The 57,671-nt window shown below is 54.1% G+C and carries 51 protein-coding genes and 5 pseudogenes (1 of these 56 running past the window's edge); 24 read left to right on the top strand and 32 right to left on the bottom strand.

Features of this window, described 5'->3' with window-relative positions; genetic code table 11:
• The 4 genes from P353_RS16235 to P353_RS16220 form a co-directional block, all read left to right on the top strand.
• A protein-coding gene (locus P353_RS16235) for a flavin-containing monooxygenase (RefSeq protein WP_034371565.1) crosses the window boundary here: on the top strand, nt 1–82 show its 3' portion. It extends 1,379 nt beyond the left edge of the window; only the last 82 of its 1,461 coding nucleotides appear in the window; the start codon falls outside the window, past its left edge; the stop codon is at nt 80–82.
• A 53-nt stretch (nt 83–135) separates the two neighbouring features.
• Complete coding sequence (locus P353_RS16230; protein WP_034371562.1) at nt 136–1,083, top strand: alpha/beta hydrolase; 948 nt, start codon at nt 136–138, stop codon at nt 1,081–1,083.
• Between the two features lie 11 nt (nt 1,084–1,094).
• Complete coding sequence (locus P353_RS16225; RefSeq protein ID WP_034371560.1) at nt 1,095–2,051, top strand: 3-hydroxyacyl-CoA dehydrogenase; 957 nt, start codon at nt 1,095–1,097, stop codon at nt 2,049–2,051.
• Between the two features lie 275 nt (nt 2,052–2,326).
• Nucleotides 2,327–3,349 (top strand): aldo/keto reductase, encoded by a 1,023-nt coding sequence (locus P353_RS16220; protein WP_034371556.1) that lies wholly within the window; start codon nt 2,327–2,329, stop codon nt 3,347–3,349.
• 188 nt (nt 3,350–3,537) lie between these two features.
• Here P353_RS16220 and P353_RS16215 read toward each other — a convergent pair whose 3' ends face one another.
• The gene (locus P353_RS16215) at nt 3,538–4,431 is read right to left on the bottom strand and encodes a CoA transferase (protein WP_034371553.1); all 894 of its coding nucleotides are present in this window, start codon (nt 4,429–4,431) and stop codon (nt 3,538–3,540) included.
• Nucleotides 4,432–4,699: 268 nt separating this feature from the next.
• Between P353_RS16215 and P353_RS28850 the strand changes: the two genes are divergently transcribed.
• Nucleotides 4,700–4,888: a hypothetical protein gene (locus P353_RS28850; RefSeq protein WP_232776574.1), complete on the top strand. Its 189-nt coding sequence runs from the start codon at nt 4,700–4,702 to the stop codon at nt 4,886–4,888.
• Between the two features lie 540 nt (nt 4,889–5,428).
• Here the strand turns inward: P353_RS28850 and P353_RS16210 are convergent.
• The gene (locus tag P353_RS16210; RefSeq protein WP_232776573.1) at nt 5,429–5,695 is read right to left on the bottom strand and encodes a helix-turn-helix domain-containing protein; all 267 of its coding nucleotides are present in this window, start codon (nt 5,693–5,695) and stop codon (nt 5,429–5,431) included.
• Between the two features lie 277 nt (nt 5,696–5,972).
• On the opposite strand from P353_RS16210, the gene P353_RS29280 reads away from it, so the two are divergent.
• Together P353_RS29280 and P353_RS16205 are read left to right on the top strand one after the other, a co-directional pair.
• The gene (locus tag P353_RS29280; protein WP_157839613.1) at nt 5,973–6,425 is read left to right on the top strand and encodes a hypothetical protein; all 453 of its coding nucleotides are present in this window, start codon (nt 5,973–5,975) and stop codon (nt 6,423–6,425) included.
• 34 nt (nt 6,426–6,459) lie between these two features.
• A complete protein-coding gene (locus P353_RS16205) occupies nt 6,460–6,786 on the top strand; it encodes a hypothetical protein (protein ID WP_034371547.1) in 327 nt (108 codons plus the stop codon).
• A gap of 13 nt (nt 6,787–6,799) precedes the next feature.
• Here P353_RS16205 and P353_RS28300 read toward each other — a convergent pair whose 3' ends face one another.
• The 5 genes from P353_RS28300 to P353_RS29270 all read right to left on the bottom strand — a co-directional run bounded on the left by P353_RS28300 (nt 6,800) and on the right by P353_RS29270 (nt 10,665).
• Nucleotides 6,800–7,330 carry a hypothetical protein gene (locus tag P353_RS28300; RefSeq protein ID WP_232776572.1) on the bottom strand — a complete coding sequence of 177 codons (531 nt, stop codon included), beginning with the start codon at nt 7,328–7,330 and terminating at the stop codon, nt 6,800–6,802.
• Nucleotides 7,331–7,857: 527 nt separating this feature from the next.
• Entirely contained in the window at nt 7,858–8,127 is a 270-nt protein-coding gene (locus tag P353_RS28295; protein WP_198529086.1) for a hypothetical protein, read from the bottom strand.
• A gap of 120 nt (nt 8,128–8,247) precedes the next feature.
• A complete protein-coding gene (locus P353_RS29275; protein WP_157839612.1) occupies nt 8,248–9,099 on the bottom strand; it encodes a hypothetical protein in 852 nt (283 codons plus the stop codon).
• A gap of 202 nt (nt 9,100–9,301) precedes the next feature.
• Entirely contained in the window at nt 9,302–10,267 is a 966-nt protein-coding gene (locus P353_RS16195) for a hypothetical protein (RefSeq protein ID WP_034371541.1), read from the bottom strand.
• 113 nt (nt 10,268–10,380) lie between these two features.
• The gene (locus tag P353_RS29270; RefSeq protein WP_157839611.1) at nt 10,381–10,665 is read right to left on the bottom strand and encodes a hypothetical protein; all 285 of its coding nucleotides are present in this window, start codon (nt 10,663–10,665) and stop codon (nt 10,381–10,383) included.
• A gap of 388 nt (nt 10,666–11,053) precedes the next feature.
• Here P353_RS29270 and P353_RS16190 point away from each other — a divergent pair.
• The 7 genes and pseudogenes from P353_RS16190 (at nt 11,054) to P353_RS16160 (ending at nt 21,983) form a co-directional block, all read left to right on the top strand.
• Nucleotides 11,054–12,192: pseudogene (locus tag P353_RS16190) on the top strand (IS30 family transposase).
• A 27-nt stretch (nt 12,193–12,219) separates the two neighbouring features.
• Nucleotides 12,220–12,417, top strand: a complete 198-nt coding sequence (locus tag P353_RS30345) for an abortive infection family protein (RefSeq protein ID WP_420093390.1) — start codon at nt 12,220–12,222, stop codon at nt 12,415–12,417.
• A gap of 767 nt (nt 12,418–13,184) precedes the next feature.
• Entirely contained in the window at nt 13,185–14,981 is a 1,797-nt protein-coding gene (locus P353_RS16180; protein WP_034371537.1) for a caspase family protein, read from the top strand.
• A 525-nt stretch (nt 14,982–15,506) separates the two neighbouring features.
• Nucleotides 15,507–17,054, top strand: a complete 1,548-nt coding sequence (locus tag P353_RS16175; RefSeq protein ID WP_034371534.1) for a hypothetical protein — start codon at nt 15,507–15,509, stop codon at nt 17,052–17,054.
• A 432-nt stretch (nt 17,055–17,486) separates the two neighbouring features.
• Nucleotides 17,487–19,736, top strand: a complete 2,250-nt coding sequence (locus P353_RS16170; RefSeq protein WP_034371600.1) for an AAA family ATPase — start codon at nt 17,487–17,489, stop codon at nt 19,734–19,736.
• 376 nt (nt 19,737–20,112) lie between these two features.
• Nucleotides 20,113–20,952, top strand: a complete 840-nt coding sequence (locus P353_RS16165) for an SDR family NAD(P)-dependent oxidoreductase (protein WP_232776571.1) — start codon at nt 20,113–20,115, stop codon at nt 20,950–20,952.
• A complete protein-coding gene (locus P353_RS16160) occupies nt 20,952–21,983 on the top strand; it encodes an AraC family transcriptional regulator (RefSeq protein ID WP_034371528.1) in 1,032 nt (343 codons plus the stop codon). The genes P353_RS16165 and P353_RS16160 overlap by 1 nt, the downstream gene beginning before the upstream one ends.
• 250 nt (nt 21,984–22,233) lie before the next feature.
• On the opposite strand, the gene P353_RS28275 is transcribed toward P353_RS16160, so the two are convergent.
• The 3 genes from P353_RS28275 to P353_RS29265 form a co-directional block, all read right to left on the bottom strand.
• The gene (locus P353_RS28275) at nt 22,234–23,280 is read right to left on the bottom strand and encodes a winged helix-turn-helix domain-containing protein (RefSeq protein ID WP_113707727.1); all 1,047 of its coding nucleotides are present in this window, start codon (nt 23,278–23,280) and stop codon (nt 22,234–22,236) included.
• Nucleotides 23,281–23,382: 102 nt separating this feature from the next.
• On the bottom strand, nt 23,383–23,778 hold the full coding sequence (locus P353_RS28270) for a GFA family protein (RefSeq protein WP_034371525.1): 396 nt from the start codon (nt 23,776–23,778) through the stop codon (nt 23,383–23,385).
• Between the two features lie 962 nt (nt 23,779–24,740).
• A complete protein-coding gene (locus P353_RS29265; RefSeq protein ID WP_157839610.1) occupies nt 24,741–25,568 on the bottom strand; it encodes a hypothetical protein in 828 nt (275 codons plus the stop codon).
• 725 nt (nt 25,569–26,293) lie between these two features.
• On the opposite strand from P353_RS29265, the gene P353_RS16145 reads away from it, so the two are divergent.
• The gene (locus P353_RS16145; RefSeq protein ID WP_034371522.1) at nt 26,294–27,964 is read left to right on the top strand and encodes a hypothetical protein; all 1,671 of its coding nucleotides are present in this window, start codon (nt 26,294–26,296) and stop codon (nt 27,962–27,964) included.
• A 170-nt stretch (nt 27,965–28,134) separates the two neighbouring features.
• Nucleotides 28,135–29,184 carry an HNH endonuclease signature motif containing protein gene (locus P353_RS27575; protein ID WP_157839609.1) on the top strand — a complete coding sequence of 350 codons (1,050 nt, stop codon included), beginning with the start codon at nt 28,135–28,137 and terminating at the stop codon, nt 29,182–29,184.
• A gap of 113 nt (nt 29,185–29,297) precedes the next feature.
• Here the strand turns inward: P353_RS27575 and P353_RS16135 are convergent, their stop codons facing one another.
• Both P353_RS16135 and P353_RS16130 read right to left on the bottom strand, forming a co-directional pair.
• The gene (locus P353_RS16135; RefSeq protein ID WP_232776570.1) at nt 29,298–29,630 is read right to left on the bottom strand and encodes a TSUP family transporter; all 333 of its coding nucleotides are present in this window, start codon (nt 29,628–29,630) and stop codon (nt 29,298–29,300) included.
• Between the two features lie 43 nt (nt 29,631–29,673).
• On the bottom strand, nt 29,674–29,949 hold the full coding sequence (locus P353_RS16130) for a hypothetical protein (RefSeq protein ID WP_052084893.1): 276 nt from the start codon (nt 29,947–29,949) through the stop codon (nt 29,674–29,676).
• A gap of 31 nt (nt 29,950–29,980) precedes the next feature.
• Between P353_RS16130 and P353_RS29960 the strand changes: the two are divergent.
• Nucleotides 29,981–31,096 (top strand): annotated as a pseudogene (locus P353_RS29960) (amidase family protein).
• Between the two features lie 112 nt (nt 31,097–31,208).
• On the top strand, nt 31,209–32,204 hold the full coding sequence (locus tag P353_RS28255; protein ID WP_080750577.1) for a Bug family tripartite tricarboxylate transporter substrate binding protein: 996 nt from the start codon (nt 31,209–31,211) through the stop codon (nt 32,202–32,204).
• Nucleotides 32,205–32,426: 222 nt separating this feature from the next.
• Here P353_RS28255 and P353_RS16120 read toward each other — a convergent pair whose 3' ends face one another.
• The 3 genes from P353_RS16120 to P353_RS16115 form a co-directional block, all read right to left on the bottom strand.
• Nucleotides 32,427–33,242: a hypothetical protein gene (locus P353_RS16120; protein WP_034371516.1), complete on the bottom strand. Its 816-nt coding sequence runs from the start codon at nt 33,240–33,242 to the stop codon at nt 32,427–32,429.
• 52 nt (nt 33,243–33,294) lie between these two features.
• Nucleotides 33,295–33,489, bottom strand: a complete 195-nt coding sequence (locus tag P353_RS29260; protein WP_157839607.1) for a hypothetical protein — start codon at nt 33,487–33,489, stop codon at nt 33,295–33,297.
• 124 nt (nt 33,490–33,613) lie between these two features.
• Nucleotides 33,614–35,404 carry an AAA family ATPase gene (locus tag P353_RS16115; protein WP_052084891.1) on the bottom strand — a complete coding sequence of 597 codons (1,791 nt, stop codon included), beginning with the start codon at nt 35,402–35,404 and terminating at the stop codon, nt 33,614–33,616.
• 273 nt (nt 35,405–35,677) lie between these two features.
• On the opposite strand from P353_RS16115, the gene P353_RS16110 reads away from it, so the two are divergent.
• Entirely contained in the window at nt 35,678–37,033 is a 1,356-nt protein-coding gene (locus P353_RS16110) for a dihydrolipoyl dehydrogenase family protein (protein WP_052084890.1), read from the top strand.
• A 34-nt stretch (nt 37,034–37,067) separates the two neighbouring features.
• A complete protein-coding gene (locus P353_RS16105) occupies nt 37,068–37,655 on the top strand; it encodes a TetR/AcrR family transcriptional regulator (protein WP_034371513.1) in 588 nt (195 codons plus the stop codon).
• Nucleotides 37,656–37,740: 85 nt separating this feature from the next.
• Here the strand turns inward: P353_RS16105 and P353_RS30340 are convergent.
• From P353_RS30340 to P353_RS16090, 4 genes and pseudogenes are all read right to left on the bottom strand, one after another.
• Nucleotides 37,741–37,901, bottom strand: a pseudogene (locus P353_RS30340) (IS30 family transposase); the annotation flags it as partial.
• 521 nt (nt 37,902–38,422) lie between these two features.
• A complete protein-coding gene (locus tag P353_RS16100) occupies nt 38,423–39,784 on the bottom strand; it encodes an MFS transporter (RefSeq protein ID WP_034371510.1) in 1,362 nt (453 codons plus the stop codon).
• 198 nt (nt 39,785–39,982) lie between these two features.
• The gene (locus tag P353_RS16095) at nt 39,983–41,047 is read right to left on the bottom strand and encodes an aromatic ring-hydroxylating dioxygenase subunit alpha (protein WP_034371507.1); all 1,065 of its coding nucleotides are present in this window, start codon (nt 41,045–41,047) and stop codon (nt 39,983–39,985) included.
• A gap of 39 nt (nt 41,048–41,086) precedes the next feature.
• Nucleotides 41,087–42,037, bottom strand: coding sequence for a PDR/VanB family oxidoreductase (locus tag P353_RS16090; RefSeq protein ID WP_034371587.1), 951 nt, complete (start codon nt 42,035–42,037; stop codon nt 41,087–41,089).
• Nucleotides 42,038–42,342: 305 nt separating this feature from the next.
• Here P353_RS16090 and P353_RS16085 point away from each other — a divergent pair, with 305 nt between their 5' ends.
• A complete protein-coding gene (locus tag P353_RS16085) occupies nt 42,343–42,804 on the top strand; it encodes a MarR family winged helix-turn-helix transcriptional regulator (protein WP_034371584.1) in 462 nt (153 codons plus the stop codon).
• Between the two features lie 156 nt (nt 42,805–42,960).
• A pseudogene (locus P353_RS16080) lies at nt 42,961–43,480 on the top strand (SDR family oxidoreductase); the annotation flags it as partial.
• A gap of 124 nt (nt 43,481–43,604) precedes the next feature.
• Here P353_RS16080 and P353_RS16075 read toward each other — a convergent pair.
• Genes P353_RS16075 through P353_RS16055 form a run of 5 tightly spaced genes read right to left on the bottom strand, consistent with a single transcriptional unit; the run spans nt 43,605 to nt 48,214 of the window.
• Complete coding sequence (locus tag P353_RS16075) at nt 43,605–44,585, bottom strand: fumarylacetoacetate hydrolase family protein (protein WP_034371504.1); 981 nt, start codon at nt 44,583–44,585, stop codon at nt 43,605–43,607.
• Entirely contained in the window at nt 44,582–45,166 is a 585-nt protein-coding gene (locus tag P353_RS16070) for a cupin domain-containing protein (RefSeq protein WP_034371501.1), read from the bottom strand. The genes P353_RS16075 and P353_RS16070 overlap by 4 nt, the downstream gene beginning before the upstream one ends.
• Nucleotides 45,163–45,975, bottom strand: coding sequence for a cyclase family protein (locus P353_RS16065; RefSeq protein WP_034371496.1), 813 nt, complete (start codon nt 45,973–45,975; stop codon nt 45,163–45,165). Before P353_RS16065 ends, P353_RS16070 begins: the two co-directional genes overlap by 4 nt.
• A gap of 10 nt (nt 45,976–45,985) precedes the next feature.
• Nucleotides 45,986–46,999, bottom strand: a complete 1,014-nt coding sequence (locus P353_RS16060) for a Bug family tripartite tricarboxylate transporter substrate binding protein (protein WP_034371493.1) — start codon at nt 46,997–46,999, stop codon at nt 45,986–45,988.
• 30 nt (nt 47,000–47,029) lie between these two features.
• Entirely contained in the window at nt 47,030–48,214 is a 1,185-nt protein-coding gene (locus P353_RS16055; protein ID WP_034371490.1) for a porin, read from the bottom strand.
• Between the two features lie 193 nt (nt 48,215–48,407).
• Between P353_RS16055 and P353_RS16050 the strand changes: the two genes are divergently transcribed.
• Nucleotides 48,408–49,316 (top strand): LysR family transcriptional regulator, encoded by a 909-nt coding sequence (locus tag P353_RS16050; protein ID WP_034371487.1) that lies wholly within the window; start codon nt 48,408–48,410, stop codon nt 49,314–49,316.
• A 353-nt stretch (nt 49,317–49,669) separates the two neighbouring features.
• Here P353_RS16050 and P353_RS16045 read toward each other — a convergent pair whose 3' ends face one another.
• The 8 genes from P353_RS16045 to P353_RS30335 form a co-directional block, all read right to left on the bottom strand.
• Complete coding sequence (locus tag P353_RS16045) at nt 49,670–50,008, bottom strand: DUF6616 family protein (protein ID WP_034371484.1); 339 nt, start codon at nt 50,006–50,008, stop codon at nt 49,670–49,672.
• 10 nt (nt 50,009–50,018) lie between these two features.
• On the bottom strand, nt 50,019–50,792 hold the full coding sequence (locus P353_RS16040; protein WP_034371482.1) for a DNA alkylation repair protein: 774 nt from the start codon (nt 50,790–50,792) through the stop codon (nt 50,019–50,021).
• Complete coding sequence (locus tag P353_RS16035) at nt 50,789–51,283, bottom strand: MarR family winged helix-turn-helix transcriptional regulator (RefSeq protein WP_034371479.1); 495 nt, start codon at nt 51,281–51,283, stop codon at nt 50,789–50,791. Before P353_RS16035 ends, P353_RS16040 begins: the two co-directional genes overlap by 4 nt.
• An 841-nt stretch (nt 51,284–52,124) precedes the next feature.
• Nucleotides 52,125–53,327 (bottom strand): PepSY-associated TM helix domain-containing protein, encoded by a 1,203-nt coding sequence (locus P353_RS16025; RefSeq protein ID WP_034371473.1) that lies wholly within the window; start codon nt 53,325–53,327, stop codon nt 52,125–52,127.
• Nucleotides 53,327–54,997: a TonB-dependent siderophore receptor gene (locus tag P353_RS16020; RefSeq protein WP_198529085.1), complete on the bottom strand. Its 1,671-nt coding sequence runs from the start codon at nt 54,995–54,997 to the stop codon at nt 53,327–53,329. Before P353_RS16020 ends, P353_RS16025 begins: the two co-directional genes overlap by 1 nt.
• A 23-nt stretch (nt 54,998–55,020) precedes the next feature.
• The gene (locus P353_RS16015) at nt 55,021–55,479 is read right to left on the bottom strand and encodes an RNA polymerase sigma factor (protein WP_034371470.1); all 459 of its coding nucleotides are present in this window, start codon (nt 55,477–55,479) and stop codon (nt 55,021–55,023) included.
• 389 nt (nt 55,480–55,868) lie between these two features.
• Entirely contained in the window at nt 55,869–56,150 is a 282-nt protein-coding gene (locus tag P353_RS28250) for a hypothetical protein (protein WP_080750574.1), read from the bottom strand.
• 752 nt (nt 56,151–56,902) lie between these two features.
• Nucleotides 56,903–57,274 (bottom strand): zinc-binding dehydrogenase, encoded by a 372-nt coding sequence (locus P353_RS30335; RefSeq protein ID WP_080750583.1) that lies wholly within the window; start codon nt 57,272–57,274, stop codon nt 56,903–56,905.
• Between P353_RS30335 and P353_RS28845 the strand changes: the two are divergent.
• Nucleotides 57,243–57,671 (top strand): annotated as a pseudogene (locus P353_RS28845) (transposase); the annotation flags it as partial. The gene P353_RS30335 and the pseudogene P353_RS28845 sit on opposite strands and share 32 nt — an antisense overlap.

Below are 57,671 nucleotides of genomic sequence, written 5' to 3'. Positions count from 1 at the left end.
GAGGCATGACCTGGAGTACGCCCAAGAGCGCGTGGTTCTGAGCGCCGCATCGCTGCAGGACGATGCCTTGGCCTATCGCTAGGTCCGCCCCCGTATCCGTTCCCTCATTCTTTATAACGACAGGAGACTTCAACCATGGCTCTCGATCCCCATCTGGCCGGCGTCCTGCAGCAGCTGGCCGCTGCCAACAGGAAAGCCACCGCTGAAGGCACGCCCGAAGAGGGCCGCGCCGGCTATCTGGCGCTGACCCGTGGCTCGCTCACACCGGAGCAGATCGTGCCCGTGGCCAGCGTTCAGGACACCACCGTGCCTGGCGGCGCAGGCCCTGTGGCCGCGCGCATCTATCGGCCCGAAGGCACCGGGCCTTTTCCCACCGTGGCCTATTTCCACGGCGGAGGCTATGTCATCGGCAACCTGGACACGCATGACAATATGTGCCGCGAGATCTGCCGTGGCGCGCGGGCCGTGGTGGTGTCGGTGGACTATCGGCTTGCCCCCGAGCACCCTTTTCCCGCAGGCATAGAGGATGCCGTGGCTGCCGCCCGATGGGTGGTCGCCCATGCGCCTGAGCTGGGGGGCAGTGCCACTGTGGCCGTGGCGGGCGACAGCGCTGGCGGCAATTTCTGCGCCGTGGTGACGCAGCAGCTGCGCGATGCGGGCATTGCCCTGGCTGCGCAATTGCTCATCTACCCCGCGGTGGACCACGCCGCCGCCGAGTACGCCAGCGCCGAGCAGAACGCCAAGGGCTATTTCCTGGAAGCCGAGACCATGGCCTGGTTCTACAACCATTACGCGGGCACCTACCCCGATGCGCTGGACCCGCGCCTGGCACCGCTGCAGGCCAAGAGTCTGGCGAATCTGCCGCCCGCCGTGATCGTGAATGCCGAGTTCGATCCGCTGCGTGATCAGGGCGCGGCCTATGCCGAGGCACTGCGTGCTGCGGGCGGGCAGGCCGAGCTGATTGAAGGTGCGGGCATGATCCACGGCTTCTTCGACATGGGCCGCTGGTCGCCGGGCGCGCAGGCCGTCATCACGCGCAGCATCGAGCGCTTTGCCGCGCTGCTCAAAACAAGAACCCACTGAGGAGGCCAGCGATGACCCATGTGAATCACCTGACCGTCCTCGGATCGGGCGTGCTGGGCGGTCAGATCGCCTGGCACAGCGCGTTCAAGGGCAAAACTGTTGCCATCTACGACATCTCGGAAGATGCGCTGGAGCGCTGCCGCGCCGCACAGGCGCAGTACGCGGCCATCTATCTGGCAGAACTCGGTGCCAGCGAGGCCGACATCGAGGCCACACGCCAGCGCCTGAGCTTTGGCACGGACATGGCCCGGGCCGTGGCCAAGGCTGATCTGGTCATCGAGGCCGTGCCGGAGATTCCCGATGTCAAGACCAGTGTCTACCTGCAAATGGCGCCGCTGCTGCAGTCCCATACCGTGGTCGCCACCAATTCATCCACCTTTTTGCCCAGCGATTTCGCGGCTGCCACGGGCCGGCCCGAAAAGTTCTGCGCGCTGCACTACGCCAACTACATCTGGTCGGCCAATGTCGTGGAGATCATGCCGCACGCGGCGACGGCCCGGGCCACGCTGGAGACCGTCACCCGGTTCGGCATCGAGACCGGCATGGTGCCGATTCCCATCGCGGTGGAGCACAACGGCTATGTCATCAACACCTGGTTCCCGGCACTGCTCAAGGCAGCCCAGACGCTGGTGACCAATGGCATCGCCACACCCGAAGATGTGGACCGCACTTTCCTGATCGCCAACCGCGGAGCCCGCATGGGGCCGTTCGGAATGATGGACATCGTGGGCATGAAGACTTGCTATGACGTGTCCTCCTACTGGGGGCGGCTGCAGGGCGATGCGCAGCAACTGGCCAATGCCGAATACGTCAAGACCGAGTTGATGGACAAGGGCCGTACCGGCGTGCTGGCGGGCAAGGGCTATTACGACTACCCGAATCCGGCCTATGCGGCGGCGGACTTTCTGGCGGTGCCGGAGTTGTCGCAACTGGCCGGCATTGTCGATCGCTGTACTTCAAAAGCCTGAGCCTTTGGTGCACTTATGGTGCACCTATGGCGCACCTATGGCGCGTGCGGCCCTGCCTCTGCGCCTGTGCCTGCGCCTGGTGCCTGGTGCTGCAGTGAGACCGTGGCGGGCAGGCAGCTGACGAGCACAGATTTTGATGCGGACATTATTTTGGCTTGGCATCGGCCATCGACGAACCGGAATGCGGCTGCTGGAATAATATTGCTCCAGCTTGTATAGCGGCCTGCGCCCGCGCTTGGTTCGGTTGAAGGCCTTTGGATGCATAAGGAAAGTTAATGGAAAACCGCAAAATCGGCCCATTCAGCGTCGCCAATGTCGCGCTGGGCTGCATGAACTTCTGCCATGCCTACGGCAACCCCGTCTCTACCGAGCAGTCGCACGCCGTGCTGCATGCGGCGCTGGATGCGGGAGTGACGCTGTTCGACACCGCTGCTCTCTATGGCTTTGGCGCCAGCGAATCGCTGATCGGCCCTGTGCTCAAGCCGCACCGCAACCACATCACCCTGGCCAGCAAATGCGGCATGGCCGGCGTGCGCGGCGAAGACGGCGTGATGCGCCGCGTCATCGACGGTCGTCCCAAAACCCTGCGCCAGAACTGCGAAGACAGTCTCAAGCGCCTGGGCACCGATGTGATCGATCTCTACTATCTGCATCGCTGGGATAAGAGCGTGCCCATCGAGGAGTCGGTGGGCGAGATGGCGCGCCTGAAGGAAGAGGGCAAGGTTCGCGCTCTGGGCCTGTCGGAAGTGGGGGCCGATGCGCTGCGCCGCGCGCACAAGGAGCACCCGATTGCCGCGCTGCAAAGCGAATATTCGCTGTGGTCGCGCAATGCAGAACTGGGTACGCTCGCCGCCTGCAAGGAGCTGGGCATTGCCTATGTGGCCTTCAGCCCCATGGGCCGCGCCTTCTTCAGCGGCAAGCTGCAGCAGGTGGACAACCTGGTCAAGGGCGATATCCGCGCCACCATGCCGCGCTTTGCCGGCGAGGCCTATGCGCAGAATCTGCGCCTGCTGGCGCCCATGCAGGCCGTGGCGGAAAAAGCCGGCTGCACGCTGGCCGAGCTGGCCATCGCCTGGGTGCTGCACCAGGGCGATCATGTGATTGCCTTGCCCGGCACCACCAGCGTGGAGCATCTGCACGAAGACATTCGCGGTGGCCGCGTCCACCTAGACGCCGAGCTGCTGGCCGAGCTCGATGACATCTTCAAGCCCGAAGCCATTGCCGGCGACCGCTATGCGCTGCAAGGCCAGGGCGAGGTCGATACCGAGAAATACGCGTTTGAAAAGCGCCCAGGCTAGTGCCTTTGCGGACGCCCGGTCAGGGACGCCCGGTCAGGGGCGGTCTGCGGCGTTGCCTCGCCGGCCGCGCGAATCCTCGCAATAGCATCACTATTGCTGCGGTATCGCGCGCGGAGGGCCGCCCCCTAGCATCCCATCCCGCGAAGGCCCTAGCGCGGAGGGGGAGCGTAAACAGGTTCTGGTTTGCTTCAGGTTTGGGGCAGGGCGTGCAGAGGAATATCCCTGTCCTGCGCCAGCTGCATCAGCTCAGCGCAGCTGCGCGCGGCCAGAAACCGGGCCACGCCCTGATGGATCTCGGGCTTGCGCATATCGGTTGGGTGGCTGAAGGGCAGGTCCGCCGCTTCGCACAGGCGCTGGGCAAAGTGTGGCTCCAGCGCGGCCACGGCCACGATGCCGTCGGCGCAAGGGTAGATGCGGTAGCCCGCATGGGCGCCGCCGACATCGCCGGCGGGCTGGGTCAGGCCCCAGTGCCAGGGCAGGGCCAGCCATTGCGCGGCCTGGGCCAGGCCGACCTCGCGCAGTATGCCGCGCCCGCTGCGGCTGCTCACCAGCACAGCCTGGAGCACGGCTTCGCTGGCCATCAGCGCCCCGGCCATATCGGCAAACAGGCTGGGGGGCAGGGCGGTGCTGTGCACGAGGCCCGCTTCGGCCTGATAGGTGAGGTCATGGCCGGGGACATCGGCCAGCTCTCCCGCACTGCCGACCACGCGCACCAGTGACAGCCGCGGGTAGCGCTGTTGCAGGGCTTCCCAGCCCAGGCCCAGTTTGCTCAGGGCCGAGGGCCGGAACGAGGTCAGCAGCACATCGGTTTGCGTCAGTTGTTCATGCAGGCTGGCCTGGCCATGGGCGGTCTTGAGATCGGCCTGCAGGGTTTGAACCTTGTCATGCATCTGCGCGTAGGCATCGGGGCAGTAGAGGCCCATGGGGTCGGCGCTGCGGCCTGCGCCGGTGGCCAGGGGCTCGAGCTTGCGGCAATCGGCTCCCATGCCGGCGCAGCGCCACAGGGCGGCGGGGCCGGGCAGGTTCAGAGCCAGGCTGAGTATGCGGATTCCTTGCAGGGGCTGTATGGCGGTGCTGGGCATGAGTGGGAGCATTCCTTGTATGGACTTGCGCAAGCCAGGGTGCATCAAGATGGCTTTCTTGAAGCGAAGCCCTTGCCTGAGCCTGATTGGCGTCAGTCGTGCTTGTTCAACTGCTTGTGCAACTGCGGTTGTAGTGCAAGCCGGGCCTTGGCGCTGGCACTTTCAGGACAGTCTGTTGCGCAGGCGATGCTTTCAGGCGCTGTTGCGCTGTGGCAAGCTAGCCCCATCTGTATAAAAGCGCCCCTGGGGGCGCATTCGATTGACCGAGATGCGTAGACGTACGCTTTTGTCCCTGGGCGCAGCCTCCGTGCTGGCCGCCGGCGGGGGCTGGAAGGCTTTTTCCATGAACTCCACTTCTTCTTCCCTGTTGCCCGAGCAACTGCTGCAGCAGCTCAAGCCTTCGCCGCGCATGCCGGTGATGTTCCTGGGCCACATCATCAGTTTCCTTGTCAATTGACTTGATCTCTAAGGCGCTGATTTCAATGGAGTTTTTTTAAGTCAATTTTTTTGATTCGGTGCGGCGTTAATACATAGATGTTGAGCATACGCTCTTTAGGCTCGGTATATGAGCCAGCCCACACCCGAATAGGGCTACATCGGGCCTTGCTGCAACTAGTCGTAAAGGTTCGTGGCTCCCAAACTATTGGCAAGGCGAAGAAGCTTCAGCGGTTTGCCGAAGCAAGCGGTAAATGGAGTAGCGAAGTTGGCCGATTCCTGCAGACTTCGGTCAGCTGTACAGGAACAGCTCAGGTGGTCAGTATCGGTTGGCGGAGAAAGTGACATGGGCCAGCGCACTGCCGCCATTGACACATGCAGTAGACGTGCACTGACGCCAAAAGGTTGCAGGTGCATGTCATTCGAGGATCTGAGCGATGTGGGTAACCTTCACAGGGAAGGCGTGCGCAAAGCCGACAACTTGGTAGATCACAATGTGGCTAACAGCGCATGCTGACACTTCGGCCACAAGAGCCGGAAATAGCCGATTGTTACTGCCGGCCTAGCTGGGTTCATCAAACAGGTCGCGAACTGACACATCGAGGCCTGCTGCGAGCGCTTCCAACGTTTCAAGGGTGACGTTGCGCTGTTTGCGTTCAATGTGGCCGACAACCGTTCTGTTCAAGCCTGCAAGGTAGCTGAGATCCTCTTGTGACATCTCCCGTTCTGCCCGTAGGCGCACAAGATTCTTCGCGAGTAGCTCCTTGGTTGAGACCTTCGTTTTCTGTTTAGGGAGCTTCGGGACATACATGCCGACATGTTGTTGCAACACTTCTTAAACGTCGACTTCTCATGAGTGCACTGCATATATGAAACCTACATATATGGCACAATCTGGTCAGTGGCTGTTGTGAGGTCTCATCAATGTTCTCCCGCCGTGGGTTGCACCTGATTCGGGGGTCCAAGTGCAACGACAGGACCGGACATGCGGGAGAGATTCAACGAAAGCAGATCACTTGAGCCTTAAACAGGTTGAAGTAGGTTCGCCACAGGCACTTCTTCACATCAACCATCCACTACCTTTGAGTTCATAGAAAAATACAGCAATGTCAACGACAGCAGAGTCTTCGGCCGGTCTAACTTACTCAGAAGCTCTGCGCAAAATGCAGGCGAAAGATTGGTTGCTACAGCCTCTTGTAAATTTCACATTAGGTGAACTCGAGTCGCTTGCTCAAAGCCTTCCAAACTTGCATGGATTCGATAGCGACTCACTTGTGAGCGGTAACCTGGGGCGACATGCACTTGCTCCTGTAGCGTTGGTTTTCTCCCTCTTATGGAAGCATCCATCTTTGGCAAGTTTCCGTCCTGCCTCTCCGGAGTTAATAGAGGAGTGGCATATAGACGAGGGGCTCAGGTTGTTTCAGTCCTATGTGGAAGCTGAAATAGTGTCTCGCCATCTAGGAGTTCCAAATCACGCAGGCTACACAACGCTTATTGAAAATTTCGAAAAACTTCTTTTAGGTCGGCGTGAGCTTGGTCCGGTTTATTATGCCCAATGAATTGAGTGTTTTTCCTTGGCAAAGGATCTAGCGCATGAACAAAGCACCTTCAGATTTCCCGAGGCAGCATGGCTTTAGCGCACTATCCGGCACACAGCCGAAATTAAGTGTTGTCGAAATTGATGGTCGTTACTATTTAGACCAGCCTGATGAAGATGAGATTTATCAGCGTTATGACGTTTGCGCTGATCTAGTAGATCAACTGATCACTTATTGCGAAAAGAAGAAGCAACCATCCTATTCTTGGGAGGCGCTTCTCAATGCAGTTGCACACTCATTATCCAAAAAACCTTGGGGGTTAACTGCGGACGAAAACGATTGGATTATGAAGAAGTTAAAGGCCCATTTTATCGAAGCATAATTTATCTAGAGATTCACCACCTCGTTTGCTTGGGTCGCAAGCCTTCTTTCCTTAAAAGCGATACGATAGAGGGGTTTGCTTGTTTGAGTGTTTCTGCATCCACGTCAAACTGATAGAGATCATGTAGCGCCTGTACAACAGCGGTAGAGCGAGAGTAACCTCCCTCGCAATGCACGACAACACTAGAAATTTCTGCGGGAAGTGATTCAATAAATGCAAAGATCTGCCAAGCATGTTCTTGATTGAATGCTAAATCAAGTTTGCATTTGGCACGGCTCGACAGCTCTGAATTTTGAAAGTCAACATCTGCAAAACTAATTCTTAATGTTAAGGGGAACGGGGCTATTTTTGCCTGTCCGCGATCCGGTGCTGTAATGGAAATAATGGCAACACTCGGCAATAGAGGCAACTGCTCGGCATACCTGCGTGACATCGCGATTGCTTGACGATTCCCAGTCGTTGGCTTGTAGAGGCGATCTATTAATTTCTTCAGATACTTGTCCATTTGCATGCCTATCGGAACAGCTGAATCTATTTGAGTCATAGATATTCCCTGTGCAATTCTAATGCGAATTCTTGATTAGTCACCCGCTTTCATAGAAATGTCTGCAGCAAACAGTTAGAAAGTTTAATCGGAAAACTGATGTCGAACAGCTAAACGGAGGCACCAAAAGGCTCTGCGATTGGATTGAGCAAAGGCGTGTTACGCCTTGACGCGGGGATCTGCAATTGGGTGACTGTTCGACACATCGTGGATGAAGGGATCTCGTTTCGCCTGAGGAACAAGAACCTGTTCAATTTTTCATTGTGGCACACAACCAGTTTTGTTCAGTCGTTGTTATTCTTTGAGCAAGAGATCCTCCTCGTTGCGCTATGTGTATATGCAGGTTACGCATTCGGTGAGGGCTCAATACTGGAGTGCTGTACCACTGCGCTGCGTCATTCCCCCCCCTTCCGTGTCTATGCGACTACTGGAGGCGAATAGGACAGCACTGCGTTGTCGTTGTGCGCCAAAGAATTGTCTTCTTTGCCCAAGAGCTAACCTGGACTATTCTCTGTCGGGTGAAGAAATCAATCTGTCATGGCATTCGGTGGACCTTTAAGCTCTACCTGATTTCCATCTGGATCAAAAAAATAAATAGATGGACCATCTCCCTCGGCGCCATAGCGAACTTCTGCTTTATCTGCATCTATTCCCATAGATGCGAGAAAATTAAGAATTTCAGTCTCATTGAAGGGGGAGATGCGTAAGCAGAAGTGATCTACGTTTTTGTTGCTAGGGTCAGCGGGCCCACCTCCATGGAGGCCTAGGACACCGTTTATATCCACAAGGTCAATCATTGATGCGCCTGCGCGTAGATGAATCATACCTAGATCATCTCGCCTTTTTGTTTGATTAAGGGGTGGGCATTACCCCGTCTCAGCAAGTGACGCGAGCGATTTGAAGCAGTTGTAGAAACCCTAACCTCGTCCGTGCAGAACAGTATTGATAAAGATTTTGAATTGCCCAGGGAATTTATACTCAAACCACATGAAAAAATTCCCGGATATTAAATAGTATGCAGCAACTGATAGAAGGGATACGTAAATTATGTTTGTACTTAAGCTTGCATACTTTCGTGTTCTTTTGACTATCCATGGTTCTCTTTGGCTTTCGGCCAGCGAAAGTTTTCCAGCTGTTAGAAAATACGTGGAGGAGAGTGCCATTCTAATTTTTGCTTGAAATAGGAAAAATACACCAAGCAAGTGAAACATGAACCAACGAAAATCTTGTGCGTTGAAATAGGTTTTTAATCCTGTAACTCCATATTTGTTGATTATATCTTGGCTATATTGGAAGTACTTTGGAGCATAATCCGGTGATAATGCTTTACCTACGAGAAATAAAGCAAGTATGCAGAAAGATGACGAGAAAACTAGTGATACGAACCATGCGCTACCAGAAAAGTAGCCTTTGTATAAACTGTGCAACGTTCCACCCGCCCATAGCGATATGGTGAAAATAGTTATGAATGAAAGAATATTTAATATATCGCTTCTGAAAAATAGATAAACAATTCCGCATACGATGGTCAATGCAGCAATCATGGCAAATAGGCCTTGATCATCTTGACGTTGATTTGGTGTGCTTCCTGGAGGGTTGGCGATATTATTTAAGGTAAGATTAAAAATATTACCTTGCTGATTTACTAAAGATGGCTTTGCACTCCTTAAATAATCAACTAACACTCCCAAAACTAGGCCAAGTATGGTGAAAAATAATGATATATATATGTCTACTTGCTTTGATTTTATAATGTCTAGCAGGTTCATTTTTCCCGGATTTTCTATGGTTTTCTAACGCTGAGCTTAAACAGCGACCCGTCTGGAGTGGCGAAGCCGCGGAGGGTTGGATCTCGAATTGAAGCTCTTTTTATGCATTACTGGAATATTTCTGAAAGCGCACTTGAAACCAGAAAAGCGATCTTGACGTAAGACGAAATATTCAGATCTCGAGCGAGTGAAATTGACTTCTTCAATCTCTCCGCAGAACAATATTCAAGCCGCTAGCTGGATCAGTAAAGTCTTTCGTTGTCAGCGTCGACTTCAACGCTGAGCACGAGCCACTGTAAAAGTCAGGAGGGTTTCTGAAACGTGCATAGCCACGGCCAATGCAGCCATCCTTTGTGACCACAACGTAAAGCGGCCTTTTTCTAAGCATTTCGTCGTTAATCTGCACGCCTAGTGTGAAGGGTATGGTCTGCACTTTGGCAAAGTCATTACGGCTGTCCGAATAATTACCTAAATAGGTTGCATAACTCTCCCATCGCGTGAATTCGATGGAGAACTCTCCAAGCTTCCTCAACGTTGCGCCATCAGCCCAGTAAAGTGCAGCACCAGGCATCTCTGGGTTGTTCACACCCTTTCCTGCCGTCACGGTCATACCGATGATTGCGTACTTTGTGTCGCGGTCAGCATCACGATAGTGGTAGCTGTTGTCGTAGCGATCCATCACGAAACGTGCATTGAAGCTTAAGTCACTGTACTTCGCAGTTACGGCAGGACCTTTGACGGTCAGGCCGACTGGTAGTGCTTTGAACCCCAGTGCGGCGATCCGTTGTTCTTCGGCGGCAGCCTTTACAAGAGCATCACGATAATCTGCAACTTGTTTCTTACCGTCTGTCGTTTCTTTCGATTTTGGAAATCGATTTTCTAGTTCCGCCAGCGCTTTGTTTGCCTTCTCTGGATTGTTGCTGGAGAGCGCGCTCGTCACATCCGCGAGGATGACCGTTGAGGGGCGTGACAAATCCTGCACCTGCATTTTGAGATGGTCTCGTTCTGCAGTGAGGTCGCGGATTTGTTGTTGTAGATGCTCCGCCGTCTCTCTAGGCTCCGCTTCTTTGCTTGGCTGACTTTCACTGCAACCAGCCAGCAAGGCCGCAACAGTTGCCAGGGAAAATGGGAGCTTTAACGCGGCACTGCGTTGGGTCGAAATAAGCATCAGAAGGTAGAGCTGGCATTGAGTATTAAAGAGCGGAACCTAACGGTCGTAGCTCTTGCCACCAGTGGAAATGCTGTACAGCGTTGAACTGTAGGGCAGGCGAGCCAGGATCGTTACGTCCTTTCCCGCAGAAGCGATAGCGATGCCTCGGCAAAGAAGACTGACGCCGCCTTCATCCGTTCGCACATCCCGTCTGGACTGTCGACAAATTGCATATTGCTCTGGCGTGGAATGATGATCGTCTTGCCCTCGGGCATTATGCCAATCGGCGGGACCACGAAGACTGTTAGCTGCGTGTAGATCGCTACACAAATTACTGCAGCAACCGCTAGTCCATAAAGCTCTTTCTTTTCATTTTTCGAGGGATTCTCTACAGCTGATGAAAGTGTCGCTGCCAAATGCAGGGCTCTCTATCACACTTAGTCAAGGATGTCACCTAAAACGACAGTTAGTTAACCAATTTTGTAGCAAAATGAATTACATGATACATTGAGATTCATTTTTAAGCCAGTGCTTTTGTAGTTGGAACATCACGTAACTGTCATTAGCGCTTGGGTTTGAAATCCAGTTCCTAGAGATCTCCTTCTGGCCGATCGCAGGCCTCGCCAGCGATCGCTAACCGGCATGCAAACTTGCGGCCAAACCTTGTCCAGATCGCCCAGTGTCGAGTGACCTCTTTCACCGAGAGCAGACGCTGGCTAGCGTTCTTGCTAGCGACCGCAAAGGCTTGTGGATTCAACTGGTCAATGCACCACAATGATTGCCTCTGGCGGATGGAATGTTGGCATGAAGCAAAGACCGCGGATTTACTACACCGAAGCTCAGAAGGCCCTGATGTGGGATCGCTGGAAAGCTGGCGATACCCTGCACGAGATCGGCAAGCTGTTTGACCGACCACACTCGTCCATTCACACCATCTTGAGTGCGACGGGTGGCATCCGGCCACCAGCGAGGAGTCGGTCTCGCTGGGCATTGACCATTTCTGAGCGAGAAGAAATCTCCAGGGCGTTGGCCGCAGGTGAATCCATCCGCTGCGTTGCCAGCCGCTTGCAACGAGCTGCGTCCACCATCAGCCGTGAACTCCTACGCAATGGCGGCAAGACTTGCTACCGAGCTACAAAGGCAGACGAGGCTGCCTGGGGGCGGGCACGTCGCCCAAAGGCGTGCAAGTTGGCCTGCAATCCTGCGCTGGCACAGATCGTGGCGGGTAAATTACAAAGTCTATGGTCACCCGAGCAAATAGCAGGGTGGCTCAAACGAACTTACCCGGGTGCAAAGGATATGCAGGTGTCTCACGAGGCCATCTATCGCACGCTCTTCGTCCAAACCCGTGGGGCCTTGAAGAAAGAGCTTCTGGAGCATCTGCGGCGCACCAGAGGAATGCGCCGCTCACGCCATTACACCCAGAAGACGCCGATCCATGGCCGGATCGTCGATGCAGTGCCCATTAGCGAGCGCCCAGCCTGCATAGAGGATCGAGCAGTGCCGGGCCATTGGGAGGGCGACCTGTTGTTTGGCGATGCCTACAGCCAGGTGGCAACGCTAGTAGAGCGGCACACCCGCTACGTAATGTTGGTCAAGCTAGTGGACAAGGACTCGTATACCGTCGCTGCGGCGCTGGCCAGGCATGCGCAGACCTTGCCACAAGAGCTCTATCGTTGGAAATGGCGGGGCACAAACGATTCACTGTGGCCACCGACATCCAGGTCTACTTCTGCGATCCACAAAACCCATGGCAGCGCGGAACGAACGAGAACACCAATGGGCTACTCAGACAGTACCTGCCCAAGGGCATCGACATCTCTGGCTACTCGCAAGATGAATTGGATGCGATTGCGAGAAAATTAAACGAGCGGCCCAGGAAGACCTTGGGGTACAGAACCCCGGCTGAGATGTTTAACGAATGTGTTGCATCCATCGGTTGAATCCACAACCCTGTCCAGCCTGGAGAGGTGCCACAGCGCAGGACCGAACGATCCATGTTCACACTGGCTTGTGGCGTTAACGCGATGCGAAACAAGCTCGGAACTGGCCACGGCCGCCCGTGGCTCACGAATATCACAGACACTGAGGCCCGTGCTGCAGTTCAGTTCATGGGCACCATCGCTGAATGGCTCCTCCATGCACATGCTCGAAAGAAAGGGCCTTAACCCTTCCATTGAGAGGACTCGCACCGGTAAGGCAGGTTGACCTTTTATGCCAGACCTTAGACACGTTAACTAGTAACCGCAAGATATCTTCGCCGATGAACATCTCTCCTGATTGGGTCTCCGCTGCCGCATCGACAGTAGCCGCCGTAGGCGTAGTTTTCGCTTTTGGCCAGTTACGAGTCTCAAAAGACATTGCGCAGTTGCAGTTCGAAGATGGTCTAGCGAAGGAGTATCGGGAGCTGGCAAGTCGAATCCCCACGAGGGCCTTGCTTGGGCAGCCGCTCCCGGAAGACCAGTACCAACGCTCTTTTGACGAGTTCTACCGATACGTAGACCTATCCAATGAACAGGTATCACTCAGGCAACGCGGCCGTATTGGCGAAGTTGTATGGAGGTACTGGTGTTCGGGCATCCAAGCAAATCTGGCACTTCCGTCCTTCAAACGTGCATGGTTAGAAATTCAAAGTCAGAGCAACAGCTTTCAGGAGTTGCGTCGGCTAGAGTCCGAGGCGTTTAAAGTCGATCCAAAGACCTGGCAAAAAGCGTCTACCCTTTGCATTAGCGGAGATACCCAAGGCTTATCGGCTTCGGCCAGTCCTCACGTCAAATGTTGAGCAACCGCTCATTAATTCCACCACCAGGCTGCGCCTGGCTGTAATTGAGCGACCGGCATGAATATTTAGAGCCGACGTTCGGTTTGAACGAGTCGGATTCTCCGGTCCACACTAAATTTTTACTACGTGCTGTGTAATCTTAGGGAGCCATCATTGAATAATCGCATCGCACTTTGCATTGGCATTTCATCGTATAAGGACAACGGTATAGACGAACTTCCAAACGCTGTTTCTGATGCTAATCTTGTTCATCAGAGCCTTACTGCTCGAGGATTCGACTCGGAACTCATTGTCGATGCCACATACGACGACATCGAGGCTGCTCTCGAGCGTCTTAAGGCGAAAGGCGATCCGGCTACGCGAGCGTTTACCGTCATCTACTTTGCAGGGCACGGATTTGAGACAGGTGGACTCGGTTTTCTACTGCCTATAGATTTTCCAGGGCCAGTTGAATTGCTTAGGATTCCGCAGCTCGGAATGTCGTCACTTCGTCTAGTAGACGCAATATCGGAAAAGATCGGCCCCAAGTTGATTATTCTCGATGCCTGTAGATTAGACGCTACACGTGAATCTCCTGCTAGCGAGATAACTCGATTTCACGAGCTTGCCGAGGCTATCAAAGATCAGTATTCCTCAGTGGTGAATGCAGATGATGTCGTCTTTGCATTCGCAACCAGTGCGGGAGCTCCGGCTGGTGATGGTGTCAATGGTAACAGCCGCTACTGTGAGGCCCTTGCATCCGGGATCCTATCTCATGACCATTCGCTCGACGAACTCTTAGCGGGCGTGGCACAGCAGGTAATCCGACAGTCTCAGATGGGTCAGCGGCCTTGGTATCTTTCATCGCTAACGCATTCTCTTTCATTCTCGGATCTGCCAACCCTGATACCCATTCCCTTCGAGGTTTATCGCTCAGGGAGTCATCAGCTTGTTACGCGACTTCATTCGCTAAACGCATCACGCGTTGCCTACAGCATCGAGCATGAAATTATATTCGCCGAAAGACAAGAGCGTAGATCGGTGGTTAAGTTCAAGGAAAATATTCAGGCTATAGGCTCACTGGGCAGTGAACTATATGTCCTTCTTGAGTCGGGCGTTTTGATGCATGGAGATTCAAACTTCGGAGGGAAAATTCAGTTCAAAGAAGTCCACCGTATCGCTTTTAAAGATGTCTTTGCGATTTCGATATCTCCCAGTGGCCGTAATATTATTATTGTAGGAATGGCAGGCTATGAAGTTATTGGCCTAGTGGGGCGGGAGTGGTCGCAGCAAGCGAAATACGAAAATCCAAAAATAGATTTTTACAACGCTAAGTTCTTCGATGACGATTCCGCTGTGCTATGTGGCTCACGCGGCACAGTGTGCGAGCTCACAGGCCTGAGTTCATCGAGCACCAAGTTGGCTTCAAAATTTGCTCAGATAGAAAGTAGCGGCGTAATTCAAGATATCGAAATTGTCGACGGAGGAAAATTCTTCGTAGTCGTTTATTCAGGCGGCTACGTTAAGTTCTTCGATAGGTCGACCTTGGCACTTGTTCGCACGTTTTCGTTGAATGACCTTACCCTAAACTTAGCTCACGGTTACGCTAGCCTACGAAATCAGTTTACACGAGCGCAAGTAGAACTTTACTTTCGTGACCGAGCAGCATTTGCATCGCGGTATTCGAATGCCCCCGATTTCCTTGAAAGCGTTGACGCCCTAGTGGGTCATCAGCAACTGTTGTGCTGTTCACTGATGAAAGATACCCGTGTCTTGGCAATTGCCTCAGAGGAGGGGTATGTTTTTCTGATAGACGTCCGTGATCAAAAGCATTTTCGAACGATTGACGTCGGCGGAGGACACGGTAAGACCCTTCGGTGGATGTGCGCCGACTTGGATTCCAATGCCTTGGTCATTTTACTGAGTGATGGAGTTATGGTTCGTTACGAGGGGTTAATGCCCCAGCACTAAACGATCATTGGATATAGGCACCCAGGGAAGTGACCGCAAGCAGGCTTTGCTTGTTGACAGATGAGTCACTGAGTCGAGATTAAAGCTAAAGTCGCGATTGCGGATTTCCATGCACATACGGCCGCTCACCTGATCGAAAGAGTCTTAATCTATCCATCGCTTGTACGAAAAAGGCTACCGATTGGTAGCCTTTTTACTGTTCCTTCATTGCTGCTGGGACGTATTTCGTACCTCATCGTTGCAGCTCGTCATGTCGCGATTGATGGCTACTGTGCAGCGCGAGCGGTCTGTCGCCGACGGCAGGCTTCGCGGATGAGAAGGATAGTCCTGAACTTGTTGTAGCGGTCGTTGGCGTCAGCTAGCAATCGGTCCTGAACGGAGCTGTGCCATCATGGTCTCGTCGCCTCGTAGCTGTCGCTCAAATCCGCCGTCCGGCGTCTCGAGGCTTCACCGTAAATATGACTCTACGCAAACTTGCACCAGACGAGCTGATACGACCTTAAATCGTTAGATCGGAGGAATCCGTTGACTGAAAGCCTCAGCGCGCACGTTGTGCTCAGTTCGGCCTCGCCAGAGCAAGCGCTTCTGGACAGAATCGCCTTGCAGGAGAAGCAGGTCTTCGACTGGCTGTCGCGCTTTGAACCAACATCGTCCACGCTTGCGTGGTTGGACAACCTGCGCACGATCGAAGAATGCATCAATCTGCAGACAGTGCATTGGAACGACGATGACTTCAGCTCGCGCCTGTTTAGGATGCCCGTTGCTGGTCTTGTTCATGACCTCGCTCCGTTGAGGGAGTTGCACGCCCGCCTCACCGATCGGTTCTCTGCACCCTTCGCCAACCGGTTTCGGCAACTGATGCTGCAGGCCAGTTCTATGGCGACTTCGTTTATTTCCCAGGGCATGGGTGAGGTGGGCGGTGCAATGCATAACCTCTCCACTTTGATTGGCTATCTGCAGTCGCGTCGCCGCCACTTTGTCGCGTTGCTGCATGTGCTGCCAACAGCTTGCCGCGGCAACGTCCGCATAGAACCCTTTGAGGCCTTGACCGTAATGCTGCCTATCGTGGAGTTTGCGGGAGTCTCGATGATGAGCGCGCATGGCGGACTGATGGCGAGGCTGGCGCGTGAAAGTCTCGGGTTGCCCGTCAAAAGCGGCGTGGAAATACCGATGCTGGACGCTGGATTCCTGGAGCCTGAGCGATCCCGGATCGTCGAAATTCACTGGCAGGACGCAGGTTATAAGCATTTCTATGCCATGCGGGAGCCTTTACGGCCAGACCGGCTGTTCTCTGCCGCAGAGTTGCGCAACGACATCGTGACGATCGAGGCCGCTTATGCGGAGTTCGACCTCGCCGGTAGCGACTTCGCAATCGCTGCGGGGCTTGTCCGCAGGCTGTCACGGCAGTGCGTCGTACGCGACTTCTGGGTGGAAGTCGCACCTGACGTGTTCGCGTCGATGTTGGACGCGGCAAAGGCCCCTGAAGCGCTACGTGCGGCGCTCGTGCAACCTGTTTTGAGCTACATGGAGGGGCTGTCCAGCTATGCGCCGTTCGTGCAGGTGGAAGGTATGCTGCGCTCGACTGTCACCTTGCTGAGTCGCTTCATTTACAACTGGCGTGCTCGCACATTGGACAGTCGCAAGAGGTACCAGATTCGCACGGGCTTCATCTTCGAAACCGTGGTCAAGGACAGACTGAGCGAGCAAGGGTTCGTGGTCCAGGACATCAAGCGAATCAACCGACGTGAGTTTGATGTGGTCACCGTTATGGAAGGAGTCGTCTGGAACGTTCAGTGCAAAAACAACTTTGTGGACCTGGCCACTGTCGATTCCGACGCCCGGCGGTTTGCTCGCTACAACCGTGCGTTAGTCAAGGCCTATGAGAAGGCCCTCGACAAGGAGCGCCGACGAGAGCATCTGCTTCAAGCCAGGCTCTCAATCGACAACGTCCAACACATGGTGGTTACGCGATTTCCGGTAGTGAGCGACAACCCTCGCATCGTGCCTTTCAGCCTAATGGACGAATTTGTGTCGCGAGCACGAACGTTGCTGGCGCAAACCGCTACTCCTTGACACACCCGGCGGTGTGTAAATCCGTTCTGAGTGAACACCTGCGAGCAATCGTGAATATCAAGTTTTGAAGGGCATGAACCCCAGTTCGGCGCCCTGGTCACTGGCCGTTATGGGCAGAAAGCGGAACTCGGGATTGTTAGGTCGCTGTGAGGCGTAAGCGTATAAGTGATTGCCTCACTCAAGAGGCGCTCGCAGGTGATTCTCAGAAAGCTGAGGCGGTATGGCCTAGAACAACCGGAGGAGATGCCGGGAAGGTGCCCGTGACCAGCGGCAGGGACCTCCGATAGCGACAACTGCTCACCAGTGAAGGCTTAGGTAGTCTGGAAGCCACAAACGAAAATGACAGGTACAGACGATTGGTAATCGTCAGTTCATGATTGCCAATTCAGACTATTGCGGTCTGCGTATCCATTAAAGATTCAGGGGGACATCATGCTGAAAAGCTTTCAGCGCATCAAGGGGTTGGGCGTATTCACCGATTACACATCGCCTGCAGGCACCGCCGAATTTGGAGTCAAGAACCTGATCTACGGATGGAATTACTCTGGTAAGACAACACTTTCACGGCTCGTGGCAATGTTGGAGTCGAAGTCTCTTAACCCGGAGCTTCCGCAGTGTACGTTCACGATCTCAACCGACATTGGGAATGTTACAGAGGCAAACTTCAAATCGACATCGCATGTCGTTCGTGTCTTCAACTCCGACTTTATTGCGGACAACCTGAATTTTGCGGGAAGTCATTTCAAGCCTATCCTGCTGCTCGGGTCGGAATCGGAGGCGGCACAGAAGGAGATCGAGCGCTGCGAGGCGATGCACAAGCGAGCCACCGATCGCACCGCTGAGCAATCCAAGGAGGCTGCAGCGGCGACAAAAGCATTGAGCGCAGCCAAGACAGCTACCTCTGCGACGATCAAGAAGACGATCGGCCTGGTAGCGGCTTTCGGCTCGACTCAACTCGATGCCGAGCTTCGGATCATCGGCCTCGGGTTAAAGGACTATACCTTGGGGACTGATGCCTTCGATGCCGACATCAAGTTGGCCCATGCGTCCCCCAAGGAAAGCCTTCCGCTCATCCCTACTGTGACCGTGAAGATGTCTTTGGCGAGTCTGTCGGAGCGGGCTTCGACGCTGCTCACCAAGAAGCCCGACTTAGCAAACACGATCGCTCACCTCGTTAACAACCCACCGGTGGAAACATGGGTGCAGACGGGCCTCCACCTGCATCAAGGGAAAACTGCTTGCGAATTCTGCGGAGGTGACTTGACGGCCGAACGCCTCAAGGCGCTCAGTGAGCACTTTTCCAAGGATCTAGATGACCACAAGCGATCCGTAGAGCAGTTAGCTAAGGATGTGACCGCCGCGAAACTGACGGTTGCCGAGCGCAAGGAGGTAGAGATCAACGCGCTGTTTAGGGAGCAGTTCGTCAAGGCCAATGCGGACGTTCAGCAGACCATCGGCGTCTACAACGCTGAACTCGAAGCGCTTCGCACCGCTCTGGATTCGAAGTTGGCCGCACCGTTTGTGGTCATTGACTACAAAGCATCCAATGGCAAGGCCGTGAAAGCCGTTGACGCGGCACTCTCCGCGCTGAATGCCGTCTTCGAGAGACACAACGAGGTTAAGGACAACTTCCCCGCAGAAAAGGAAGCGGCAATCAGCAGATTGAAGCAGCACTTCGCCCATGAATTCATGGTGGCGCAGGATCTGGATAAGCTCCAGGAGGATCAAGCTCGGCGCGAGCGTCGTCGTCTTCGCTATGAGAGCTGCGCGACGGAGCTAAGAACCGAAATTGATCGACTGAAAGCCGTCATCAGCCAAGCCCAGCTTGGCCGGGAGGAGATTAACAAGCGCATTGAAAACCTGCTCGGTGGCGAGAGCGTTCAGATTGCGGTGGTCCCCACTGCGGAAGGTGAACGTTTTCAGCTCGTTCGACGTGACGGCAAGCCGGCGCGACATCTTAGCGAAGGAGAGAAGACTGCCATCGCCTTCTCGTTCTTCCTAACCAAGCTTCGGGAAATCAAAGAGTTCGACAAGGCCATTGTCTACATCGACGATCCGATATCGAGCCTTGATAGCAACCACATCTTTCAAGTTGCAGCGATCATCAAGGAGACGTTTTTCCACCAGCCTGCTGCCAACGCGCCGTGGACTACGCGGTGCAAGCAAATCTTCTTCTCGACCCACAACTTTGAGTTCTTCTCGCTCCTGCGCGAGCTCAAACCGGAGGGAAAGAACGCAGCTCTGTACTTGGTAAAACGTGTGGGTCCAAAGACGTCCGCCCTGTCGAACATGCCTGAATCGATGCACCGATACGATTCGGAGTATCACTTCCTCTTTCATGTGCTCGATGACTTCCACAAGTCGGCCGACAAGACCGATCTGAAGGTGCTCATGCTGCTGCCCAACGCTGTGCGCAGGTTCGTCGAGCTCTACACGTACTCGAAGTATCCAGATCGACGCATGTCCCCTGTCGACACCCGGGCTGAGCGCGTGTTTGGCGGCGAAAAAGCCAAACGCATCTTGAAGACGCTGCACTATTTCAGTCATGCCAACAACATCGAGCGGATGTCGGAGAACAACGATCTTATGTGCGACATCGAAGCGGCCATCGACGATCTCATGGAGCACCTGGAGTCCTCGGATCCCGAGCATCTGGCCGCGCTTAGGACGGCTGTTCTATAGTGGTCCCCTGGGATGCAATGGCAGAGAATTGGTGTACGCCGGTTTCTCGCCAAGCGAGATCTAACGGCAGCCGTCGCTGGTGAGGCGGCTATTCACCTTAGCCTGTTGAGCTTCCGCTTTGGATCGACTGCAGGCCAACATGAAGACCGCTGATGGGTACCTCGGGTTTGTCACGCTGTCACATCAAGTCTGCCATCCGGCGACAGGCGCAAATCAGCCGGTTATGCAGTTATTGCCGTTAGTACTCTCTCTAGGCTGTGTGCATCAGCGCCTGCATCAACTCAATACGAGTCCCGCAGAGACAACATAGGCAATTCCTGCTCGAAAATTGGCGCGATCGGAATTATTCATGGCACGCTGTGCTAGTGCAGCGCGAATGCCAGGTACCTACTATCTCCTTATTCCATCAATCCAGCAGAAACAAGGAGAAGCCATGAGATTCGCAACCGCTTTGATTACAGGTGCCTCTGGAGGCATAGGGCTGGAGCTGGCTCGTATCCATGCACAAAAAGGCGGGGATCTCGTCGTCGTGGCCCGCTCGCTCGACAAGCTCGAATCCCTGCGACAGGAGTTGCAGGTACAGCATGGCGTAACCGTGCATGTGTTGGCCGAGGATCTCGCCGATCCGGCAGCGTCTGATCGTATCTTTGCGGCTACCGAGGCCCTGGGACTGTCCATTGACGTGCTGATCAACAATGCAGGTTTCGGCGGCCATGGCAAGTTTGTCGAACGTAGCCTCGGCGCTGAGCAAGCCATGATGCAGGTGAATATGGTGACGCTGACCAATCTGACCCATCATTATCTGAGGGGCATGGTGGCCCGCCGACGCGGGCGTATCCTGAATGTCTCGTCGACTGCATCCTTCATGCCTGGGCCGCTGCAGGCGGTTTACTACGCGACCAAGGCCTACGTGACATCGTTTACTCAGGCCGTTGCCGAGGAGGTTGGCGAGTATGGCGTGACAGCCACCGCTTTGTGCTCTGGAGCCGTTGCGACCGGCTTTGTTGCGGCCGGAGATCTGCAGGGCGTTGCCGTGTGGAAGAACGCCAAGTCTGCTGCGTCCGCGGCGCTTTGCGGCTATGAAGCGATGGAGCGCGGAGATTTGGTGGTCTTCAATGAAGGCAAGCTGCGTGTCATGCTTGACTGGATTTTGCCTTTGATGCCGCGCAGGGCGGTGTTGAAGTTGTCACGCCAAGCCATGGAGAAGGGCGCTTGATGAAGCAAGCTACGCGCTTCACTGTACATGCTGGCTGGCGGCTGATTCTCTCTGACATGGGCGTGGCGCCTGGCGACTTGCTGGCGCTGGCCGAGCTTCCAGCCGATCTGTTCAGCCGCAGGGACGCTGCGTTGTCACCGAGCGAGTACTTTCGTCTCTTTCACGGTCTGGAACAAATGGTGGGTGAGACGCAGTTACCGGTGCGGTTGGGTAGCGCGATTTCGGTCGAGGCCTTCGATCCATCAATTTTTGCGTGCTTGTGCAGTCCGAATCTCAATATTGCATTCATCCGGCTTGCCGCATACAAGCGGCTATGTGGTCCCATGGCGCTTGAGGTGTTTGTTGGTCAGGAATACACCGAACTGAGCTTTGAGTGCTATGGCTATGATCGCCCGCTGCCGCGCAGCCTGGGGGCCATGGAGATGGTTTTCTTCACCAAGCTGGCGCGTTTGGCCACGCGACATGCGGTCCGTCCGATCGAGGTGGAATTGGTAGCTTTGCCAAATTCGCCGCAGGCATGCGAAGCGTTTCTTGGCTGTGGCTTGCGCGAGGGCCGTCGTAATCGCATCCGCTTTTCTACAGAAGACGCTGCGAGGCCTTTCCTGACCGAGAACGTGGCCATGTGGCAGTTCTTCGAGCCCGAGCTTCAGGCCCGCTTGTCCAAGTTAGATGCAGAGGCCAGCATGCGCGAGCGCGTGCGCAGCGCACTGCTCGATATGCTGCCCTGTGGGCAGAGTTCCGTCGAGGAGATCTCGAGTCGCTTGGCGCTGAGCAAGCGGTCGTTGCAGCGACGTCTGGCCGATGAGTTGGTCAGCTATCAGGACGTGCTCAACGACACACGACAGGAGCTGGCCAGCTACTACTTGACTCGCTCAGCCATTACGCCGGGGGAGATAGCCTTTCTAATCGGCTTCCGCGACACCAATTCGTTTCTGCGCGCCTTCAAGGGCTGGACGGGAATCACTCCGGGCGAATACCGTAGCTCGCAGCATTCGGTGGCCTCGGTTGCGAGAGTCGCCATTCCTCGCTGAGCATAGTCCGCTTTGCACGCCGCGACTTTAGGACCTTGAGGCTGTGCCGATATGCCCGGCGATCAAAAGGGAGCAGGGGAGCGCACAAAGGCAGCCGGGCCCCGGTCGAAGTACACAAGCCCATCGACAAGGGTGACCACAGGCACCCATCCGGGGTGGACTGCTTCAGTAATGTAGTCACTGGCGCGGCCAGGCAGGATGCTCGCAGTGGGATAGCTTTTCAGCAGCAAGGCTTGAAATACAAAATTGTCTATCGCACTTCAGTGCAGCCGCAAAATCGTGCTAGTTCGCCAACGGCATTCTGCATCCCCTGGTGAAAAGCCGTGTCAGGCACCCAGCCCTGTTCTAAAAACTGGTTGTGCACATGAAAGCACGCAGCAATGCGGTCTGCCTTGCAGTCAATGCGCCCCACAAATTCGCCTTGCCACAGAATGGGCAAACAGAAATAGCCGTACTTGCGCTGGGCCTCAGGCATATAGCTTTCAAGTCGGTACTCAAAGTGAAACATCTGCGCCAAACGCTCCCGGTGAATCACCGCGTTGTCAAAGGGCGACAACAGGCGTACTTCAGCGCCTTTATTTGAAAGGCGTTCTGCTCGGGGCTTGGCAACAACAGCGTAGGTATCTGGATGAGCGGGGTCATTCAATCTATGCACAGCACCTTGCTCAAGACGCGCTCGCAACAGCTCTCGCATCGCATTGCGCAAAGGCCTTCCGGTACGCAAATGAAGAAGCTGGCCGAAGGTAAAGACACCATGCGCACGCATGGTGTTGTCCAGCAGATAGGCCGCCATTTCATCGACAGTAGGTTCTTGCTGATTAACGTCTGGAGAGAGCAACTGCTCCGGCAGCACATAAAGCTTCTCCATGCCGTTGCGCTCGCGAATCATCAAGTCGCCCTGCATGAACAACTTGTCGAGTGCTCTCCGACCCGGGCCATGGTCCCACCACACACCTTTGCCTTTGGTGCTTTCCTTCAGATCGCGTGTTTTCAGTATTCCTTCTCCTCGCACACGGGCAAGGATTTCCGCCATAAGAGCTTTATCGACGCTCCTGAAGTAGGGGCTCTCACCACGACGAAAGGAGAGCATGCGTGGCAACGCAAACCGGTAGTCGCGCATAGGCAAGTAAGCCGCTGCGTGAAACCAGTATTCGAATATTTTTCCAGCACTAGACAACTGATTGAGGTACTGCAGAGCATAGTCCGGCACCCGATTCCAGAGAACATGGTGATGTGCACGCTCCACAACGGACAGCGTGTCTATCTGCACGTAGCCCAGATGCTCAATCGCAGCCAAGGTACCAGCAAGACCCTTACTGAATTTCTTGCGCGCCCAGCCCTTGAGACGCTAGTGCAAGCTGTCGCCAGCGCATGTGCTGTATTGGAGCTGCCACGTTTTTTACTGATGAGGGTGCCCAGGGAACTGCTTCGCGTCATCACATATTTCGTACCAGTTCGGCTTTTCTTGCACGAATTCGTGAAAAAGGTTGCTGAGCGGCAATTCGTCGTCAAAGCAATTCGCTGCAACGGGGAACGATTCGCTGGTTGAGGTCACCTCGCCAAGTGCAGACCCGCAGCGAGAACAGAAGCAGCGGTTGTATTTGTAAGGGGCTTCCGGTTTGAATGTGGTGATGGAGTCAGCGCCAGAAAGTAACGTGAAGACATTACGCTTGACGAATACGAAGGTGCTGGCCCCTATCTTTCTGCAGCGGCTGCAATGGCATGTACCGATCATGGTCGGCAGGCTGGTGACTTCAAACTTCACCTCTCCGCAGCAGCAACTACCAGCGAACATGACTCATCTTTCATTCTGAATTTTATGCTGTATATTAATACAGTATTTCGTGAATGAGCAATGTTTTCTTTGGTTTGTTGCCCGTGATGGAATGTCAACTCTGGGTCGAAACTCTTGTCCGCTGCATAGCTGTAACACTTCATTGGGCTATCGCCCGTGTCGATTCCCGGATGACCGGTATGGGACGCTGCTTGCTAGGAAGCGTTGCGGACACGTGCAGTTGCAACCTTTCCTGAAAAGGTGGTCTGTCGTTGGAGGAATGGCTGGAGTGCCTGCATTTCAGGTTGGCGCCACGGCCTGACGCCAACGATGAGGCTGAACGGGCACTTTTTGCCAAGGGACTCAAAAGGCGGATCGCGGTGGCCTTGCTGCACTGGAGTGCTGCGGTTGGGTTACTGTCGGGAACCGATTTAGCTCTGCCCATTGCATGCCGCGCCGTTGGCCCTTTGTGCTCATTTAAAGATCTTCGGCAGTGTGTCCCACCTCGCTAGTTGCAACTGCCGAAGATGGCGTGCCTGCAGTCGGAACCATGGGCTGGGATTTTGTGAAGTATAAGTTGAGATAACTACCGGCTTATAAAAATCAAAAATTAAAAAATATTGATGCATTCAAAAAATGGGACTCCGTTTGAAGGTAATTTTTAATTGCTAAGTCCCTGTCCTTCAAAAGGAGGGCTCAGCATAATCTAGCTCTGTATGCTGAAAAATGACACTGGTTAGCTTGTTAGCTTGTTAGCTTGTTAGCTGGTTGCAGTCGATCAACTCAGCAAGGTCAAGGGCTGCTGCTACCCCCGGCAGTCATTGACCTTCGTCTTCCTAGTAGGCCCTTAAAGCTGTTACAGGCCAAGTGACAGCTTTCACATGCGTTGAAATAGTGCTGTCGACCCTTTGCTGTCATTGGCGCTTCGTCAACAAGCCTCTGTTGTGCAGCGATTCGCAAAATGCCTTCCACTAGAATAATTTCTAATCAATGGGTAACCCATGTGCATCATTATATTGTTTAGTATATGATTTTTTTAGATTTTCTATATGCCAAGTTATGGCTTCATTTTTTCTACTTTCAGCCTCCCTTGAGAATTCGGCAGCTAACAATATTTCTTCGGGATTACCGCCCTTTCTTAAGCATAGCTTTCTATAAATATCTCTTATTGTGACAATATTATCAATTGTAAAATTATCCGAGTATATGTTTACTTCTGTCTTGTGAAAAAATGAATTATCAGATAAATTTGCACTTCCAATGATTAAATGTCGAATCTCAGAAACGCATTCACCCTCTAAATCTTCCAGGTCTTCTAACTCATCTGATATTATTGAGAATAATTTTCCATGATATCCTGGATAGGTGTAAAAATTAATTCTATTGGATATTTCTTGCATCGCGTCACCTATCTTTCTAAATTTGATGTCGAAAATAGATTTTCTCTCTAAGTCTTCAATTATTAACTCATGTTCTTTTAGGTTTTTTACAATGTCGGATGTGAGTTTCTCTATGTAATCGAAGACGCCGGAATTCTCAATTTTCAGTTTTCCACTCTCTAATTTATCAATTGTGTATTCGCCGTTCATGGCACTTAATAGTAAATTTTTCTTTCTATCTTGGTGTAACCCAATAACCATAGTTAATGTGCGTTTTTTATTTTTATTAAGCCACTCTGCAATATTTCTCCCTAGACCATCTACATAACCAGTATAGCCATAAGCTAAGAATAAATGACGACCACCATCATATTCTTCTTGAAGAATGTTTTCTATTTTCTTTAATTTCTCAGTGGCGCTTAAAATTATCATTTTCTCTCCTTAAAAATATCATTTTAATAGTTTTTAATAAAATGTAAATACCTTATTTTTCATCTAATATTTTGAAATATAAAAAATTGATAATTATTTTATTTTTGGAGTGATGATTTTATATTGAGATGCGTCGATAGAGCAGAGAATATTTGGCTTGGTGAGCAAAAAATAACAGATGACTTACCTTTATATTAATCTCTATTCGTATTCAATTTTTTGCATTTTATGCAGGAATTGTTGCATGAATAGATGTTTCGTAGCTTTGGGACTCCAAGGTTGATTAAGCTTCAATAGGCTGGTTGTCGCACCACTAACCACACGCAGCACAAAACATCATTAAAAGCTTTAAGTTCGCATAGATCTGAATTGACCTGCGGTTCTTAAATGGCTTTCCAACAGGCTTGGCATACGCGCACGGACAACGATCTCGCATTGTCTTGGCTTCGCCAGGTCGTGTTGAACGACTGTGCGCCCAATAAGGGTGGTTAGAAAACGGTGCTACCTGAAGTTTCGCGTTGTCCCGCACCTTGGCATTCCGGCTTGCCTGTGAATGTGGGCGGCTCAGCGGTTGCGTACCGTTGTGCCATTCCGGCCGGGCCAAGCGCTTCGGCGACCATGCAGCATTGCACGCTGCGATGCAGAGCTGCTGCTCTGAGATACTCGGCGTTTTAGGTATGGGTAACCGCAAGTTCTGATAGGAGAGGCGGCCTTCTACCGACCTCTTGACCGTCGAAGCCATGCCTATCTCTGCTCCACCGACCATCGACACGACCAACCTGCTGACTATCTTGGGACTTGTGGCTGCAGCATGGGCGGTCATCTCTCCCAACGCAAAGCTCAGCTTTCGCTTGTGTATGACACGCTTTGACTGGCTGATCTTCACTGTGATCGTTGGAACAATTCATGTCTTGGTATTCGAAGACGTCTTGCGCGCACTGGGCGCTTACCCCGATCTCGGGCCCTGGCGCTGGGGGTTGGACAAGAACGGTGCGATCTACTTGCTGTTCTTGACGCTAACAGCATTTGTCTTTGTGCGATCACGCACCTTTCGGCTTAGCGATAGGAAGCTGCCACTGTTTGAGCAGCTAACAACGTCTTTGCTCCATTCTCGAAAGTTCGCCGAACTTGGTGAATTGCTCACCCAACATCTTGATGAGCTGGTCGCGACCAGCCAGGTTGCGCATTACCGCTCAAAACTGGCCAGGTGGGTTGCACCGAGTTCTGAGAGTCAGCTTGAAGTCCTTGCGCTACAACGCGCCAACGGGCCAGGCAAAGGCTCAGAGCCGATAGAAAGCACAGCGCACAGATGGCGGATGCGCTTGGCACAGGCGATCAGCAACGAGCAAGGTGCCGACGCCAGCAAGCGCGCGATCCTAAAGAAGCTTCTTTCTTCACACGATCTAGTGACCTACCTTGCGCTAGCCCATCCGTACCTCTGCCTTCCTGCAATGAAGCGTCTTACCGCGATCGTTGAGGACTTTCAGGACGTGTACTTCCAGGCACTTCTAGCCCACACTTCGAGCGTATTTTTCACGGAGATCCGCAACAGCCGGAACTTACGTGAAGGCAGTCGTTTGTATCTTCCCCCCGAGAGTCGACTTCTAAACTTCTATTGCAAGGACGTGGGGATCGCTGCCGACCTAGGCGTGTACTCCTCTGTAGGAGAGGCAATTTTGATGCGCCTTGAGTCTGATGACGGACTTGCACATAACCTCAACAAACCGCTGCTGAGGTACCAAGAAAATGGGAGGTCTAGTTGCCCGATCTACAGCGGAATTTACTTCTTCAGGATTATGGTGTTGGAAGGCCTCTATCAACGAGTCCCAGACCATCTTTGGCTTCACTACGTCACACATGTAGTCGACAGGATTCTTTCAAAGATGCGACCGGTGGAGGCCGACGACGCGAATCATGAATTCGCAACCCCGTTTAGCTATTTGCTGTACTGCGTTGTGGCCGTCACTTGTGACTGGATAGAGGATGCCCTCCGAGTCGCTGATGAAGGGTTGGCCCATTCACCAGACCTTAAGGCTGGACACCACGCGTACATCTCTTTTCAGGCAACTGAGGCACTGGGCGGTGTGATGCGGAGTGTGCTGTCCTCAGACAAGTTATCAGAGCGCTTACAAGTTGAGTTGCTACAGTGCATCTTGTTCATGCTGCGGCGCCTCACACGCAAAGCCCATTTGGCACCGCTTGCTCGTTCAGTTGCGGCCCACCTCATGAACCCATATGGTTTAGGGCTGAACACGAATCACATCGATACGCTTGATCGCATCTACGCGAGGCAGGACTATTCCCTCAGAGACGAAACGCAAGTATTTGCAAGCACTCTCGCGGCCGCGAAGGATGCCCTTGCGAGAGGAGCGCGCTTTGTCGTCCATCAAGAGTGACTACATCACTTGGTCAGAGGGCCCTCTCAAGGCAGTTATGCGCGCTGCCTTCATGGCACGACGACCCGTAATGCGTATTCCGGTTGGATTGACCGCCTGTGCCGGTTGCGACTTACCAGTCCGCTGGTGGCGACCGACTGAGCTCAGCCAGATGCAGTTCTTGGAGGTGCTTGCGCACGAGACTGCGTCAAGCTGATTGGAGACAATTCAGTGGAATTTATGAGACGGCTGCGCGCCCAGTTGGGTCAAAATCAGCGATTAAAATTTCCATTTATTTCTCAAAAGTGATTATGGCCATTTCCGACGTCGATTTCAAAGTTCTATGGGGCCGGGCGGCTGGGTTTTGTTCCAATCCTGATTGCCTCGACGACCTAACCATAGTAATTAAGACGAAAAACTATAATATTGGAGAAATGGCCCACATTATTGCTAAAAAAGAGAATGGGCCTAGAGGAATCAAAGGTGTCTCAGATGATTCTTATCATAATTTAATACTGCTCTGCCCAACTTGCCACACACACATTGACAAGGCCCCAAAGGGCACATTCACTGAAGATGAAATACTCCAATGGAAAGAGGGTGCAGAGAAACGGCGAAGCAGTGGATTCTCTCTTAGTGAAAAATTCTTGTTGGAAGATATATTCGAGCTTGCGTATAATGCATTTCATCTTCAGAATAACGTAAATTGCCTTAAGGATAAAAGATATATTCTTGATGAAAACTGGTTTAAGTTCTTATTCCAGTGTGTTAACAGAATTAAGTTTCATTCAAAGCCTTTGGGTAAGTTTGATGTTTTTTCTGAAGAAATAGAACATGCCTATGAATGCTTGCAAGCATACGGGAAAAACTCCGAAAACTCACACAGTGCTTTGTGGTACGCAGTTTGTAAGTTAAATGGGAAAATTAAAAGAGAATTCACTAAAGATAAAGAGAAAAAGGTTGTTTATTTTTCGGAGTCTATGGCAAACTTTATTTACTTCGACTTGTTGAGAGAAGATGCTCTAGCGTCCACTTTCTCTATGAGTGATAGCCAAAAGAATAAGATTTTCAGTGAGTGTGAGTTAGTGAAAGATATATTTCTTGATGCTGCAGTCAGAATTTCAGAAGACTCAAAAGATGTTGATGGCATCAAACGGCTTGTAGAGAATTACTCTGATGATGAGCGCCACGATGCTATTTACAAAGCCGCTGCTCATGTAGTTAATAAAATTGGCATTTAGAGGCCTGAGTTCATAATCAAAAGATTGAGGCAGTGCAAGCGTGAATGCAATTTGCGGTAATTGCAGAAGGCCGCCCTTTGCATTTGGCGAAAAGAGTCATGGCCAGATCGCAGTTATGCGCCCTTGTGCCGCCAGACCTTGACCGACGAGATCAGCAGTATCAGGACAAACATCGGCAGCAACACTGCATCATGCACAACACCCAACAGCAGCCCGCCAATCCAGGCGCCGCACAGCGAGCCCAGTGCCATGACCACCACACAGTTCTTCTGTGCCTTGAGCACGGCAAAGCTGCCGTCGCGGCTGTAGCGGGTGAAATCCACGATCATGGTGGGCAACGACACCGCCAGGGGCAGGCTGCTGGCCAGCCTGATGTCGGCCCCGAACAGAATGACCAGCGTGGGGATCAGCAACTCGTCGCCCGCCACGCCCAGGATGGATGCCACCACTCCGATGTCGAAGCGAATCTTGGAAAAGTCGGAGGACTTCTTACTCGCTCCTTGAGCTGCTGGCGCGTTTCACAAGGAAATCGACGATGGCATGACGCCCATGGTCCACTCCAACCCACAGGGCGTCATACCTTTCGAAAGCGGAAGACTGCATCAGCACCAAGTCTGGGTTTCCCCCATGGTCGATCAAAGATTTGAAGATGTCTATGTCGCCGACCTGTGCAGCGAACAGCGTCGGGGTCCATTCAGCCAAGTGATGCGGTTCGACCTTGTAGCGTCGGTTGGCGTTGGCACCACATTTCAGTAGCGTGCCCATTGGGGTCAAGGATGTTTTTGAAACCAAGGACATGCCAACCCAGATGGGGTGCGAGGCTTACAGGGGGCACTTTCCTAGGCGGGATAGTGCTTTGATACAAGCATTGCGGGATGCTGGAGCAATCATTCTGGGCAAAACCGTTACAACGGAGCTTGCGCAGACACAACCAGGTCCTACGACCAACCCCTTCCATCCTGACCATACCCCAGGCGGATCTTCATCGGGTTCTGCTGCTGCTATTGCAGCTCGAATGGTGCCTGTCGCCATCGGCACCCAGCTAGTTGGCTCCGTGATTCGTCCTGCGAGCTACTGTGGAAGTTTTGCTCTGAAGCCAACACAAGGTGCGATCAACCGTGGTGAGCTACAAGAGCAGTCTCAATTGACGGCTGGCGTGCTTGCGGGCTCGCTCCAAGACATGTGGCTAGTTGCCAAAGCGATCACAAGTCGTGTCGGTGGAGATCCGGGCTTTCCTGCACTCTATGGACCGGACACACCTCCACCCGCAAGCATGCCTTCTCGGCTCGCTGTGTAGGATGGCGGTTGCTTTGCTGCAATGGACGAGGTTTCTCGCAGCGCATTTGAGACGTTGCTTGTAGCTCTCCAGGAGCTCGGTGTCGAAATCATTCGAGCCAAAGATCTCCCACTGCTACAAGAGCTTGAAGCCAGCGTGGCGAATGCCAGGCCGGTATCTGCTGACATAGGCAACTATGAGGTGCGTTGGATCCAGAAGAATCTTAACGCGATGTACCCTGGAAAGCTGAGCGATCGTGCTGTTTCGCGATATTTGAACGCGCTGCACCTGACCCAGGAAGACTACCGCAGACGGTTGAAAGAGCGTGAGGCCATGCAGAGAGCGCTGGCAAATCTGGCTCATCATGTTGATGCGCTAATCGCGCCCTCATCTCCTGGTGTAGCGCCAGTCTGGAAGGGTGATATTCCCGGGGAACCCCTTTCGTCGCTACCAACAGGTGATTCAGTTGCTAATGCCGCGACATCGGCAATAGGCGCTCCCTGTGTCACCGTCCCGTTGATTGCAATAAATGGCTTTCCAATGGGGGTTCAAGTAATCGGATTTAAGAATATGGATGCTCGTGTGGCGAGCTATGCCAGCTGGCTGCAGAAGTCAGTTTCTCCAGTTATAGCCTAGTCAAGTAGCTTAAAAGATATATAGGGCTATGTGATCTTCATCTCAGGGGATTTAACCCTGGAGTGATATTTTATTAACTAGACAAATTTCCACTGATAGACAGGAATTAGCCATGGTAACTCGTCGTCAAGCAATATTCACGGGAGCAGCCTCAATCGCGATTGCTGCAGCAAAGCCTGCAATCGCCAAAGAATACCCCGCGCGCCCTCTCAAGATCATTGTGCCTATTGCGGCAGGTGGATCGAATGACTTCATGGCTCGAATGCTAGCCGACCAACTAGCCCCTCGCATCGGACAACCCATTGTGGTTGAGAATCGCCCAGGAGCAGGCGGAAATTTAGGTGGTAATGCAGTGGCAAAGTCCCCGGCAGATGGGTACACATTGCTGCTCGCATCCACGAGTGTACTTTGTGGAAACAAGTGGCTGTATGGATCTAATGTGCCTTTTGATCCTCTGAAGGAATTGGCTCCTGTTACTCGTTTGGCACAGAGCACTATTATGCTTGTAGTTAATGCATCGAAAGGCTGGCGCACTTTGGATGATCTAATTGCTTACGCTAAGAAAAATCCTGGTCGCTTAACGATGGGCTCATCTGGTACGGGAACTATTAGCCACCTTTATATGGATTTGTTGACTAAAAAGGCAAATATTTCTGCTGTTCATGTTCCTTATCGTGGAGGTTCGCAAGCAATTACGGACCTTCTCGCTGGTTCGATTGACATGATGTTTGATGCTATTCCGATTAATCTCCCATATTTGAGGGAAGGGCGCTTTAGAGCGTTGGCGGTTGGAAGTGCTTCCCGCGTGACTGGTGTCCCCGAAATTGCTAATGTTCCAGGGATGAGCGAGGCCTTGCCTGGGAGTGGAATTGATGCCAGAAACTGGTATTCAATTACTGTTCCTGCTGGTACACCTCAGTCGGTTATTCAGTATCTGAATCGAGAACTAAATACTGTGATGAGCAATCCCGCCTTTGCGCAACGACTTAAGTCTCAATCTATCGATCCAATCACGGATAAAAGTCCGGATGATCTTTTGAGGTACTGGAAGGAACAAGAAAAACTTTGGAAGACTTTGGTCGAGCAGTCAGGAGCTAGTGCAACCTAAAACACCCTAGATGTGGTAAGGAATGTCCACGCAAGCTCCAGTGCGCTCAAGTGCTAGGGCTTGCTGGTCCATCAAACCGACAGGTGGGAGTGATCCGCGGTAAAAAACTTGACGAATTCAAACCCACCATCAACACGCATTTTCGATTCAACATCGTCGACCGAATACCGAGCAATGCAAGTAGTCCGAAGGATGCTGAGTCGCTCGGTTGAAATTTGGCGACTATGCACTTATGTTTGGTAAAAGGCGAGGTTCTGTAGTTTCTTGGAAATTACCATTTTTATTATAGCCAATGAAGCCAAATTTTGCTTTATCCTTTAATGCTTTTACTTCTGACTCAACCGCTTGGCTCATAGATGCTTGAACCTTCTGGTGTAGATTGAACATTTCTTCATTAGTTTCCTTTATGGTTTTTTCCAGAGCTTCTAATGCCGTGCCAAGTACAGGAATTTTTGCTAGCTCTGCCCACATATAATTTTTTAGGAAACTCATAAGAAACTCCCATGCACTATTTATTGCGAAGTACGATCCATCCTTACTCGCTTTGAAAGTTGCAATCAATTTCCCTAGAGCCTTTATCATAGTGACGCTGTCTATTTCACCACTTTGCTCTATTTCTTCAAGAATTTTTACTATTTGATTAAATAGATCTGGAAGGCGACTTTCATTTTTGTAGTGCTCGAAAATTGAATCAAAATCAAATGCAGATTCGTCGTCTTTTTCAAATTTCCAGCGATGACTCTCTATCTGGCTTTTTACCTTAATTATTCCACTTAATAAGTCAAAACTGGAGTGGGCTCCTTGCAAGAAATGTCCTAGATATATAATGGTGTTCGTAAGCCAGTCTGGGACATCAGAATTTGAGAGGGTCGCTTTGAGATCTTTAGATGCTTGTAGCATATTCTCAGCAACAACTTTCTTTCTATCCGGATTCTCAGCAGACAAAGCGCGGAGTAGATTATTTAATTCACTAACGAGCTGTGAATGCTTTTGATTTAATAATCTAAGATAAAACTGGAGACTTTCATTTTTGGCCATTATTTTTATGTGAACCCTTCTGCAATAAAAAGTTGGTGAGTCTAATTTGGAATTATTGCGGGCAATGCATGGAAAAATCTTGATGAATTGCTAGATATGATAATGCAAGAGCCGATGATGTATTAATTGGAAGATCTAAATCTAATAAATTGATATCCGCGATAAATGACATGATCTGGCGAATGGGTGTAGCTACTTTAATGAGCATGGCATCCATGCCCATAAGTTTGTCAGTGATGGGCGGCATAGGCGGCTGACACAACAGATCGACAATAACTGCGCTCGCGTACCTGATTAGCGGTATCCACTTTTGCTTTGATGTCGTACGTCGCGGTACTGTCGTTCGCGACGAGTCACAAACATGGTACAGCTCAGATCTGCGCGAGCACGGTCAGTGCTGAGAAGAACGTCTGAATGTCCACCGGAACCTCATTTTGTGCGAGGTTCTTGGCGACATCCTCTCTTGTCACGCTGAAGTTCTTGAGGACTGAGTCACCGCTGATGAAGATCTCCTTGCCATGCGCGTCACGAATAGCCGGAGCTACGTCGCTGGGAGTCGGGTCTGCCGGGACGACCAAGGCGTGCTTGGCGAAGAAGGCCACGACGTCTACTTCAGGACAGCCGGCGGCGCGAGCGATCGCTGCTACGCATAGCAGGTGGTTCTCGATATGCCTTCTACGCCACTTCATGGCGGTAAAGTTGGCTTCCTTCGAGAGGTACGACTTATCGAGAAGATTTGCCGCGACAGTTGCGTCCGGCTCATCATCACGGTCGCGGATGCTGATGGCTTTGAGCCCAGGTATTTCAGACAGAAGCTGCCGATAGAGCTGCAGCCGCTCGCCCGCAGATCCAGTCCAATACCACGGAACGATGTTCTTCGGCCAAACGAAGTTTGCCTGTTGGGCAATTAACTGGAGGAATCGCCAATCGCTCTCTGCCTCCAAGATGAGCATCCGCTTGTGCTCCATAAGCAAGTGAAGGGTAGGTGTATGGATCGTCCCGATACCTCCCAGGACCTTGACCTTCCCAACATCCTCTTGAAGATATTTTGCCTTGCGGTCCGCTACAGCAAGAATCTTATTGTGGTCATAAAAGCGGATGAGTTCAGGAGAGTGGGTCGCCATTAGCACTTGCTTGTTGCGGACTTTGGCGACATGCGCAAGGGACATCAGTAGTTCCTTCTGCAAAGTCGCGTTCAGATGGGCGTCGGGCTCATCAAGCAGCACAACGTCAACGTCTGGTGATAGCGCAAGTGCGTAGACACTCAACCATTGGAGAAAGCCGCTACCTTCGACCATGAGGTCTCGTGGTGTGTATTTTGGAAATCGGGTGAACTTGTCACCCTTGAGTTCGCCTTTTGCGCTCTCAACGCGGATGTAGCTGTGAAATCGCTCGTTGAAGGGTACTAGCTTAAGATCGGTTGCAAAAATTGATTGCATGGTTCGCTGAAGGATCTCCCACGGATCATTCTCTCGAAGCCACTTTAGTGACGAGCTTTTCAGCTTTGTTCCGTCGCCTCGCAAGCGCACTCGCTCCCTCTTGTTGTGTTCGTGCAAGTCGAACAATACGTTGCGAATCACCCCGCCTGACAGGCCTTGTCCAATCAGGCGCTCTCGCATTGCAGGCGTCAGTCGTCCTTCGCGATCGGTAATTCCTGCAAATGGAGGCAGATAACCCACGCGGGGAACGTTGCCCTCTACCGCATCCCCGTTTGGATGGGCAATCTCGGCGGGCAGCAAGTTGGTTGAGGTTGTCCTAACAAAAAGTCTGTCGTTGGCTTGCGAGAGTCCAATTTCTAAGTGTCGCTCTTGTCCGTCGATGAGATTCCAATAAACGCCGATCTTCAACGTGTAGCCGTCGGGTTCCTTGTCTTTGTTGGTCTTTAGGTTCGTCCAAAGGTGCGTCAGCGACGGTATCTGCATCGGCGTGAAGTCCGCGATGCCCATGCCTAACCCTGTCTTCGCCTTAGTCTGCAACCAGCTAGATCGACCCTTTTCGATTTCGAGCATAGTTTTGCAAAACTGCCACGTCGCAAGCGCCTGAAGGATGGAAGACTTGCCAGAGTTATTGCCCCCAACGACGAGTGATAGGCCTTGCTCGAGTTCAATCTCCGCGTCGCGGAATTGCTTAAAGCGGTGCAATGTGATTTTTTTGATGTGCATGTGATCTCCTGGGTACCACTTTACCTGCCCTAAGTCGCAGGCAGAGCCGCAGCCTGGCTCAGGTTGTCACGTCCCAGCAGTAAGAGCGCTGCATCAGCGTTCGAGCTAGGAGTGCATTTCCATCCGAGGGGGACTTCAACACTGCTAAAGCCTTGGATTGCTAAGGTGTTTCGACAAGCACTGCTTGACTTTTTAACCTACCAAAGGTAACTTACCAATGGTAAGTTGTGAAGTTTGCCTACAAAGCTAAAGTCAACTAGGAGTAGATGGTTTATGAAAAGATTCGATCTGATAGTTATTGGCGCTGGTGCGGGAGGTCTAAATAGCGCAAGGGCCGCTGTGGCACTTGGCAAGCAGGTAGCACTCATTGAGCGCTACAAGCCGGGTGGAGAATGTACCTGGGCAGGGTGCATCCCAAGCAAGGCACTCATACAAATGGCAAAAGACATCACAGTCGCTCGCAAGTTCGCTGACATCGCTGTTGATAGTCGCGCTGTCATGCGTAAGGTTCGCGAGTTGATTGAGTCGGCGCATCAAGGCGAGTCGGTTTCAACTTTGATTGATGCTGGCATTCATTATGTTCAAGGCGATGCACGCTTCATCAACGCGAATTGCGTGGATGTCGATGGCCAGCGCATTGAAGCAGACGCTGTCATTCTTGCTACTGGCTCGTCAGCTGCAATCCCGGCTATACCCGGTATCGATTCAGTTGCGTATCTGACGAACGAGAGCATTTTTCAACTCGATAAACTTCCAAAAAGCTTAGTTGTACTGGGGGGAGGGGCCATCGGCGTTGAGCTGTCGCAAGCGCTGCAGCGGCTGGGTGTGGGCGTAACTTTAGTAGAGAGAGCTAACTCCTTGCTCCCTCGTGAAGATGGAGAGTTGGCAGATATCGTGAGTCAACAACTCGTTGCTGATGGTGTTTGCATACGTACATCTAGTACTGCAACGCAAATAACTGAAGAAGGGACTGGAGTCCTTGTTCGGATGGATTCACCTAACGGATCTACGGAAGTACGCGCAGAAGCTTTGTTGGTGGCGTTAGGCCGGCGCGCAAATGTCGGTGCCATCAACCTTGAGGCTGTTGGCGTTGAGCACAACGAGCAAGGTATTTGCGTCGATGAATTTTGTCAGACCTCGGTTCCTAACATCTACGCAGTCGGCGATGTAGTTGGTCCATACCTTTTTTCTCACACGGCAGGTCACCAAGCACGTCAAGTAATCCGAAATCTTTATGGCAAGGTTCTTGAGCCTGTGTGCATGGACGGTGTTGCTTGGTGCACATTTTCTGAGCCGGAGTTCGCACGTTCAGGTCTTACAGAGGAGCAGGCTCGTCAGAAGCGCGGGGATGGAGTCGAGGTGTTTGTTGCGAGCTATGAAGATCTGGACAGAGCTGTTGTTGATCAGAAAACTGTGGGGAGAGCCAAAGTAATCTGCGATGCACAGGGCTTTCTCTTGGGCGCCAGTATCGTCGGTGAACGGGCTTGTGAATTGCTCGGTGAGTTACAGGTTATGCAACAACACGCGGTTCCTCTGCAGTCCTTAGCTCGTACTATTCATCCTTATCCAGGATATAGCGAATTGCTGTTCTCACTAGGCTTAGATGCTGCGGAACGGATCCCAACATAATTGCATAGTAACGGCCAAAACAATGAGTAAGTCAATGGTGAGTAGACCACAGCGGATGACAAAGGATGAGCGGCGTGAGCAACTGCTTCAGGTCGCAGACGAAATCGTCCAAGCACAGGGAACTGATGCACTTACGCTCATTACTTTGGCCGAGCATGCAGGCGTCAGCAAGCCAATCACCTACGAACATTTTTCGACACGGGAAGGTCTTCTCAGCCAACTCTATCGCCGTTATGACGACAAAGTGATTGCTGCGACAAGAGCGGCTATAGATGACAAGGTTAAGTCGCTTCCAGAGGCCGCACGAATTGCGGTAGAGGCCTATATTGAGTGTGCGGTGACTGTTGGTCCTACATACGAGGCCATCGTTGCCGCGCTTCATGCTTACCCAGGTCAAGAAGCCTTGTGCAACAGAATTCGGGATAGCTTTGTAGAGGCCTATATGGCTATCCTGGAACCTTTGAGCAATGTGTCTTCGACGAACTCAAGGTTGCGATTCATCGCATTGTTTGGCGCGGTAGATGCAGTGGCACGTGCTGTGATGTTGAAAGAGGTAAACCAAGAAGTGGCGGTAAAGCTATTAACCGAGATGATTGTAGGTACGCTTGACTGCGGGGACTAGCTATCGAGGTAAGCTGATGTGCGCTGCACTGACTGAGGGTGCTTGAGTTGAACAGCGGCGATATGAGGATGTGGATTCTTCTGACCTATGCAACGCATTCGTTAAACATCTCAGCCGCTGTTATACACCCTAAGGTTTTTCTGAGCCGCACATTTACGCCCCTCGCAATTGGTCCGCATCATTGCGCAAGTAGCGAGAGAGATCCCTGCCCTTGGGGAGGTACTGCCTGAGTGGGCCATTGGCGTCTCATTCGTACTGCTCTGTCAAGGGTTCTGCGGGCACAGAGTTAGACTTCGATGCCGAGTTCGTACACGCGGAACCCCGGCATCAGTTCTATAAGTGGACCGGTGCGTAGCTAGTCGTGAATTAGGCAGTTGGGCTGGAGAATTACCCCTTGATCGACCAGCGGCGTTTGGAGAGCCGGTAAATGCGTATTCCGCTCCAGCTGACCGCCTGCACCGGTTGTGGCTGACCAGGCCGGTCGTGACCGACTGAATTCGGCCAGAAGCTGTCGTCCGATGCTAGGCCGCGAACGGCAGGTCTAGACTGATCTGAGTCATTCACGATCCAATGTTTGAGCGGCAGCAACCTCCAACACCAGTCATTGAACGACGCAGATCCTGAGCAGCCGCTGCACCTACGGAACCGGCCGCTCGCTTACGCGGTTTGCCGTGTATGGGCTGAGCGACTGCTTCTGCGCGCCGCAACAGCCTCGGTCGCTCTGAGTTGTCTTTTACCGGCCAGAATCAGTCGGTCAAATGATCGTATTAATCGACTGTTTTGGGTGCGTCATGCATTGCCAACGACTGAGAAGCAGTTGAAGCTGTATTCCTGCGATGTAGTTGATAAATGGCTAAAGCTGCCCCCAAGAAGACAAGACCATAGAGCGAAAAGAGCTGGTCCGGTTTCCAGCTCGCGTCAATGAGCTTTCCCGCCACCAACGGCGAGACGATCGCACCGATGCGTCCCACGCCGATTGCCCACCCCAGCCCTGTAACGCGCTGCGTCGCTGTGTAGATGTTTGGTGTCAAAGCATAGAGGCCGGCCACGCATCCGTTGACAAACACACCAATGGCCAGGGCGGTCGCGAATGCCATACCCAAGTTACCAAGCAGGCTCACAAACGCACACATCAATGCTGCGTTAATGACGAGGTAGAGCATGAGCACCCTTGACAGGCGGTACTTAGCAGCCAGGAAGCCAATCAGCGACGTACCGACAATGCCTCCTACATTGAGCAAAACGCCACCAGTAATACCCTGCTGGTTGGACAAGCCCGCTGTCACAAGCAGCTTTGGGGTCCAACTCATTACAAAGTAAAAGCCGAACATGACGATAAAAAAGGCGGCCCAAATCAGCAATGTAGATGCGGCAAGTCCCGGTGCAAGCAAGCTGGCAACACGGTTCGTTCCTGCAGTTGCCGCCGACTGATTGAAAGCGGGCATTTGCGCCAAAGGTTCCAGGCCCACTTTCGATCGAATGATGTTCATCTTCTCAAGCGCATTAGAGGGACGCTTTGCAATCAGAAAATCCAACGATTCAGGCAACCACAAAAACATGACCGGCAGGGTCACCAGGGTCGCCACCCCGCCATACAGGAATACCGATCGCCAGCCCAAGCTAGGGATCAGCTGCGTTGCAATCAGTCCCCCAATCGTGGCCCCCAAGGCATAAGCCGTGGCTTGCAAACTGATGGCTAGGCCGCGCCAGCGACTAGATGCGTACTCACCAGCGATCACATAGCTGCTGGCAAGAATGCCTCCGATACCCAGACCGGTGAACAGCCGCAGTGCGCCCAGTTGGACTGCGGACTGTGCATATGCAGATGCCAGCATGCCAACGCCAGCGATCGCAATACACAGCATGATGAGCGGCCGTCGGCCTATCCTGTCAGCCCAAGGGGCGATAACCAGGGAACCAAGGGCCATACCCACAAGGCCTGCGCTGAGCAAATAGCCCAGCTGTACGCCACTGAGCTCCCAATGACTGGCGACTGAAGCAGCGGTGAACGCCATCACCAGCACATCAAACCCATCGAGCATGTTGATGAGAAAACATAGGGCGATGACAAACCATTGGTATGCCGACATCGGCTTGTCATCCATTTTTCCCACGACTGAAAGGTTCATGGTTGTCTCCTTTGTAAGTTGCTACGTCAGGCGTAGCTCGGCCTGGGCCTGCTCATAGCTAAAGCAGTCCATCTCGGTGTTTATGAAGCGGATTTAGGTGATGATCAGATGCGGGATAGATACCGGCTGATTACCGTTGATGCAGAGGTGCGCTGGAGAGGATTGAGCCAGAACAGCTCATGCCTTTCGCATTGGGAGTTAGGCCATTAATCTTTCAATAATCCGTCGAGCGCGATTCGCTCCCACGTCGACATGGATATCAATCATGGACTTGGGGCCGAAGCGAACCATGTTCTGATACTGCGCTTCAATCACGACCTTGTCCTCGTCAAAAGTGAGCTCGGTCTGCTCCAGCACCTTGCGTTTGACTGCCTCTACGTCCTTGATCGGATTGGTCGCCATGGTCCAAAAGTAGTGACAGGTCGTTTCACTCTCTGGCGTAACCCCGTGAAAGCCACGCATGTGAAAGCCACCTCTTTGCGGATCGTCCATAGCGTCTGTTCCCTGATCGACGGCACCCGTCCAGATAAGCAGATGAGATACGCGAAATTCTATCTCCTGCCATCGGTCCACATTCCCCTTGAAAGGATAAGCGGCAGAGTAAGTCGGAGGCGGTACTGAGTCAGGCATATAGCGAACCACTCTGACAAAGTTTCCTTCGCTTTCGACCTTCATCTCCGCATTCATATGCAGCTTGGCGTTGCCCCCGATGGTGTGCAGATGCACATACCCGAGGTGACTGAGATCCAAGAGGTTGTCATGAATGAGCTGGTACGGTGCGTTGTAGTGGTAGACGTCACCTCCGTAGACATACTCGGGCGAGCTATGTACCGGATACGACGGCGCGTCGCACAGAGGCTCAGGATTCTCTGTCTTACCGAACCAGATCCAAACGAGGCCATCTCGCTCTTGGACGTGATAGGCCAAAACTTTGGCCTTGGATGGAATTTTTTCCTGCCCGGGGATCTCTATGCACTTGCCCTCGTTGTTGTAGAGCAGGCCGTGGTAGCCGCAGCGCAATCCGCAGCTCTCCACCGTTCCAGAGGACAGAGGCAAGGCGCGATGGCAGCAACGGTCCTCCAGTGCCGCCACCGTGCCATCGCCCAAGCGGAAAAGCACCACCGCTTCTCCCAGCAACTTACGCCCGACCGGCTTGTCTGCCAGTTCGGATGAATGTGCTGCGACATACCACTGATTGAGAGGAAATTTGCTCCTTTCCTGCGCAGAGTTCTCTCGAACGGGATGAATCGAAATGGTGGTCATCGTTGGTCTCCTTGGAAAATCGTGGTGGGGCAGCGGGAATCAAAGATCGAGCACCAGCAGCTTGCTGTGGGCTCGGGAGCAGCAAGGCGTGAAGCACTTGTTCATGGCCTTTTCTGCATCCGTCAGATACTGGTCGCGGTGATCAGGAATGCCATCGAGTACCTGAGTCACACAGGTTCCGCATATGCCTTGCTCACAAGACACGGGGATATCCAGACCAGCTTGATCAAGTACTTCGAATACCGATGCACCGACAGGTATCTCATATCGGCGTCCAGTGCTGGCGATCTGCACTTCAAACAACTGATCGCCTTCCTGCGGCGATGAGTCAACGGCAAAGAACTCCTTGTGAACATTGCTAGATGGCCAATCACGCTCCGAGGCAGTAGCAAGCACACAGTCCATAAAGCCACTTGGACCACACACGTAGATGTGAGTGTCTGAATCTGGCCTTTTCAATATTTCTGCAAGATGGACGTCAGCATTGCCATCAAGGTGCAAATGCACTGACCGTGCCAAGGACTCCGATCTCAGCAGATCACCAAAGGCCGCACGGGCCTGAGACCGACAGAAGTAGTGAAGCTCAAAGTCATGTTGCTTGAGGGCGAGTGCTTGCGCCATGCAGATCAGCGGCGTAATCCCGATCCCTCCTGCGAGAAGCAGATGCTTTCTCGCAGCAGGCACCAGCTCAAACAGATTTCTGGGTTCGCTGGCTTGAACTCTAGAGCCAACCGTGAGTTGCTCGTGTACGGAGATCGAGCCACCACGTGACTCTTTCTCGCGCTGAACTGCGATCGTGTACTTGCCCGAAGACTGGGATTCGCTTGGATGGCACAAGGAATACTGCCGGATTAGACCATTCGACAAATGAAGATCAATGTGGGCTCCAGGTGCAAATGCAGGAAGAACCATTCCTTGCGCAGAGATGAAGTCAAGGCTGATGATGTCTTCAGCCTCCTGCACTCGACGTTGAACAACAAGCTCTAGCATGAGGGACTCTCTATTGAAAAGCCAAAGCCTCTCCCTGACACTGAGCGTCATGGACCTTGGCTGTAAGTGGATTGCCTGTACATAGCTGTCGCTACCAGGCAGATGGATCCGATACGCGGCGCTCAGCGGCTGCTCGATTGATGGCTCATGTTCATGATCCTGTTCACAGTTGACTGATTAGTCGCGTAACTTTGGTTGAGATATCAACTAATAAAACGCAGCTATAGTGCAATCAGAGATACGTCAGTGTATGAAAATCGGTTGAGATATCAACCAATATTTACCCTAAGTTGGGCCTACAGTGCATGAAGAAAAAAAAGAAACTTGACCTTGAGCGCTACGCTCCAGCCTTGCTAGCTTTCATCGCGAACAAGCTGTCTTCCGGGGCATCTCAGGTATATCGAGAGCACTTCGATGTGGGCATCGTCGAGTGGCGCGTCTTGTCCATGCTGGCGGTGGAAAACCATATTCCTGCGCAGCGGATTTGCCAGGTAGTTGGGTTGGATAAAAGTGCTGTGAGCAAATCTGTTCAAGTGCTGCAAAACGCAGGCTATGTGCAGGCGCAAGTTGATGCGGTAGATGCGAGGCGATACACCCTCAGTCTCACCACAGAGGGCCAACATTTGCATGATCAGATCTTCGATGTGGCAAAAGAAAGAGAGCGTCGCCTTCTGCAAACACTGACTCCCGAAGAAGTGGAGTTGCTGATCGATATGCTCAACCGTCTCCACAAGCAGGTTGATCACGTCAACGCGTACCGACCTTAGTTATACATAGGTCCAACAGATGGCTTGACCTGATTCAAGAAAAGGCTCCATTAGGAGCCGCCATGGGTCGTTATGCAACGATCGTCGATCAGCAAGAAGCTTACCGGCTGCCGCCAAGCTGAGCTCGACACAGCCGTGGCCGCCATCGGTCAGCTGGCCCGCCTTGATGGCCTGTATGCCAACGTCAGCGGCGGTACCTTGCTCCCGCTGGGCAGCATCACCCAGGCGCATTGCGACGAAACCCTCGATCGCAATGTCTGGGGCGTGGTGTTCACCGTGCAGAAGGCGCTGCGGCTGCTCGACAAGACAACGGTCGGCGCATCGGTCATCCTTGCTGGGTCGACCACCAGCGTGCTCGGCACCGTGAATTTCAGCATCTATAGTGCGACCAAGGCGGCCGTGCGCAAGTTGACCCGAAGCTGGGTCTTGGGTCTCAAGGGCCGAGCCATTCGCGTCAAAACGCTGTCACCCGGCGCCATGCACACCTGGGCCTGGTGGAACTGGCTGCTCCGAATGTCGCGCAGCAGCAGGGCCTGCTCGATTACCTCACCACCCAGGTGCCGCAGGGCCACATGGGCCAGCCGGAAGACATGCCAAGGCCGCTGTCTTCTTCGCCACAGACGACTCGGCCTTCGTTAACCGCATCGAGCTGTTCGCCGATGGCGGCAAGGCCTAGGTCTGAGTGCTGCCCTCGAAAGGAGCCTGAGATGACCCTGCCCAACGCCCCCGAACTGCTGCGCGCCTACTTCGACAGCATCCGCACGCTGTTGATCTCCAAGCTAAAGCCTGCGGGGATGTGACTAGGCTTGCGTCACACGCTGTTGAATCACGCCAAATGGACCGTCTCGCCCGTCGTCGTATCTGGCTTGCATGCTTACCCGGTCACCGAAACGCATGAAGGAGGTTCGGATGGTGCCATGGTCTATCTTTTCGATCACGCGCCGCTCGGCAATGCAGGCTGAACCGACGGTACGGGATTGATTTGAGATGGTCCCCGAGCCGACGATGCTACCCGCAGTAAGCTTGCGAGTGCGAGCTGCATGCGCAATGAGCTGGCCGAAGGAGTAGTTCATCTCTCTGCCATGCGGTTCGCCGAAACGCTCGCCGTTCCACTGCACATGTAGGCTCATATGCACTCGGCCATCGAGCCACGCGTTGCCCAGTTCGTCGGGAGTCACTGCGATGGGCGCAAAAGATGATGAAGGTTTAGCTTGGAGAAATCCAAAGCCAGTCTGCATCTCATGTGGACCACGTGCGCGAAGGCTCCAGTCATTGATCTGCACAACCAATAGCACAGCGGCCTGCGCCTGTTCGGGTGTTGCACCCATGGCCACAGGACCGACAACTACGCCGAACTCACCCTCGAAATCGATGCCGTCGGCTTCGCAGGGCAGTGGCACATCCTCGTGCGGGCCGAGGAAGTCGTCGCTGGCTCCCTGGTACATGACTGGAACGGTGTCAAAGTGCGGAATAGGGGGGGTGTTGAAGGCAGCCTCCATCAGCCGGCCGTGGTTAAGGAATGCTGAAGCATCCAGCCACTGCGGACTGCGTGGTAGCGGCGCTGCACAGACATGCGGGTCAAAGGCGATCGCATCCGAGGCGTCGCCCGCATTCAGCGCCATATATAGTGCCTCTAAGGGGGCTCGTACCGTATCCCAGCGTTGCACAGCGTCCAGTAGGCTTGTGGCAATGCTTTGCACGGGCAGCGCGTGTAGACCATCGCGCGAGACCAAAACCAGCTCACCGTCAAAAGTACCGTTTCTCAAAGTGGCAAATTTCATACTGACTTCTCCAATGCCATCGCAATGCCCGGCGAATAGACTCCATCGACCAAAATGAACAACATGCGGCAGGGCCGGCTAGAACGGTTAGCCCAGGCGTGGTTGGTGCCGCGCTGCACAACAACACTGCCCGCGCGCAGTAGCACCTCCGCTCCGCTGTCGAGTACCAGGGTCAGTTCGCCTTCGATGACGACGCCATAGTCAACCGACTGAGTGCGGTGCATCAAAGGGTGCGGCGAATCCGCCCGCACGGTCGATGCGGCTGCATCGCCGATCTGGGTGAAGGCGTCCCGCATCTCGCTTCTGTCTTGCGCGAGGAGCTCTGCGGTATCGGGCGGAATGTCGACGAAGCGGATACGTGTGCCGTTCTGAGGTGGCGGCAGCATCAGCGCGGCAAGTGTCGGGTCGGTGCCGTTATCTACCGGCGCTGGCGTGGCATGGGTGGCCCAGACTTCGTGGAATACCGTCCCAGGAATGGCTGCGATCTCGACTGTTGTGGGCAGTGGGCCGTGCGATGTGATGATGGCGCGACCCTGGTCGTCGTGGCCAGTGACAATGCGTTCGATGGACGGCAAGCTCATGGCGCGATGTTTTCATCTTCAAAAATGGCGACCGCACGCGTCCAGCCTGCGGATGCGCCACGGATCTTGTGCGGAAAGCAGCTGATGAGAAAGCCCGTGGGTGGTAGCACTTCAAGGTTGTGCAGCTTCTCGAGGTGGCAGTAGCCGATGTCGCGTCCGGCCTTGTGACCCTCCCAGATCAGGGCCTTGTTGCCAGTCTCCGCCACCTTGGCAGCGGTGTATGAAAAAGGCGCATCCCAGCTCCAGGCGTCCGTACCCGTAAGGCGCACGCCGCGCTCGAGCAGGTACATCGTCGCTTCATAGCCCATGCCGCAACCGGCGCCCAGGTAGTCCGCATTGCCGTAGCGGCTTCCGGCACGTGTGTTGACGACTACGATATCCAGCGGCTGAATCTCATGGCCAATGCGCTTGAGTTCGGCTTCCACGTCCGCTGCGGTCGCGACATAGCCATCGGGAAAGTAGCGAAAGTCAAGCTTCACGCCTGGCTGAAAACACCACTCAAGTGGCACTTCGTCGATCGTGATCGATGGCCGAGAACCGCCCAGCTTGGCGTCCTGGGTTGAATGGAAGTGCCAGGGGGCATCCAGGTGGGTGCCGTTGTGCGTGGTCAACGTGACCCACTCGGCAGCAGCTGCTTCGCCATCGGGATAGTCCTCAGGCGTCGTACCCGGAATCATCGCGATGAACTCTGCCAGCGTATCTTGATGCTTCTGGTAGGTGATCCTGGGTGCTAGTGGCGGCGGGTCAGATAGAACGTCGTTTTCCAAGTAAATGGAGAGATCGACAAAGCGGCGGTGTGGCTTTTTCATATGGATACCTTTATTCGGGCACCACGCCCACGGCGCGCGACAGCGCCTGATGGATCTGGATCTCGGATTGATAGAACTTGTCGAGCGCTTCCAAGCTCATGGGTGCTTGTGGGTCGGTACCTTGGCTGCGTAAGAAATCCTGGACGTCAGCGTCGCTCATCGCGGCGTCGAAGGCTGCATGCAGGCGCTTGATCGCGGCGTCAGGAACCCCGCGCGGCACCAGCAGTGCACCCCACGCGGTATGTACAAATGTGCGCAGTTCAGGGGCTTGATTCTTGAGCGGCGCTACCTTTGGCAGTAGTGCGGGAGACTGGTCGGCCGTGCTGCCGAACGCGCGTAACTTGCCTGTCTTTATCAGATCGAAGGCCAAGCCCCCCAGCGGCACGAACGACAGATCGATCTGAGAGCCTGCGAGGTCCTGCACTGCAGGCGGGACACCGCGGTAGGGAATGTGGGACAGCTGAACGCCGCACATGCGCGCCCATTGTGCGCCCATCAGGTGAATCATCGACCCCTGGCCGATATGGCCGAATCTCAGCGGATTGCCCGCTTTATCCGCTTGGCGTGCCAACGACAGCAGCTCAGCAAGACTCTTTGCCGGAAGATCAGGTCTACCAGCCAGAACATAGCTCGTGCGGCCCAGCAGACCCACTGGCCGCATCTGTTCTGGCTTGTAACGCACGCTGGCCAGCGTCGCAGGTGTGAGGATGGGCTCGGTCTGCGAGACCATGACTGCGGTCATTGCATCGGCAGGCAAATTAAGCATGCGCTGTACGCCAATCGCACCGCCAGCACCAGGAAGGTTTTCGACAATGACGGTCTGACCCAATGCGCGCTGCATTGAACCCTGAAGCTTGCGTGCGAAAACGTCGCTGGGATTTCCAGCCGGCTGGGGAACGATTATGGATACATGTCGCCCTGACTGTGCCAGTGCAATAGGCCCTGCGGTGGCCGCGGCCAATGTCACCAGCAAGGATCTCCGATTCATTCCCAACGGTGCGGCTTGTTGATACTTTTTGTTCATTGCATTTCTCCTTGTATTTCTGTGGCCGTGTCAGAACCGATGGCGCACGCCCAAGGCGACGCTCGTTCCCAGTGCTTCGAGTACCTGTGATGGAGCCCCTGTCGTTTGGGTGCGCGTCTGATCACGCATCAGCACCAGATAAGCGTCGGTGCGCTTGGACAACTGATGGTCATAGCCCACGGTCAGTACCTTGCGCACGAGATTTCCACCAGCAGCAGTAGCGGGCACTGGCACCACGGCGTCGCCGGTTCGGCGCGAAGCCCATCCGGCCAGCAACTGGCCTGAACCCACGGGAATGGCAGCGCTCAGCTCCCAGAGTCGATAGGAGATGTCCAGCGGTTGCATCGCTGTGCCACGATTCTGTATGCCGCCAAGATGGGCAAAAAATTTGACAGCGTTGAAGTCGTAGGATGCGGCGAGTTGCCAGGTACGTGTGTTGTTAGGTGATGTTCCATCTGCAAACGTGAGCGGGTCGCGTTTGACGCTTTGCATTGCAAGAGAAACCGCTGCAGGGCCCTGTGTATAGGCCACACGGAGCGCATTGTTGCTACCGCCTTGTCCCTCCGAGAAGCCGTGGGCCAGAGAAACGCTGACGCCTCTCCATACTGGGCTGTCATAGACCAGTGAATTCGCCCAGCCAGTGCCGCCAGTCATTGGGCTGCCGATCATGGTGGTGAGGTTGAGTGGGCTAATCACGGTGGAGTCGCCAAAGGCATTGGAGGACACGCTGTTGATGAACATCAACGAAGTCACGTTACCGAGGCGCACGCGCCCCCACGTGGCATGCGCGAGACCGATCCATGCAGCACGTGAGAACATCGGATCGGCAGCAACATTGACCGGCGCTGGAATCGCGTCGTTGCGTCCGAAAGCTCCCGTATCGTTGCGTACGAAGGCAGACAAATCGAATGATGCGGTAAGCCCGCTTCCCAAATCCTCGGTGCCACGAATACCCCAGTGGCTTGTCGACATGACGCCCCCGTCCACTTTTGCAGTCCCGCGATCGCGCGCATTGACTCCAGCTGCTGCACCTTCGAAGCGTCCAACTGCTGCATCGATCAAGCCATAAAAATGCAGACTGGGTCCTGGCACACTTTGCGCATACACGTTGGAAAAGGCCGCAGCTGCAAGCGTGGCGACCAGTGTCAGCATGATTGCGGGGGCATGGTTGCGCATGGGCGTTGTCAAGTCGTGCAGCTCAGCACTGTTTTGCATGTTTGTCTCCGTTGATGTTTTTGTATGCCGCCCGGTCTGGAACAGGCGCGACGGAGCGGATTCTGGGTATTTCGCTTGTATTCCTGAAATGGATTCTTTAGATTCCAGGAATCCATTTGGTGAATATCATTGCAAACCCGGGGTGGCGAGCTGCTGAAATCGCAGGCTTGCGCTTGAGCCCAAACTTCAAGACATGCGTTTCAACAAACTCGATCTGAATCTGCTCGTTGCTCTGGATGCGCTGCTTGCAGAGCGCAACATCAGCCGCGCGGGAGAACGCCTGCATTTGAGCCAGCCTGCGATGAGCAATGCGCTGGCCAGACTACGAAATTTCTTTGGTGATGAATTGCTTGCCTCGCAAGGTCGACAAATGGTTCTCACACCGCGCGCGCTGGGGCTCATAGAGCCAGTGCGCGAGGTTCTGATGCGCATAGACAGCACGATCACCACTCCGCCGCTGTTTGACCCCGCGGAGTCCACGCGCACCTTTGTGCTGCTGCTCTCGGACTTCACGACCGCAGTATTCATTCCCCCCTTGCTCGAGGCCCTCTACCAACAGGCACGGGGAATCGGTCTGGAGCTGCGCTCGCTCAATGACAAGCCTGCCGAGCAGCTCGAGCAAGGGGATGCCGATCTGCTGATCATTCCTGAGCAGTTCGCAGCAGTGGACCACCCTTGCGCACCGCTGTTCGAGGAGCAGTACTTGTGCGTGACCTGGTCGGGTCACAGCAATATCAAAGAGGAACTCACCTTCAACGACTACCTCGAATGCGGGCATGTCGTCGCGAACTACGCCACGGGCCAGCAACGCGCGGCATTTGATGGCTGGTTTCTCGACCGCTTCGGCATCAATCGCAAGGTCGAAGTGTCCGCGCCCAGCATGGCGGCTTTACCTCAGATGGTCGTCGGAACCGATCGCATCGCCACGGTGCATAGGCGGGTGGCACTACAGGCGGAAAAAGTACTGCCGATCAGGCTCTGGCCGCCGCCTCTCGAGGTACCCACGCTGGTACAGACACTGCAATGGCATCGACACCGCAATGCCGACCCCGCGCTACAGTGGATGCGTGAGCTCGCACTACGGGTAGGTCGTAGCATCTAAGGCTGATGTGGACACGCAGACGGCTAGGGCGACTCTCATCAGGAAATTCACAAGGGTGACTCTGAATGGTTATGTATTCAATCGATTAAGTGCCTCGACAGCACTAAAGGTCGTGATCGACTGAGTTCGGCCAAAAGCAGACAACTGCAGTGAACCTCCGATCGACAGCTTCGGAGCAATCTGAGCCATTCACAGTCCAGTGCCCGAGTGGCGGCGAAGGCCAAAACAAGCCGTTGAATGCCTCCTTGAACCGCCGCTTCTCCCTCGATCAATGACAGTCAGGAGGCCCCAAAAAGGGCTAGAAAGTTGCTAGCCGCATTGCAGATCACACAGGCATTATCTGAAAGACTGCGCTACGCGGCAGCTAGAGCAGCCAGGTGAATATCCGCCGCCCCTTGAGTGCTGGCCGCATTCACATGGTCAAAGTAGTCGTACCAGCCGCTGGCTTTGATGCCTGCCAGCAGGGCGTCTCGAGCGGCCTGGTCAGGAAAGCGCCAAATGCCAAGGAATTTATGTGCGGATCCTTGGTCGATGCTGGAGTCCGTTTCTGCCAGAGAGAGAACTTCGACACCGAGGCTGGAGAGTTGATTCAATGCGAGTCCGATGCCGCCAAGAAAGTGTTGCCTTTGGTTGGCGGACAGTGCGAGCCAAGCCGGATTGGGGGTGTAGAGCTCTACGAGGTAATGAGACACGGTTCCACTTTCACTTGAGATTGCGCAGTGCGCGTTGACATATACGATGTGTGCCGGCGGCTTGGGAGCTTTGAAGCCATTGAGCACAGATGTCACGCACCCAGGCTGGCTGGTCCTTGGCGGCATCATTGAGCCAATTGGCGACCGAGTCCTGCACGTAGACCGAAGGGTCGCTACTCAGAGCTGAGAGCAAAGGCAGCGCTTTCTCGGGCGAGCGTTTGAGCTGCGAGATATGCGTGCTCCACACACCGCGGGGACGCAAAGCCTCGCACGCGAATCGTCGGACACGCTCAGAAGGATCTTGTGTCCATGGCATCAACTGAGCGATGGCCGCAGCTAGGTCTTGCACCAGGTGCGGCCGCATCGCCATCCAAGCCCATTCACGCACACCAAAATGAGGATCGTCTGCCAGCGGGCGCATTGCGGCCAGCCGTACGCCGAGATCTAGGTGAGGCTGAGCACCGATCATGAAGCACGCCCAGCCGCGTGCCATATCGGCGCGGTGCGTTTGGCACTGTGCAATGCCTTCCGTACCCAGGGCCTCCAGCAAGACTGAGCCGATACGGGCCATGCGTTTGAGCACGCCCAGTTGGCAGGCTTCATCGATCGCGCTCAGTGCTTGAGCCGTAAGTGCCGGAAAGAGTGTTCGTGCCAGTACGGCCTGGTCGACTGCCAGGCATTCAGCCAGCGTCGCACATTGCAACTCCCCGCGCGATAGCGCATGCAGAACATCCCGAGGAATGTCAGCGGTGCGCGTCGCACCCTTGCGGACTGGATCCTTCATGATTCAACGTCCGATTTAGGGCCACGTACCTTCTCCAGCAGCGCTGCCAGCTGCTTTCGCTCATCTACTGACAGGTTGCCAAACAGGCCTGCAATCCACCGGCCATGCTGGTCGATAACGGTACTGGCGAGTTGTTTCCCTTTTGAGGTGAGACGAATGCACAGTGCACGGCGGTCTTCGGCGTTGGCGTGACGTTCAATCAGACCTTCGCGCTCCAGTCCGTCTAGCAGGCCGGTCACCGTGGCGCGGGTCACGCCAGCCTGATCGGCCAGCGCGTTGGGTGCGAGTCCGTCAGGTGCCACATCGAGAAGGAATAAAAGCACAAAGCGCCCCTCAGACAAACCATGAGGGGCCAGCAAAGCAGCACAGTCGCGGTCGATGCTTGCAGCCATCGACAGCACTTGAAAACATAGCTGGATACCATCCACATCCAGAAGGTTGCGCCGTTGCGCTTCTTCAATTAACGCTTGGTACTTTTGTTCAAGCTTCATTAGTTAGCCAAAATATAATATGGTGGCTTATTATATAGAGAGCGTCACTTCATGACAAATGGACAAGCATCACTTCCAGCGATGTCGACTGTGCTTCCGTTCATACGAAATGGCAGTGGGCAACCTGCAGCCCTTTAGACTGGACTTGACCGTCAATGTCCGCTTCACGCCGAAAACCTTCGATGAGAAGGAGCCTGGTTCAAAGCCCGAGTGTCTGCTACGGTGTCAAATCACAATGCATTTTCAAGCGGCTGCAATCGCTGTTCAGCAGTCGCAGTCGACGCGGCTTGAGCGGCTGCAATGTGTCGATCGCAGGCCCTCGTCAACGACTGCTAACCGGGATGTAAACTTGCGGCCACACTTCGTCCAGATTTCCCAGGGGAGTGTGACGGCTCCCGCCGAGAGCAGACGCTGGCTAGTGATCTTGCCAGCGACCGAAATAGGTCGATAGAACCAGTTCGAACTAGGTAAAAGCAGTCACCACGAAATACGTGGCAGTCCAGTGACTGCTTTGAAGTTTGCAGCGAACCTTCATGGAAGTCGCGTTCCACGTTCCATTTACTGCGTTGGGCACTGGCAGTCATTGGGATCTTTGAGTTGAGCGACTGCAGGCGGCCTAAACGCTTTGCAGCGCCTGCTGCTGCTCCTGGCCTCAGGGCTAGCTACTGGTCACCGCCTCATAGCGGTAATTGAGAACGCCAAGACAGTCACTTTTCGAATGACTGTCTTGGCCAACAGAAGCCCACCACTAACCTGCTGCCCTAGGGGGGGGAAGTCCGTTATCTTGGCTCACGAATAGGTGCCCTCCAACCAACGCGGTCCTTCGTTGTCGGCCAGAAGGTCATCCGGACTGTCGCCGTGCGTTGCGCTTGCGCAGCCAGATCAGCACGCCGGTGACGCTGAGCATGGCAACACCCAATCCGGCCAAGGTGATGACCAGCTTGTACGTCATACCTCCCACGCTCGCCATGTGCAGATTGCTGATCCACGTGATGAATGTGTCGCCCCCGGCCGCTCCCGTGGGCAGCCAGGTAGCCACCAGAGTGCCGGCTTCTCCATCGAGAAATAGCCTCGTGCTGCCACCGCGATCATTGATGTCCAGGCTGCTGCGCACGTCGTAGCGATACAGTCCGCGCATGGGGTCGTATGCCAACGAGCTTTCCTCTAACACCGAGAAGCCGCGCAGCGAAGCATTTTCCTGCATGAGATCTTGCGCCCGCATGTGCGCTGCTTTCCAGTTTAGCGTGGGAGGCCACAGCGGTCGCGCACGCCGTGGCAGGTCGGCTGCGCCTGGCTGTTGCACGCTGACGGCCCGTAGCATGGGATCGTGCCATTGCGGCAGGTTAAGCGCAAAACTGCTCCACGCCAAAACGAACAGGGCGGGCCATAGCCACAGGCCGCCCGCACGGTGCAGGTCGAAGGTGACACGCCAGCGGCTTTGCATATCCAGCTTCCAGGCACGTGCCCAGCGTCCCAGCCAGGGGCGCTGGCTGCTCTTGGCGCTGGCAGGCAAGGTCAAGCAAAAGCCGATGACGCAATCGACCATCCAAAGCAGCGACACCAGACCCAGCGCCCAAGTCCCGACTGTTCCGAGAGCCAGCGAGTAATGCAGGCGGTAGAGAAAAGGCATCAGGTTGCGCCAAGTCTGGGTGATGTCTCCCCAGCGCCGCTCTCCCAGGATCTGGCCGCTGTAGGGGTCAACGAAGACTTGGTCGTTCTCCAGCGGTGCCTTGCCTGGCAGCGGACGCAGCAGAAACACCATGGCATGGCCGGGCTCCTGCGCCAGGGGGACACGTGCTGCCAAGGCATGGGGATAGCGTGCCTGGACTAGGTCGCGCAACTCCAGCGCGTCCATCGGTTGGGTGCTGGAATGAGAGGACGTGGTCCTGAGCCAGTGCGGGTTCAGTGCCGCATCCAGCTCGGTGTTCCACACCAGGAGGCTGCCGGTCAACCCTGCCACCATCAGGAAAGCGGCCAGCGTCAAGCCGGCGAGCCGGTGGGCGATGACCAGCCAGCCTCGCAGCGATGCTTTGCGTCTTGGCATCACCAGCGGTATGTCAGGTTGGCGCTTGCCTGGCGGACGTCACCGTAGTGGCAGATGGCGTACTCGCAGTTGGTGAACTTCTTGTCCATGAGGTTGCTCACGTTGACGTTGAGGTCCCAGTGGGCATCGAAGCGGTAGCCCAGCAGCGCATCAAAGATCGTGTATCCGGGCCTGGCGGTGGCAATGCCCGATGCGCGGGTGCTGCCCTTGTAGCGCGCCCCTGCTGCCAGGCGCAGCTGTGGCAAGCCCCAGGAGGCAAAGTTGTAGTCGGCCCAGAGTGCAGCCTGGTGGTAGGGCGTGTCTTCGCTGCGCTGGCCGAGCTCGCTGGCAATGGTGCTGCGCGTGATTTTTGCATCGGTGTAGGCATAGGACGCGATAACGCTGAGTGCGCGAGAGACTTCCGCCTTGGCTTCGAACTCAAAGCCCCGTGAGCGCTGCTGCCCAGTTTGGCGATAGGTGTTCTGTCCTGCATCGAATTTCAGCACGTTGTCCTGCAGCAGCTCATACACCGCAGCGCTCAACAGCATCCGGCTGCCATCGGGCTGGTAGCGCACGCCCGCCTCGTACTGACTGCCCTTGGTGGGCCGGAAGCTCTGGCCAGACACTTCGGACACCGAAACTGGAAAGAAGGATTCGCTGTAGCTCAGATAAGGCGCCAGTCCGTTGGACGCCTTGTAGACCACACCCGTTCGCCAGGTGGTGGCCGCGTCCTTTTGTACGGCGTTGCTGCCGTCGCGGTGTGCGGTCTGGTCCTGCTGTGCCCAGTCGCGGCGCATGCCGGCCAGGATGGTCCAGCGTTCTCCCAGGTTGACCTGGTCTTGCAGGTACAGGCCGGTTTGCGTGGTTTTTCGGCGCGAGCCGCGGTTCAGCGCAGGATCGCGGTTGACCACGACCGACTGGCCATAGTTGTAGCTGCCGAGGTTGAGGGACGAGGTATTGGCACGGAAGTTCTGCGAGTCATAGTCCATGCGGTAGGCATCGAGGCCCACCAACATTTTGTGGTCTGCTCCCAGCAGCTTGCCGTTCCATTCCAGTCGCGTGTCGGATGCCAGGCCCTTGGCGTGCTCCTGCCGGTCGCTGTACTGGCGGCGCAGCACACCCGTGGAGGCTGCTGCGGCAATGGCAGCTGCACTTGTCTGTGCCTGCAGATAGTTCCAGGTCACCTTGGACTCGAAGAAGCGCAGGCTGTGGTGCAGACGTGTGCTGGCGTTCAGCGCATGGTTCAGCTCGTAGCCCAGCGTGAACATCTCCCCCTTCATCTTGTCGTAGTTCGGCTCTCCAATGAAATCGCCACGGCCGATGGTATAGGGGCCGTTGCCTACGCCTTCGACCAGCTGGTAGGGCAAGGGGGCAGAGAAGCGCGTGTTGGTCTTCTGATAGAACGAGAGCAAAGTGAGCGAGGTGTCCGCGCTTGGCCGCCAGGTGAGAGCGGGTGCAATGTACAGCTTGTCGTCCGGAATGTAGCGATCTGCGGTATCGCTGTCGCGCCCGAGCATGGTCAGGCGGTAGTCCAGCGTGTCACTGCCGGCCACGGGGCCGCTGAAGTCAGCCGTCAGCTGGCGGCGGTTGTGGTTGCCCAGCTGCAAGCCCAGCTCCCGGATGGGCTCTGACGTGGGTCGCTTGCTGACGGCGTTGACCACCCCACCGGGCGACAGCTGCCCATAGAGCACTGAAGCCGCTCCGCGCAACACTTCTAGGCTGCGCAGTCCAGGATGCCGCGCATGACATGCCGCTCGATATTGGTTTCGGTCATGCCCAGATGCTCACCGGCTTCACGATAGCTGTAGCCATAAATGCGCACCAGGATGAACACATCGCGCCGTTTGCGTGGCATGGCTTCCAGCCGTTGGAGAAACAGATTCAGTTGCTCACGGGCAATCGCCGCGGTTTCGGCGGAAGGGGCACTTGTGGGCGCGACTAAGCGAAGTGCATCCAGTACTCGCTGCTCGGCCTGCCGCCGGGTAGCGCCGCTGGCCGCCAGGTTGCGTGCCGTCTGGTACAGCAGGGCGCGGGCATCCTGCACAGTTCCTCCTGCGCGTTGCAAAGCATAGATACGGGTGTAGGTGCTTTGCACCAAGTCGGCGGCCACATCACGGTCGCCTGCGCTGCGCGTGAAATACCGCAGCAGTTCTCTGTAGTAGCGCTCGGGCACAGGGACACCTCAGCCGGATGACAAAAGAGAACTCCTGGCTTGGCTGAGATCGTCAAGAAGACCTGTTGCTGGGAGGAGGGTGCCTGGATTGTAACGGGCTTGTATCGCTGTCGCGGTCTTCAGCAGTGCGATCTCAGGTGGAGGCAAGCGCTGAAGATGCAGTCAGGCCGAGCATCGAGAGCCTGTTGTTGGCAGGTAGCACCAGTCTGGGGACCTCGCTCACATCAGACCTATGCGAAATAGCTCACGTATTGAGGTGTCTGCTTCCTGGCGCATCTGTGAACTCACACTATCGGCCACGAAGCGTAGTTGATGGAATCAGGAAGCAGACATTCAAAGCCTAAGTTAAGCAGCGGGCCTAGCCCGTCCGCTTGAATACTTTGTTGGGCTTAGTAACTTTTCCAATTTGCTTCAAGCCAAGCGGTGACGTTTGCATGACTCCGAACATCACCAGGTAGATGTTTTTTGATCATTGTTTCAATCTTTTTACCCGTTTCAAGATTCTTAAATCCATGCTTCTCAGCAAAACGGTTGATAAACGGCAATACCTCATACCCCTCGCCGCGATTTAAAAACGTGCTGTCTGGCTTTCCAGAGACCTTTGGATCGTCTGGTTTGATAGCCGTCCAACTGTACCCATACTGGAGATCACTGCTTTTCATAATTGCCATTATTGCTCCTTGGTTGTGTTAAGCCCAACGTAAAGTAGGCCGCAAAAAAGCGCAGGTCATACCTGGCGCTTGTGCTCCAAATTGGCGCGCAAAAAATGCCGCAAGAAAATTGTCGCTTGGCTCGACGGCAGGTGTACTGTGTGAAATACAGTACTAAATTTAGCATGAAACCCGTCGCCTCTCCTGAGCTAAGTGCCACACTGGTGTTGAATCAGATCCGCGAACGAATCTGTAACAAGCACTATAGCCCACGCATGGAGAAGGCCTATGTGCGTTGGGTAAGTCTTTTTTGTGAATGACACGGTTTGCTGAATCGCGAGGTATACGGCTGCAGAAAATCGAGGTTTTTCAGACCATGCAGCCCAAGGAGTGACGGCTTTAGAGCTTCTAGCTGGATGGCGGCTAAGGGGCGTTCGCTGCCTGTGGTCAGTATAAGCAGGCCAGTCATTGCGTATCGGAATGATGGTCAATTAAGGCCAGCGCCCGCACGTAAGGGCCAAGCTTGATGCAAAGCTCAACTGCACGAGGCCTGTCTGTGTATGAGTTCATGAACTACCTCTTGGGAGTCCAAGTCTTTGTCCGTATCCTCCGGCGATCAACAACCGGGGTTGATGATCAACGTTGATAAGGCTCTCGAATATTAATGTGCTCGAGCAGCCTGAAGCATCCTACTGAGGACTGGCCGATTCACATCCGAGGCAATTGCTGCCCTTCATGTGATTTGGGAAGCTATCGCAATCACTACATAGCGCTTAACCTCGCTGAATGAAGACTTTGCCGATGTGCCGTGCTTTGTCAAAGAATGTGTATGCCTCCGCAGCTTTGTCGAACGGGAAGGTCTCTGCCTCGAGCGTCTTGATGTTGTGTTGCTCCATTGCACGCAAAAGTTCTAAGAACATTGCTCGACTGCCATTGGCAATGCCACGGATCGTGACGTTCTTAAGAATCAGAGCTGGATAGAAAGGGATTGGAGACTGGCTCCCTTGAGTGACGCCAAACACGGCAATGATGCCATTAGCGGCTGCAGCGACGTCCCCCGGATTTGAGTAGCGTCTGACTCTGGAGTCCAATCCCGAAGACAGGAGATTGGACGTGAAAAAGAGATTTACAGAAGAACAGATCATTGGCTTCCTGCGAGAAGCGGGGTATGGACTGCCAGTGGCCGAGTTGTGCCGTCGGCACGGTTTTTCTGAGGCCAGCTACTACCCCTGGCGTAACAAGTTCGGCGGCATGAGCGTCTCGGACGCGAAACGGCTCAAGGAGCTAGAGCTTGAAAACGCCCGTCTCAAGCGGCTGCTGGCCGAGTCCATGCTGGAGAACGATGTGACGAAAGAAGCCTTGAGAAAAAAGTGGTGAGCGCACCTGCACTGCGCGAGCTGGTGCGCCACATGGTGGTCTGCGGACTCAGTGAACGCCGCTCACTGCTCGTCATCGGCATGAGCGCCAGCGCCTACCGTTACAAGCCCGCTCAAGACCGAAACGGCGCCTTTAAGGACAAGATCATCGCTCTGGCGCAACGCC

The organism is Comamonas testosteroni, from assembly GCF_000761245.1.
In the GTDB taxonomy this organism is placed as follows: domain Bacteria; phylum Pseudomonadota; class Gammaproteobacteria; order Burkholderiales; family Burkholderiaceae_C; genus Comamonas; species Comamonas testosteroni_C.
Note: the sequence above shows the minus strand (reverse complement) of the source record. Positions and strands in the feature narration are given on the sequence as shown.

What these genes read in the sequence shown, in the direction of transcription:
- P353_RS16230 (WP_034371562.1), top strand. Translation starts at nt 136, where the DNA reads ATGGCTCTCGATCCCCATCTGGCCGGCGTCCTGCAGCAGCTGGCCGCT.
- P353_RS16225 (WP_034371560.1), top strand. Translation starts at nt 1,095, where the DNA reads ATGACCCATGTGAATCACCTGACCGTCCTCGGATCGGGCGTGCTGGGC.
- P353_RS16220 (WP_034371556.1), top strand. Translation starts at nt 2,327, where the DNA reads ATGGAAAACCGCAAAATCGGCCCATTCAGCGTCGCCAATGTCGCGCTG.
- P353_RS16215 (WP_034371553.1), bottom strand. Translation starts at nt 4,431, where the DNA reads ATGCCCAGCACCGCCATACAGCCCCTGCAAGGAATCCGCATACTCAGC.
- P353_RS28850 (WP_232776574.1), top strand. Translation starts at nt 4,700, where the DNA reads ATGCGTAGACGTACGCTTTTGTCCCTGGGCGCAGCCTCCGTGCTGGCC.
- P353_RS29280 (WP_157839613.1), top strand. Translation starts at nt 5,973, where the DNA reads ATGTCAACGACAGCAGAGTCTTCGGCCGGTCTAACTTACTCAGAAGCT.
- P353_RS16205 (WP_034371547.1), top strand. Translation starts at nt 6,460, where the DNA reads ATGAACAAAGCACCTTCAGATTTCCCGAGGCAGCATGGCTTTAGCGCA.
- P353_RS28300 (WP_232776572.1), bottom strand. Translation starts at nt 7,330, where the DNA reads ATGACTCAAATAGATTCAGCTGTTCCGATAGGCATGCAAATGGACAAG.
- P353_RS28295 (WP_198529086.1), bottom strand. Translation starts at nt 8,127, where the DNA reads ATGATTGACCTTGTGGATATAAACGGTGTCCTAGGCCTCCATGGAGGT.
- P353_RS29275 (WP_157839612.1), bottom strand. Translation starts at nt 9,099, where the DNA reads ATGAACCTGCTAGACATTATAAAATCAAAGCAAGTAGACATATATATA.
- P353_RS16195 (WP_034371541.1), bottom strand. Translation starts at nt 10,267, where the DNA reads ATGCTTATTTCGACCCAACGCAGTGCCGCGTTAAAGCTCCCATTTTCC.
- P353_RS16170 (WP_034371600.1), top strand. Translation starts at nt 17,487, where the DNA reads ATGCTGAAAAGCTTTCAGCGCATCAAGGGGTTGGGCGTATTCACCGAT.
- P353_RS16165 (WP_232776571.1), top strand. Translation starts at nt 20,113, where the DNA reads ATGCCAGGTACCTACTATCTCCTTATTCCATCAATCCAGCAGAAACAA.
- P353_RS16160 (WP_034371528.1), top strand. Translation starts at nt 20,952, where the DNA reads ATGAAGCAAGCTACGCGCTTCACTGTACATGCTGGCTGGCGGCTGATT.
- P353_RS28270 (WP_034371525.1), bottom strand. Translation starts at nt 23,778, where the DNA reads ATGTTCGCTGGTAGTTGCTGCTGCGGAGAGGTGAAGTTTGAAGTCACC.
- P353_RS29265 (WP_157839610.1), bottom strand. Translation starts at nt 25,568, where the DNA reads ATGATAATTTTAAGCGCCACTGAGAAATTAAAGAAAATAGAAAACATT.
- P353_RS16130 (WP_052084893.1), bottom strand. Translation starts at nt 29,949, where the DNA reads ATGGGCACGCTACTGAAATGTGGTGCCAACGCCAACCGACGCTACAAG.
- P353_RS28255 (WP_080750577.1), top strand. Translation starts at nt 31,209, where the DNA reads ATGGTAACTCGTCGTCAAGCAATATTCACGGGAGCAGCCTCAATCGCG.
- P353_RS16120 (WP_034371516.1), bottom strand. Translation starts at nt 33,242, where the DNA reads ATGGCCAAAAATGAAAGTCTCCAGTTTTATCTTAGATTATTAAATCAA.
- P353_RS29260 (WP_157839607.1), bottom strand. Translation starts at nt 33,489, where the DNA reads ATGCCGCCCATCACTGACAAACTTATGGGCATGGATGCCATGCTCATT.
- P353_RS16115 (WP_052084891.1), bottom strand. Translation starts at nt 35,404, where the DNA reads ATGCACATCAAAAAAATCACATTGCACCGCTTTAAGCAATTCCGCGAC.
- P353_RS16110 (WP_052084890.1), top strand. Translation starts at nt 35,678, where the DNA reads ATGAAAAGATTCGATCTGATAGTTATTGGCGCTGGTGCGGGAGGTCTA.
- P353_RS16105 (WP_034371513.1), top strand. Translation starts at nt 37,068, where the DNA reads ATGGTGAGTAGACCACAGCGGATGACAAAGGATGAGCGGCGTGAGCAA.
- P353_RS16100 (WP_034371510.1), bottom strand. Translation starts at nt 39,784, where the DNA reads ATGAACCTTTCAGTCGTGGGAAAAATGGATGACAAGCCGATGTCGGCA.
- P353_RS16095 (WP_034371507.1), bottom strand. Translation starts at nt 41,047, where the DNA reads ATGACCACCATTTCGATTCATCCCGTTCGAGAGAACTCTGCGCAGGAA.
- P353_RS16090 (WP_034371587.1), bottom strand. Translation starts at nt 42,037, where the DNA reads ATGCTAGAGCTTGTTGTTCAACGTCGAGTGCAGGAGGCTGAAGACATC.
- P353_RS16085 (WP_034371584.1), top strand. Translation starts at nt 42,343, where the DNA reads ATGAAGAAAAAAAAGAAACTTGACCTTGAGCGCTACGCTCCAGCCTTG.
- P353_RS16075 (WP_034371504.1), bottom strand. Translation starts at nt 44,585, where the DNA reads ATGAAATTTGCCACTTTGAGAAACGGTACTTTTGACGGTGAGCTGGTT.
- P353_RS16070 (WP_034371501.1), bottom strand. Translation starts at nt 45,166, where the DNA reads ATGAGCTTGCCGTCCATCGAACGCATTGTCACTGGCCACGACGACCAG.
- P353_RS16065 (WP_034371496.1), bottom strand. Translation starts at nt 45,975, where the DNA reads ATGAAAAAGCCACACCGCCGCTTTGTCGATCTCTCCATTTACTTGGAA.
- P353_RS16060 (WP_034371493.1), bottom strand. Translation starts at nt 46,999, where the DNA reads ATGAACAAAAAGTATCAACAAGCCGCACCGTTGGGAATGAATCGGAGA.
- P353_RS16055 (WP_034371490.1), bottom strand. Translation starts at nt 48,214, where the DNA reads ATGCAAAACAGTGCTGAGCTGCACGACTTGACAACGCCCATGCGCAAC.
- P353_RS16050 (WP_034371487.1), top strand. Translation starts at nt 48,408, where the DNA reads ATGCGTTTCAACAAACTCGATCTGAATCTGCTCGTTGCTCTGGATGCG.
- P353_RS16040 (WP_034371482.1), bottom strand. Translation starts at nt 50,792, where the DNA reads ATGAAGGATCCAGTCCGCAAGGGTGCGACGCGCACCGCTGACATTCCT.
- P353_RS16035 (WP_034371479.1), bottom strand. Translation starts at nt 51,283, where the DNA reads ATGAAGCTTGAACAAAAGTACCAAGCGTTAATTGAAGAAGCGCAACGG.
- P353_RS16025 (WP_034371473.1), bottom strand. Translation starts at nt 53,327, where the DNA reads ATGCCAAGACGCAAAGCATCGCTGCGAGGCTGGCTGGTCATCGCCCAC.
- P353_RS28250 (WP_080750574.1), bottom strand. Translation starts at nt 56,150, where the DNA reads ATGGCAATTATGAAAAGCAGTGATCTCCAGTATGGGTACAGTTGGACG.
- P353_RS30335 (WP_080750583.1), bottom strand. Translation starts at nt 57,274, where the DNA reads ATGATCTGTTCTTCTGTAAATCTCTTTTTCACGTCCAATCTCCTGTCT.